The sequence below is a fragment of the Enterococcus sp. BWT-B8 genome, assembly GCF_020567625.1.
GTDB lineage: Bacteria > Bacillota > Bacilli > Lactobacillales > Enterococcaceae > Enterococcus_L.
Genome location: NZ_JAJDJV010000001.1, coordinates 230,686 through 288,356, shown reverse-complemented (window position 1 = coordinate 288,356; position 57,671 = coordinate 230,686). Strand labels below are relative to the sequence as shown.

The 57,671-nt window shown below is 36.9% G+C and carries 48 protein-coding genes (2 of these 48 only partly in view); 28 read left to right on the top strand and 20 right to left on the bottom strand.

Annotated elements, in window-relative coordinates; translation table 11 throughout:
- The 12 genes from LI951_RS01315 to LI951_RS01260 all read left to right on the top strand — a co-directional run.
- Positions 1-1,208, top strand: the 3' portion of a protein-coding gene (locus LI951_RS01315) for a S41 family peptidase (RefSeq protein WP_229441028.1). It extends 223 nt beyond the left edge of the window; the window shows 1,208 of its 1,431 coding nt (coding positions 224-1,431); its start codon lies beyond the left edge, outside the window; the stop codon is at positions 1,206-1,208.
- A gap of 68 nt (positions 1,209-1,276) precedes the next feature.
- A complete protein-coding gene (gene lepB, locus LI951_RS01310) occupies positions 1,277-1,834 on the top strand; it encodes a signal peptidase I (RefSeq protein WP_202068902.1) in 558 nt (185 codons plus the stop codon).
- A 13-nt stretch (positions 1,835-1,847) separates the two neighbouring features.
- The gene (ylqF, locus tag LI951_RS01305; RefSeq protein WP_202068901.1) at positions 1,848-2,711 is read left to right on the top strand and encodes a ribosome biogenesis GTPase YlqF; all 864 of its coding nucleotides are present in this window, start codon (positions 1,848-1,850) and stop codon (positions 2,709-2,711) included.
- Positions 2,701-3,471 (top strand): ribonuclease HII, encoded by a 771-nt coding sequence (locus LI951_RS01300; protein WP_202068899.1) that lies wholly within the window; start codon positions 2,701-2,703, stop codon positions 3,469-3,471. Before ylqF ends, LI951_RS01300 begins: the two co-directional genes overlap by 11 nt.
- Positions 3,472-3,536: 65 nt before the next feature.
- On the top strand, positions 3,537-4,412 hold the full coding sequence (dprA, locus tag LI951_RS01295; protein ID WP_229441027.1) for a DNA-processing protein DprA: 876 nt from the start codon (positions 3,537-3,539) through the stop codon (positions 4,410-4,412).
- Positions 4,413-4,539: 127 nt separating this feature from the next.
- Complete coding sequence (gene topA / locus LI951_RS01290) at positions 4,540-6,618, top strand: type I DNA topoisomerase (protein WP_202068890.1); 2,079 nt, start codon at positions 4,540-4,542, stop codon at positions 6,616-6,618.
- 560 nt (positions 6,619-7,178) lie between these two features.
- Positions 7,179-8,486, top strand: a complete 1,308-nt coding sequence (gene trmFO, locus LI951_RS01285; protein ID WP_229441026.1) for an FADH(2)-oxidizing methylenetetrahydrofolate--tRNA-(uracil(54)-C(5))-methyltransferase TrmFO — start codon at positions 7,179-7,181, stop codon at positions 8,484-8,486.
- A gap of 650 nt (positions 8,487-9,136) precedes the next feature.
- Positions 9,137-10,036, top strand: a complete 900-nt coding sequence (gene xerC, locus LI951_RS01280; RefSeq protein WP_202068887.1) for a tyrosine recombinase XerC — start codon at positions 9,137-9,139, stop codon at positions 10,034-10,036.
- A 24-nt stretch (positions 10,037-10,060) separates the two neighbouring features.
- Entirely contained in the window at positions 10,061-10,609 is a 549-nt protein-coding gene (gene hslV, locus LI951_RS01275) for an ATP-dependent protease subunit HslV (protein ID WP_202068886.1), read from the top strand.
- Positions 10,610-10,624: 15 nt separating this feature from the next.
- On the top strand, positions 10,625-12,025 hold the full coding sequence (hslU, locus tag LI951_RS01270; RefSeq protein ID WP_229441025.1) for an ATP-dependent protease ATPase subunit HslU: 1,401 nt from the start codon (positions 10,625-10,627) through the stop codon (positions 12,023-12,025).
- A gap of 25 nt (positions 12,026-12,050) precedes the next feature.
- Complete coding sequence (gene codY / locus LI951_RS01265) at positions 12,051-12,842, top strand: GTP-sensing pleiotropic transcriptional regulator CodY (protein WP_202068884.1); 792 nt, start codon at positions 12,051-12,053, stop codon at positions 12,840-12,842.
- A 9-nt stretch (positions 12,843-12,851) separates the two neighbouring features.
- Positions 12,852-13,727, top strand: a complete 876-nt coding sequence (locus LI951_RS01260) for an aldose 1-epimerase family protein (RefSeq protein WP_229441024.1) — start codon at positions 12,852-12,854, stop codon at positions 13,725-13,727.
- A 70-nt stretch (positions 13,728-13,797) separates the two neighbouring features.
- On the opposite strand, the gene plsY is transcribed toward LI951_RS01260, so the two are convergent.
- Positions 13,798-14,430, bottom strand: a complete 633-nt coding sequence (gene plsY / locus LI951_RS01255; RefSeq protein ID WP_202068880.1) for a glycerol-3-phosphate 1-O-acyltransferase PlsY — start codon at positions 14,428-14,430, stop codon at positions 13,798-13,800.
- Positions 14,431-14,771: 341 nt separating this feature from the next.
- On the opposite strand from plsY, the gene LI951_RS01250 reads away from it, so the two are divergent.
- The 7 genes from LI951_RS01250 to LI951_RS01220 all read left to right on the top strand — a co-directional run bounded on the left by LI951_RS01250 (position 14,772) and on the right by LI951_RS01220 (position 26,330).
- Positions 14,772-15,197, top strand: a complete 426-nt coding sequence (locus tag LI951_RS01250) for a CoA-binding protein (RefSeq protein WP_202068878.1) — start codon at positions 14,772-14,774, stop codon at positions 15,195-15,197.
- 128 nt (positions 15,198-15,325) lie between these two features.
- Positions 15,326-17,377, top strand: a complete 2,052-nt coding sequence (gene parE, locus LI951_RS01245; RefSeq protein WP_229441023.1) for a DNA topoisomerase IV subunit B — start codon at positions 15,326-15,328, stop codon at positions 17,375-17,377.
- A gap of 902 nt (positions 17,378-18,279) precedes the next feature.
- On the top strand, positions 18,280-20,745 hold the full coding sequence (gene parC, locus LI951_RS01240; RefSeq protein WP_229441022.1) for a DNA topoisomerase IV subunit A: 2,466 nt from the start codon (positions 18,280-18,282) through the stop codon (positions 20,743-20,745).
- 270 nt (positions 20,746-21,015) lie between these two features.
- Complete coding sequence (pflB, locus tag LI951_RS01235) at positions 21,016-23,262, top strand: formate C-acetyltransferase (protein ID WP_229441021.1); 2,247 nt, start codon at positions 21,016-21,018, stop codon at positions 23,260-23,262.
- A gap of 169 nt (positions 23,263-23,431) precedes the next feature.
- On the top strand, positions 23,432-24,196 hold the full coding sequence (gene pflA / locus LI951_RS01230; protein ID WP_229441020.1) for a pyruvate formate-lyase-activating protein: 765 nt from the start codon (positions 23,432-23,434) through the stop codon (positions 24,194-24,196).
- A gap of 202 nt (positions 24,197-24,398) precedes the next feature.
- A complete protein-coding gene (locus tag LI951_RS01225; RefSeq protein WP_202068868.1) occupies positions 24,399-25,325 on the top strand; it encodes a manganese-dependent inorganic pyrophosphatase in 927 nt (308 codons plus the stop codon).
- Positions 25,326-25,415: 90 nt separating this feature from the next.
- Positions 25,416-26,330: a DUF1803 domain-containing protein gene (locus tag LI951_RS01220; protein WP_229441019.1), complete on the top strand. Its 915-nt coding sequence runs from the start codon at positions 25,416-25,418 to the stop codon at positions 26,328-26,330.
- Between the two features lie 315 nt (positions 26,331-26,645).
- Here the strand turns inward: LI951_RS01220 and LI951_RS01215 are convergent, their stop codons facing one another.
- Positions 26,646-27,179: a DUF2179 domain-containing protein gene (locus tag LI951_RS01215; protein ID WP_202068865.1), complete on the bottom strand. Its 534-nt coding sequence runs from the start codon at positions 27,177-27,179 to the stop codon at positions 26,646-26,648.
- A gap of 193 nt (positions 27,180-27,372) precedes the next feature.
- Between LI951_RS01215 and LI951_RS01210 the strand changes: the two genes are divergently transcribed.
- The 6 genes from LI951_RS01210 (at position 27,373) to LI951_RS01185 (ending at position 33,651) form a co-directional block, all read left to right on the top strand.
- On the top strand, positions 27,373-27,657 hold the full coding sequence (locus LI951_RS01210; protein WP_229441018.1) for a hypothetical protein: 285 nt from the start codon (positions 27,373-27,375) through the stop codon (positions 27,655-27,657).
- A gap of 336 nt (positions 27,658-27,993) precedes the next feature.
- Complete coding sequence (locus LI951_RS01205) at positions 27,994-29,898, top strand: endonuclease MutS2 (RefSeq protein ID WP_229441017.1); 1,905 nt, start codon at positions 27,994-27,996, stop codon at positions 29,896-29,898.
- A gap of 415 nt (positions 29,899-30,313) precedes the next feature.
- Complete coding sequence (locus LI951_RS01200; protein WP_229441016.1) at positions 30,314-30,898, top strand: histidine phosphatase family protein; 585 nt, start codon at positions 30,314-30,316, stop codon at positions 30,896-30,898.
- A gap of 17 nt (positions 30,899-30,915) precedes the next feature.
- A complete protein-coding gene (locus LI951_RS01195; protein WP_202068861.1) occupies positions 30,916-31,302 on the top strand; it encodes a MerR family transcriptional regulator in 387 nt (128 codons plus the stop codon).
- Positions 31,303-31,438: 136 nt separating this feature from the next.
- Complete coding sequence (locus tag LI951_RS01190) at positions 31,439-32,869, top strand: PstS family phosphate ABC transporter substrate-binding protein (protein WP_202068860.1); 1,431 nt, start codon at positions 31,439-31,441, stop codon at positions 32,867-32,869.
- Between the two features lie 209 nt (positions 32,870-33,078).
- Entirely contained in the window at positions 33,079-33,651 is a 573-nt protein-coding gene (locus LI951_RS01185; protein WP_229441015.1) for a PIN domain-containing protein, read from the top strand.
- A 1,715-nt stretch (positions 33,652-35,366) separates the two neighbouring features.
- Here LI951_RS01185 and LI951_RS01180 read toward each other — a convergent pair.
- The 7 genes from LI951_RS01180 to LI951_RS01150 form a co-directional block, all read right to left on the bottom strand.
- A complete protein-coding gene (locus LI951_RS01180; RefSeq protein WP_229441014.1) occupies positions 35,367-35,987 on the bottom strand; it encodes an NAD(P)H-dependent oxidoreductase in 621 nt (206 codons plus the stop codon).
- Positions 35,988-36,011: 24 nt separating this feature from the next.
- A complete protein-coding gene (locus LI951_RS01175; protein WP_229441013.1) occupies positions 36,012-36,566 on the bottom strand; it encodes a GNAT family N-acetyltransferase in 555 nt (184 codons plus the stop codon).
- 29 nt (positions 36,567-36,595) lie between these two features.
- Positions 36,596-37,087, bottom strand: coding sequence for a GNAT family N-acetyltransferase (locus LI951_RS01170; protein WP_229441012.1), 492 nt, complete (start codon positions 37,085-37,087; stop codon positions 36,596-36,598).
- Between the two features lie 299 nt (positions 37,088-37,386).
- Positions 37,387-38,262 carry an aminoglycoside 6-adenylyltransferase gene (locus tag LI951_RS01165; RefSeq protein WP_229441011.1) on the bottom strand — a complete coding sequence of 292 codons (876 nt, stop codon included), beginning with the start codon at positions 38,260-38,262 and terminating at the stop codon, positions 37,387-37,389.
- Between the two features lie 245 nt (positions 38,263-38,507).
- Positions 38,508-38,858, bottom strand: a complete 351-nt coding sequence (locus tag LI951_RS01160) for a DUF2200 domain-containing protein (protein WP_202068985.1) — start codon at positions 38,856-38,858, stop codon at positions 38,508-38,510.
- Positions 38,859-39,033: 175 nt separating this feature from the next.
- Positions 39,034-39,486 (bottom strand): DIP1984 family protein, encoded by a 453-nt coding sequence (locus tag LI951_RS01155; RefSeq protein ID WP_202068986.1) that lies wholly within the window; start codon positions 39,484-39,486, stop codon positions 39,034-39,036.
- Positions 39,487-39,732: 246 nt separating this feature from the next.
- Positions 39,733-40,581: an SDR family oxidoreductase gene (locus LI951_RS01150; protein ID WP_229441010.1), complete on the bottom strand. Its 849-nt coding sequence runs from the start codon at positions 40,579-40,581 to the stop codon at positions 39,733-39,735.
- Between the two features lie 103 nt (positions 40,582-40,684).
- On the opposite strand from LI951_RS01150, the gene LI951_RS01145 reads away from it, so the two are divergent.
- A complete protein-coding gene (locus tag LI951_RS01145) occupies positions 40,685-41,149 on the top strand; it encodes an Rrf2 family transcriptional regulator (protein WP_229441009.1) in 465 nt (154 codons plus the stop codon).
- A gap of 198 nt (positions 41,150-41,347) precedes the next feature.
- On the opposite strand, the gene LI951_RS01140 is transcribed toward LI951_RS01145, so the two are convergent.
- From LI951_RS01140 to LI951_RS01115, 5 genes are all read right to left on the bottom strand, one after another.
- On the bottom strand, positions 41,348-41,782 hold the full coding sequence (locus LI951_RS01140; protein ID WP_202068990.1) for a cupin domain-containing protein: 435 nt from the start codon (positions 41,780-41,782) through the stop codon (positions 41,348-41,350).
- Between the two features lie 641 nt (positions 41,783-42,423).
- On the bottom strand, positions 42,424-44,604 hold the full coding sequence (locus tag LI951_RS01135; protein ID WP_229441008.1) for a HelD family protein: 2,181 nt from the start codon (positions 44,602-44,604) through the stop codon (positions 42,424-42,426).
- Positions 44,605-44,836: 232 nt separating this feature from the next.
- Positions 44,837-47,227 carry a hypothetical protein gene (locus LI951_RS01130; protein WP_229441007.1) on the bottom strand — a complete coding sequence of 797 codons (2,391 nt, stop codon included), beginning with the start codon at positions 47,225-47,227 and terminating at the stop codon, positions 44,837-44,839.
- A 1,145-nt stretch (positions 47,228-48,372) separates the two neighbouring features.
- Positions 48,373-49,356 (bottom strand): HD domain-containing protein, encoded by a 984-nt coding sequence (locus LI951_RS01120; protein WP_229441006.1) that lies wholly within the window; start codon positions 49,354-49,356, stop codon positions 48,373-48,375.
- Between the two features lie 35 nt (positions 49,357-49,391).
- Positions 49,392-50,171: an aminoglycoside phosphotransferase family protein gene (locus LI951_RS01115; protein WP_229441005.1), complete on the bottom strand. Its 780-nt coding sequence runs from the start codon at positions 50,169-50,171 to the stop codon at positions 49,392-49,394.
- 246 nt (positions 50,172-50,417) lie between these two features.
- Here LI951_RS01115 and LI951_RS01110 point away from each other — a divergent pair, with 246 nt between their 5' ends.
- Complete coding sequence (locus LI951_RS01110; protein WP_229441004.1) at positions 50,418-50,819, top strand: organic hydroperoxide resistance protein; 402 nt, start codon at positions 50,418-50,420, stop codon at positions 50,817-50,819.
- A 91-nt stretch (positions 50,820-50,910) separates the two neighbouring features.
- Here the strand turns inward: LI951_RS01110 and LI951_RS01105 are convergent, their stop codons facing one another.
- Entirely contained in the window at positions 50,911-51,753 is an 843-nt protein-coding gene (locus tag LI951_RS01105) for a DUF4097 family beta strand repeat-containing protein (RefSeq protein WP_229441003.1), read from the bottom strand.
- Between the two features lie 560 nt (positions 51,754-52,313).
- On the opposite strand from LI951_RS01105, the gene LI951_RS01100 reads away from it, so the two are divergent.
- On the top strand, positions 52,314-52,865 hold the full coding sequence (locus tag LI951_RS01100; RefSeq protein WP_202069002.1) for a LysM peptidoglycan-binding domain-containing protein: 552 nt from the start codon (positions 52,314-52,316) through the stop codon (positions 52,863-52,865).
- 98 nt (positions 52,866-52,963) lie between these two features.
- On the opposite strand, the gene LI951_RS15295 is transcribed toward LI951_RS01100, so the two are convergent.
- From LI951_RS15295 to LI951_RS01080, 5 genes are all read right to left on the bottom strand, one after another.
- Positions 52,964-53,128: a GNAT family N-acetyltransferase gene (locus LI951_RS15295; RefSeq protein WP_420705903.1), complete on the bottom strand. Its 165-nt coding sequence runs from the start codon at positions 53,126-53,128 to the stop codon at positions 52,964-52,966.
- 107 nt (positions 53,129-53,235) lie between these two features.
- Complete coding sequence (locus tag LI951_RS01095) at positions 53,236-54,117, bottom strand: SPL family radical SAM protein (protein WP_229441002.1); 882 nt, start codon at positions 54,115-54,117, stop codon at positions 53,236-53,238.
- A gap of 74 nt (positions 54,118-54,191) precedes the next feature.
- Entirely contained in the window at positions 54,192-54,692 is a 501-nt protein-coding gene (locus tag LI951_RS01090) for a cysteine hydrolase family protein (RefSeq protein WP_229441001.1), read from the bottom strand.
- A gap of 164 nt (positions 54,693-54,856) precedes the next feature.
- Complete coding sequence (locus LI951_RS01085) at positions 54,857-55,723, bottom strand: YitT family protein (protein WP_229441000.1); 867 nt, start codon at positions 55,721-55,723, stop codon at positions 54,857-54,859.
- 666 nt (positions 55,724-56,389) lie between these two features.
- Positions 56,390-57,671, bottom strand: the 3' portion of a protein-coding gene (locus LI951_RS01080; protein WP_202069011.1) for an NADH oxidase. The gene runs 68 nt beyond the window's last position; the window shows 1,282 of its 1,350 coding nt (coding positions 69-1,350); the start codon falls outside the window, past its right edge; it ends in the stop codon at positions 56,390-56,392.

Sequence of the window (57,671 nt, the reverse complement as noted above, 5' to 3'; positions counted from 1 at the left end):
AAGGAGCTTTAAAGGGAATGATGGAATCGTTGGATGATCCTTATTCTTCTTATCTGGGTGATGAAGAATCATCTGAGCTGAGCGATGAGGTTTCCGGGAGCTTCGAAGGGATTGGAGCTTCAATGGGACTGGTTGATAAAGTACCTACAGTCACTCAGGCCCCTATTGAAGGTTCACCTGCTGAAAAAAATGGATTGAAGGTAAATGATGCGATCCTGCAAATAGACGGTGAGCCTACAGAAGGTCTGACACTGTCTGAATCAGTGAGTAAAATTCGAGGAGAAAAAGGGACGGAAGTTCAGCTGACAATCTTAAGAGAAGGCGAAACCTTTGATGTCATTATTGAGCGAGATACAATTCCGATTGAGACAGTCAGCAGTGAAATTGATGCAAAAAACAGTAAAATTGGTAATATTCGTGTCTCATCCTTTGGCGGAAATACATTTAAGGAATTGAAAACAGCTATTAAAGATCTGCGGAAAGAAGGGGCAGAATCATTTGTACTGGATTTCCGGCAAAATCCCGGCGGTTTGTTGAATCAGGTGGAAATGATGAGCAGCATGTTTTTAGAGGATGGTAAAGTAATTGTCCAATTCGAAGATAAGGATGGTAATATTACAGAGCATACAGCTTCTTCTGAACTGGACGGCGGTTTTAAAGTAAAAGAACCAGTTGTGGTACTTGTCGATGGTGGAAGCGCCAGTGCAGCTGAAATTTTTGCAGCAGCTTTAAAAGAATCCGGCAATGTTGATGTCATCGGAACGACGACTTATGGAAAAGGAACTGTTCAGACTGTAAAAGGAATTACTGATCACAGCAGCTTGAAACTGTCTATTTTGAAATGGCTGACCCCGGAAGGAAACTGGATTCATGAAGAAGGGTTGGAACCGACCATTGAAGCAGATTATCCGGAGTATGCTTATCTTTCTCCCATTTCAAGGAGTGAGGTTCTGGAAGAAGGGAGTCAGTCTGACTCCGTGATGAACGTAAATAAAATGCTAAAAGCACTGGATTATGATGTAAATGAATCAAATGAATTCAACAGCAGTACGAAGACAGCAATTGAGACTCTGCAGTCTGAAAAAGGACTTTCTGTTACTGGTCAGGTAAATCAGGAGACAGCTGATAAGATTGAAGAATTGTTAAAAATCAAAATTCAGATAAACGATACGGCTTATAATAAGGCTGTTGAAAAGCTGGGGAAATAACTGTCTGCTTTAAAATTGTATAAAAGCAGCTGCTTTTGTTATATTACAATGGAGGAAGGTAGAAATTTATGAGAGGGAAAAATAAATATATCGCATGTTTTATTTCTTTTATGAAATTACTGATACCTTCTTTGGTCATATTATTTATTTTGAGAGGTTTTCTATTAATTCCTGTTCCCATTGATGGAAATTCCATGGAGAAGAACTTGAGTCAGGGTGACATGGTTCTAATGGAAAAGTTTACAGATGTCAATCGTTTTGATGTTATTGTTTTCCAATTGCCGAATGGAGAAATTTATGTAAAGAGAGTCATTGGTCTTCCTGGAGATACTGTGCGTTATGAAAACGATCAATTGTATATTAATAATGAAAAAATAGCAGAGCCTTTTTTGGAAGAAAATAAAAGCAAGAAAAACGAAGATGATGTGAAGCCGTATACAACGGACTTTGAACTTTCCAGTCTTCTCAATCAAGATCAGCTGAGCAATGAAAGTTATTTTGTATTGGGGGACAATCGTCGGATGTCAAAGGACAGCCGTTCTTTTGGTGCAGTGGACAGTAAATACATCTTAGGTAAAGCACGCTTTGTCTATTATCCATTAAGACATATTAAAATCATTAGTTAGGTAGGTGATAAGCATGAATATTCAATGGTTTCCAGGGCATATGGCCAAAGCCCGTCGAGAAGTATCAGAAAAAATAAAATTTGTTGACATTGTTTTTGAGCTGGTTGATGCTCGGCTGCCTCTGTCTTCAAGAAATCCAATGATGGATCAAATTGTTCAGCAGAAACCACGACTGGTTTTATTGAATAAAGGCGATCTCGCAGATAGTGAACAAAGTAAAAAATGGCAGAATTATTTTCAGGAAAAAGGGTTTCATACTTTAGTCATCAACGCACAGCAAAATATCGGAATAAACAAGATCATTCAAGAAGCAAAAAAGGCATTGAAGGATAAAATTGAACGGGATCGAAGCAGGGGATTAAAACCTCGTGCGATTCGTGCAATCTGTATTGGTATTCCAAACGTCGGAAAATCTACGCTGATGAATCGGCTCGTGGGAAAGAAGATCGCTCAGACTGGGAATAAGCCAGGAGTAACCAAGGGACAACAATGGTTGAAATCAGGGAAAGATCTGGAGCTTCTTGATACTCCTGGGATTTTATGGCCAAAGTTCGAAGATCCTGAAATCGGGAAAAAACTGGCTTTGACAGGTGCCATCAAAGATCAGCTGCTTCATTTTGATGATCTGGCTATTTATGGGTTAGAGTTTTTCAGCCGTTTTTATCCAGATCGTATTAAAGAACGCTATGGGATCACAGATGACGAACTATTTTTACCGCCAGCAGAGCTGTTAATGCTGATTACAAAAAAACGCGGCTTTAAAGAGGACTATGATCGATCAAGCGAAATGATTGTTCAGGAAATCCGCAGCGGAAAGTTAGGTACATTTACACTAGATCGTTGGGAAGAGTTAGGAGCAGCAAGGGATGAAGAATGAATCAATCAAGGAAATAAAAATAGCATTAAAGTCTGTTCATTCCAGAGAAGACGAAAGACTGTTAATCTGGCAGCAGGATCAGCGTCTTGGTGTTCAGCAGGCACTGGGACAATGGGAGAGAAACCTGTTAAAAAAGGAAAAGGAAGCAGCAAAGTTTCAGGAGCTTTCCATCTTTGAAAAGGAAGCAAAACAGGAAGGATACCGCCTGATTGCCGGAATTGATGAGGTTGGCAGAGGACCGCTTGCAGGTCCGGTCGTCGCAGCAGCAGTCATCCTGCCGGAGGATTGTAAACTGTTAGGGCTAAATGATTCAAAACAGCTTTCCGCAAAAAAGAGAGAAGAGCTGTATGATCTAATTCAAAATCAGGCGATTTCTATTGGTATTGGGATGGTTGACCACATAGAGATTGATCATATAAATATCTATCAGGCCAGTAAAAAGGCTATGGGGATGGCAATTGAGGATTTGGATTTTATTCCCGACTATCTTTTGATTGATGCTATGGAATTGGATACAAAAATTCCTCAAAAAAGCTTAATCAAAGGAGATGCCCGTTCAATTTCCATTGCTGCCGCAAGTATTGTAGCTAAAGTCTGCCGAGATCGTTTGATGGAAGACTACGCGAAACTGTTTCCGGGATATGCATTTGAAAAAAATGCCGGATATGGAACAAAGGAACACATTGAAGGGATTAAGCATCGGGGAATTTGTCCGATTCATCGAAAAACGTTTGCTCCCGTAAAAAATTATTGCGAATAAAATAAAATAAGTCTTCTTCTGCAAATACTATTTAAGACATAGTATTTGAAAGGAAGGTTTTTTTTATGGAAAAAGAAATCAGGGCATTATTATTTAAGCTTGTCAATTGTCGGGGAATCGGAAATCTGGGACGACTAAAAATTTTATCCTTCATCCTGGAAAATGAATCGATCGAAATAAAAAAAGAAGAAATGCTTCGTATTGGTCAAGTAAAAAGGTACGAATCTTTATTTTTAGAATCCTGGAATGCTCTCTCAGAAAATCCAGAAAAATTACAGGAATTTCAGGCTGAACATCAGTTTTTGACCATTCTGGATGAGCGATTTCCTCCTCTGCTGAAGGAAATCTATAATTGCCCGGCAGTCTTATTCTATCAAGGGAATATAGAGCTGTTAAAGCATAAATCCATTGCGTTTGTCGGAGCAAGAGAAGCCTCTTCCTATGGAGTAAAAATCGTTCGGGAATTTGTTCCTGCCATTTCAGGGGCCGGTTGGGTCATTGTCAGCGGATTGGCTAAAGGAATTGACAGCCGCTCACATGAAGCTGCGATCAAAAGTCAGGGGCAAACAATTGGAGTTGTTGGAACAGGGCTGGATATTTGCTATCCCAAAGAAAATACTTACCTGCATCGATTAATAGCTAAGGAACATCTGCTGATCAGTGAACATCCCAATGGTACGCCTCCCAGAAAACATCATTTTCCCATGAGGAACCGAATCATTGCAGGACTCTGTCAGGCAACTTGCTTGATAGAAGCCAGACGAAACAGCGGCTCCTTAATAACAGCTCAATCAGCATTGGAATATGGCAGGGAAGTCTTCGTTGTACCAGGAAATATTTTTCTACCTCATTCAGAAGGCTGTCACACCCTGATATATGAGGGTGCTAAAGCCATTTTTTCGCCACAAAATATTATAGAGGAGCTCAATTTTTTTCGCTAGTTCACTATATCAATCCTTGACAAACACAAAATGAATAGATATGATGAACTACGATTTGTGAGTTTTTATTCTATATATATAGTAGGAAATAGTAAAAAAGGGAACCCTGAAAGGAGCCGCACGTTTAATGGCGTATAAATATCTAGTAATTGTAGAATCACCTGCAAAAGCCAAAACGATTGAAAAATATTTAGGAAGAAATTACAAAGTGGTTGCCAGCGTAGGTCATATTCGCGACTTGCCTAAGAGTAAAATGGGCATCGATTTTGAAAATAATTACGAACCGCATTATATCTCAATCCGAGGAAAAGGCGATGTAATCAAGGGATTGAAAGCTGCAGCAAAAAAAGCCGAAAAAGTCTATCTCGCAGCCGATCCGGATAGAGAAGGGGAGGCCATTGCCTGGCACCTTTCTCACTTACTGGGATTGAACATCAATGATAAAAACCGGGTTGTGTTTAACGAGATCACAAAGGAAGCTGTAAAAGCAGCCTTTAAGGAGCCTCGGGCAATTGATCTGGATTTAGTGGATGCACAGCAGGCACGTCGCGTATTGGACAGAATTGTCGGCTACTCCATCAGTCCAATTTTATGGCGCAAAGTAAAAAAAGGGTTAAGTGCAGGACGTGTTCAGTCAGTAGCTTTAAAAATTATTATTGACAGGGAACATGAAATCCGGAAATTTGTTCCAGAAGAATACTGGAGCATAGACGGTAATTTCCAAAAGGGTCGAAAGAAGTTTAAGGCAAATTTCTGGGGACTGGACGGAAAGAAGAAGAAACTCCCTAATCCTGAAGCTGTTAAAGAAGTAACAGACCGAATGAATGGAAAAGAGTACAATGTCGACAAAGTTGAAAAGAAAGAACGAAAACGCAATCCTGCGTTGCCGTTTACAACCAGCAGTCTTCAACAGGAAGCTGCCAGAAAACTGAACTTCCGTACTCGCAAAACCATGATGGTTGCTCAACAACTCTATGAGGGGATCGCACTTGGAAAACAGGGGACTGTCGGGCTGATTACGTACATGCGTACAGATTCTACCAGATTGGCTGATTCTGCAAAAGCTGAAGCCGCAACATTTATTGAAGAAAAGTACGGCAAAGAATATTCTGCACACGGCGGACGAAAAAGCAAGAATGCTCAGGGAGCACAGGATGCCCATGAAGCTATCCGTCCTTCCAGTGTACTCAGGACACCGGATGAAATTAAACAATACCTTGATAAAGACCAATTAAAGCTGTATACATTGATTTGGTCACGAATGGTTGCCAGCCAGATGACACCGGCTATTTTGGATACAATGAAAGTAACATTGAATCAAAATGGCGTTATCTTTATTGCAAATGGATCAAAGATAAAATTCAAAGGATTCATGCAGGTCTACGTTGAAGGACGTGATGACGGAAAAGAGGATAAAGAAAATATTCTTCCTGACATGGAAGAAGGAGATATCGTACTAGCTGTGGACATTGAACCAAAACAGCACTTTACTCAGCCTCCTGCACGATTCAGTGAAGCGACTCTGATTCGTACACTGGAAGAAAATGGTGTGGGGCGTCCTTCGACTTACGCTCCGACTTTGGAAACTATTCAGCGTCGATATTATGTTAAATTGACCAATAAACGGTTTGAGCCTACTGAACTCGGAGAAATTGTCAATAGTCTGATTGTCGAATTCTTTCCTAAAATTGTTGATGTCCACTTCACCGCTTCAATGGAAGGCAACCTTGATCATGTCGAAGAAGGAACTGAAAAATGGATTGAGGTGATCGATCAGTTCTACAAGCCGTTTGAAAAAGAACTGACAATTGCGGAAGAAAAAATCGAGAAAATCCAGATAAAAGATGAACCTGCAGGATTTGACTGTGACTTATGTGGTCACCCAATGGTCATTAAGCTAGGGAAATACGGAAAGTTTTATGCCTGCAGTAATTTTCCGGATTGTCGCAATACAAAACCAATAGTCAAAGAAATAGGTGTTACCTGTCCGGTTTGCCATGAGGGACAGGTTATCGAAAGAAAATCGAAAAAGAATCGTTTGTTCTACGGCTGCAGCCGTTATCCAGACTGTGATTTCACTTCATGGGATAAACCAGTTGGACGAAACTGTCCGAAGTGTGATCAGTATCTTGTTGAAAAGAAAGTTAAAGGCGGCAAACAGGTCGTTTGTATTAATGGTGATTACGAAGAAAATGTTCAAAAATAATCCTATTAGTTGTTAAGCTTATCGATATAACTCGAAATTTTCTTATAATCGGTTTTTCGCCAAGTCAGGTAAAGCATCTAATTAAAGAATTTAACCCCTTTATATTATAGATTGAAAAACAAAGAACGAAAGAGACCGTGACAAAGTACTTCATGCGACGAATAACTGCAGGAGCACATGCACGAACTTAACTGCGATGAGTAATCGCAGGAGCAAAGCCCTTCATGCGACGAGTAACCGCAGGAGTAAAAGTGTTTACTTTCGAGAACTAGGGGGTAGGGATGCTCACTACTTGCAGACTCTAAACTGTGACGAGCGTTTATGCAAGAAAACATTGAGTCACTTTGTTCTTTGTGATTTAATCCAACAAACCGAAAATTGTCAAGGAAGCTTATGGAATCGTGTCGCTTTGTATCTGCGGTTTTTGCTTCGTTCCAATTCTCAATGCATCTAAAGGCTGAAATGCCGTTTATTCAGTTTTAGGGGTTCGAGACATACGAATGTCACAGCCCCTTGTTCTTTTCCAAAAAAGCAATAACAATACAGAAACGAGGAAGTAAATGACAAAAACAGTCACAGTTATAGGAGCGGGTCTTGCAGGAAGCGAGGCTGCATGGCAGGTTGCACAGGCAGGAGTACCCGTTACTTTATATGAAATGAGACCAGTTAAAAAAACACCAGCTCATCAAACAGAAGAATTTGCAGAATTAGTTTGTTCTAATTCTCTGAGAGGAAACAGTCTGACAAATGCGGTAGGCGTACTAAAAGAAGAAATGCGGCGAATGGATTCCATCATTATCGGCTCTGCTGACAAAACAGCGGTACCGGCAGGCGGAGCACTTGCTGTGGATCGTGACAGTTTTTCTCAAACAGTGACTGAACAAATTAAGAATCATCCCCTGATCACTGTTAAGAATGAAGAAATTACCGAAATTCCAGAAGGGATCACGATTATTGCAACTGGTCCGCTGACTTCCGAAAAGCTTTCAGAAGAAGTAAAAGCTTTTAATGGTTCAGAAGGTTTTTATTTTTATGATGCTGCTGCTCCAATTATTGATTATGCAACAATAGATATGGATAAAGTGTATTTGAAATCCCGCTACGATAAGGGAGAAGCTGCTTATTTGAATTGTCCAATGACAGAAGAAGAATTTAATCATTTCCATGCAGCATTAGTGGAAGCCGAAGTGGTTCCTCTAAAAACCTTTGAAAAAGAAAAGTTTTTTGAAGGCTGTATGCCAATTGAGGTAATGGCAAAACGCGGCATTAAAACCATGTTATTCGGACCGATGAAGCCTGTTGGACTGGAAGATCCGAAAACGGGAAAGCGCCCTTATGCAGTTATTCAATTGAGACAAGATAATGCTGCTGCTTCACTTTACAATATTGTCGGTTTTCAGACCCATTTAAAATGGGGGGAGCAAAAGCGTGTCTTTCAAATGATTCCGGGACTGGAAAACGCTGAATTTGTCCGTTATGGTGTTATGCATCGAAACAGTTTTATGAATTCGCCTGAGCTGCTTTTGCCTACTTATCAGTCAAAACAAAGAGAAGATCTTTTCTTTGCCGGACAGATGACTGGTGTAGAAGGCTATGTGGAAAGTGCGGCAAGCGGACTTTTGGCAGGAAGAAATGCGGCACGATTGGCTAAGGGAGAAGAACCTGTTATCTTGCCGAGAGAAACAGCAATGGGTAGTATGGCTTATTATATTACGCATGCAGAAGGCAAGCATTTCCAGCCGATGAATGCCAACTTTGGTTTATTTCCGGAGCTTCCGGCTCGTATAAGAGACAAAAAAGAACGTTACGAAGCACTTGCAAACAGAGCACTGGAGGTTCAAAAAGAAGTGCTGGAAAATATAGAATAAAACTAATGGAACTTTCTTCTATTACCAAAAAGCAAATTATTTAAAGTTTGCTTTTTGGTGTTTTTTCATTGCAGCCGGAAATTGAGAAGTTAAATCCGAGTATTTATTTTTTGTATCGGAACGTCAGTATGAATAGGGTTTGCTTGTCTGGTTTTTTATGTCTTTTCTCCAGTGCAAAGCAAAGATAATCTGGAGTAATTTAAGAAAATACTTCTCCTCTGAAATGGATCTTTTAAGATAAGTCCTGTAGATGATGCGCATGACATTTCCAGCTATACTTTCATTGCTTGCCGAAGGGGAAGAAGGAACCGGTTATGGGTCCGAAGAATATTCCGCAAAAGGAATCCCTTCGTTCTTTGCTGGGCGGAAGAAACTGATATTATTTGGGTTTCCAGGGGAGATATTGGAACGTTCTACTGGATTTAGGAAGAACATTCATGGAATAAATATTTGTTTAATGAGTATTAGCAGAAAGAATTGGAACCGCTTTTAAAATTAGAGCAGTAATTTGAAAAGAGTCATTCTGATGTTATTAAGGAAAGGATTAGAATTGTGAAAAAATTTAGAAATATTGATTAAATTCTGACAATTTATTTGTCTTTTAAAATTCGTTATGCTAAAGTAACAGTGTAATTATTGGAGGGGGTTTCATGACAGAGAAAAACTGGCCGGAACTTTTTTTAAACTATTTGATTGTTGAGAAAGGGTATTCCGAAAAAACGAAGATTGCTTATGAGAGTGATTTGAACCACTTCATGCACTTTTTGAAAGAAACAGGGAATGAAAATTACTTTTCTGTTGATCATCTGGATGTTCGCGTTTATCTTGGGAAACTCTATGATGAGCAGTACAGCAGAAATTCTGTAGGTCGAAAAGTAGCTAGTCTGCGTTCTTTTTACCAATTTTTGTTAAAAAATGAACAACTGACTGAAAACCCGTTTTCCTATGTCCATTTAAGAAGGAAGCAGCAGCGTCTGCCTCGTTTTTTTTATGAGAAAGAAATGACGGCTCTGTTCGACAGTGCGCAGGGAGATAAACCGCTTGAATTAAGGAACCAGAGCTTGCTTGAGGTTTTATATGGTACTGGAATTCGTTTAAGCGAATGTGCTTCACTGACTTTGCAAAGAATAGATTTCCCGATGAGTACTCTGTTTATTACAGGGAAGGGTAATAAAGACCGTTATGTACCGTTTGGATCGTTTGCTGCTGACACTCTGACAAACTATCTGGAAAATGGACGGAAACCCTTGATGGAAAAATACGGGAAAGAACATGACTTTGTATTTGTCAATCACCATGGTGATCCGATTACGCCAACAGGGATTGAGTATGTTCTGAATCAGCTGATGAAAAAAAGCAGCTTGAATACAGACATTCATCCGCATATGCTGCGGCATACATTTGCCACTCATCTATTGAACAACGGTGCAGATATGCGGACAGTCCAAGAATTACTTGGACATGCGAACCTGTCTACCACACAAATATATGCTCATGTTACACGGGAAAGCCTGCAAAAGAATTATCGAAACTTTCATCCTCGTGCTTAGGATGTCGGTTAAGGAGGAAATAGAATGGTAGAATCACAGTTTCATTCAACAACAATCTGTGCAGTAGAAAAAGATGGAAAATTTGCCATGGCCGGAGATGGTCAGGTAACCATGGGAGAGTCCGTAGTTATGAAAGGCAGCGCAAAGAAAGTAAGACGAATCTATAATGATGAAGTCATTGTGGGGTTTGCCGGAAGCGTTGCGGACGCATTTACTCTTGAAGAAAAATTTGAAGGAAAATTAAATGAATATAACGGCAATCTGACTCGTGCTGCAGTAGAGCTGGCTCAGGAATGGCGAACACAGCAATCCATGCAGAAGCTGGAAGCTATGCTGATTGTCATGAATAAAAAGGAAATGCTCCTTGTATCCGGAACAGGGGAAGTTATTACACCTGATGACGGAATACTGGCAATTGGCTCCGGCGGAAATTTTGCTTTATCCGCTGCTCGGGCGATGAAAACCTATGGGAACGATAAAATGACCGCAAAAGAAATTGCTGAAAATGCCTTGAATATTGCAGCAGACATTTGTGTATTTACGAACCATAATATCATTGTAGAAGAAATATAAAATGAGGGATAACGAATGACTGAATTAAATAAAACGCCAAGAGAAATTGTTAAAGAACTTGATGAATATATTATTGGTCAGAATAAAGCGAAAAAATCGGTAGCGGTTGCATTAAGAAACCGATATCGTCGGTTGCAGCTGGATGAAAAAATGCAGCAGGATGTGACACCAAAAAATCTTTTAATGATTGGTCCGACGGGTGTGGGGAAGACAGAAATCGCTCGCCGTCTGGCAACAATTGTTAATGCGCCATTTATTAAGGTGGAGGCAACAAAATTTACCGAAGTCGGTTATGTGGGTCGTGATGTAGAATCCATGGTTAGAGATTTGGTGGAAAATGCAATAAAAATTGTCGAAAAACAACAATACAGTAATGTTTATTCACAGGCATTGAAACGGGCAAACGCGCGTCTGGTAAAAGTTCTTGTGCCGGGAATTAAAAAGGAACAAAAACAATCAGGCAATCAGTTCGATCAGATGATGAAAATGTTCAGTGCACCTCAGCAGCCGGAAGAGCCTCAGGAGGAAGTAACAGAAGAAATCAAGATAAATCGTAAAACTATTTTGGAGCAGTTGGAAAAAGGGCTGTTGGATAAACGCGAAGTAACCATTGAAATGAATGAACCAAAGAAAACTATGCCGATGATGAATGCTGGAATGGAACAAATGGGGATAGATTTGAATGAGACATTAGGTGCTTTATCTCCAAGAAAAAAAGTTGAGCGGACCGTCACAGTAAAGGAAGCGCAGGAGCTGCTGATAAAAGAAGAATCAGCAAAAATTGTCAATGATGCAGATATTCACAGTGCAGCAATTAAGCTTGCTGAATCAAGCGGAATTATCTTTATTGATGAGTTTGACAAGATTACTACGAAAAATCAGCAAAATTCCGGAGAAGTCTCCCGTGAAGGTGTTCAAAGAGATATTTTACCAATTGTGGAGGGATCGCAGGTTAATACAAAATATGGCGTCATACAAACAGATCATATTCTCTTTATCGCTTCAGGGGCCTTTCATTTGTCAAAACCAAGTGATTTGATTCCTGAACTTCAAGGGCGGTTCCCGATTCGAGTGGAGCTGGAGGATTTAACCTCTGAAGATTTTATTCGTATTCTGACTGAACCCAACAATGCGCTGATTAAACAATATATGGCATTGATTGGTACAGAAAATGTTAAAGTGACGTTTACACAAGAGGCGGTTGAACGCATTGCTCATATCGCTTTTAACGTGAATCGTGAAACAGATAACATTGGTGCCAGAAGACTTCATACAATTTTAGAACGTTTGCTGGAAGATCTGCTCTTTGAGGCTCCTGATATGCAGATGGGTGAAATCACCATTACAGAAAGTTATGTGAATGATAAGCTGGAAGATATAGCTAAAAATGAAGATTTAAGTCGTTATATTTTATAAATAAAAAAGGAAATGGGGTAGGAAAATGGATACATTATTGGATAGAACACGCCAGATTAACCGTTTGCTGCAACAAAAAAATACCTTTGATTCGGAAACCGATTTGCCCTATGATAAAATGGCTATCAGCTTGGGGGATGTTTTAATAAGTAATGTTTATATTATCAGCAGCAGTGGGGAATTGTTAGGCTATACAGAAAAGCTTGATGTGAATAATGCGAGAGTAAAGCATATGTTTGAAGAGAAGAAATTTCCTCAAAGTTATACAGATGCAGTAGCTATCCTGCAGAAAACAGAAGCGAATATTCAAATAGACAGTGATCTGACTGCTTTCCCTGTTGAATTACGGGATAAATACCCTCAAGGCTGGACAACAGTTGTTCCTGTGTTCGGAGCAGGAGAACGACTGGGAACAATGATCCTTGCAAGAGTGGAAGAATCATTCGCTGATGACGATTTGGTGCTGGCAGAATACAGTGCAACTGTTGTCGGTATGCAGATTCTTTATCAGCAGTCACGAAATATTGAGGCAGAAGTACGAAGTGCAACAGCCGTTCAAATGGCAATAAACACCCTTTCCTACAGTGAATTAAAAGCAGTTCAAGCTATTTTTCAGGCATTGGATGGGGAAGAAGGACGCTTAACTGCTTCCAGTGTTGCAGATGAAATCGGTATTACTCGTTCAGTTATTGTAAATGCTTTGAGAAAATTGGAATCTGCTGGTATTATTGAATCACGTTCTTTGGGAATGAAAGGAACATACCTCAAGATTTTAAACAAACAGTTTAGTAAAGAATTAGACAAAAAACGGAAGTAGGGACAAATAATGACCGTTATTATCGAAAATGAGAAGCTTACTGCAGTAATTGCCGAAGAAGGGGCAGAGCTAGTTAGTCTGAAGGATAGAGATTCAGGAATTGAATATATTTGGCAGGGGAATCCTGCATTTTGGGGCAGACATGCGCCTGTACTGTTCCCTTTTGTCGGGCGACTGAAAAACGATCAGTACAGCTACAAAAATAAGTCTTATTCCCTGGGACAGCATGGTTTTGCTCGTGATCAGGTTTTTGATGTGATTGAAAAAGGAGAAGGCTCAGTTTCACTTTCATTGAAAAGTACGAAAGAAACAAAGAAAGTGTATCCCTTTGATTTTGAACTGGTACTGTCCTATGCAATAGAGGGAACAGAACTGGTTGTCAGCTATCAAGTAATCAATACTGGAAAAGAAGAGATGTTATTTTCGATTGGCGGACATCCTGCATTTAACATTCCATTGGAAAAGCATCTGACTTTTAATGATTACTATTTATCATTGGCACCTAAAATGAATCGTATTCAAATTCCTTTGTCAGGACCGTTTGCTGATTTAGAACATAAAACATTAGGTCAGACAGTCGCTGATTTAGACTTGAACCGGGAGCTTTTTGTTGATGATGCGCTGATCTATGAAACTCCGGGAAAAACGGCTGTTACAATTAAAAGTGATGGAAGTGAACACAGTGTTACGTTGAAATACGAGGATATTCCGTTTGTTGGTATCTGGTCTCCCTATGAGAAAGAAGCTCCGTTTGTCTGTATTGAACCTTGGTGGGGAATCGCTGATACGGTGAACAGTGATGGACAGTTGGAAGATAAATCTGCTGTAAATCAGTTGAAACCTGCAGAAGAATTCAAAACGAATTACGTCATTTCTGTAAAATAACAAAAACAGTGAGTACGCTGCTCTCCAAGGATGACAGATGTATTGTCTGCTTCCGGAGAACAGCAGTATCTCACTGTTCTTTTTCCTTATTTAAACCAAAGGGTACTTTGCTTTCAGTTCCATTTTTTATTCGGCTGATATTCGCTTTATGACGAATAAAAATAAAAATTGTCAAGCTAGCAGCAATTATTGTCAGAAGCCAGTCGAAATGGGGCAGTATAGCCGGGCAGACATATGGCAGGAAAATAGTCGAAAGTGTAATTAAAACTGCACTGATCATACTTGTAAGACTAACCATGCTGCAAGTAAACAGCAAGACAACAAAAATAGCTGCTGAATAAATAAAAAAGAGCGGATTATAAGCCAAAATCATCCCTGCGCTAGTAGCGACAGCTTTTCCACCTTTAAACTTGGCAAATATCGGAAATGTGTGTCCAAGTACTGCTGCAACACCAAAGATCAGCGGATTCACTGACAGTGAAAAAATAATTGGAAGACTTGTTGCCAAGGTTCCTTTTAAAATATCCATTAAGAGCACCACGGTTCCTGCAACTTTTCCCAATACACGAAAAGTATTCGTGGTTCCCATATTTCCACTTCCAAAATTACGAATGTCTTTTTTAAAAAAGATTTTTCCGATCCAGACTCCTGATGGAATGGACCCTAATAGATAGGCGATGAACAGTAATAATACCAGTTTCATACCTTTGCCCCTTTCTTTACTCAAACTAAGGTTCATTTTATCATGAAAGAATTTCAGGAACAATCCTGAATTTATTTAAACGAATTCGATTAGTAAAAGTCGAGTGATTCAAGTAATTTTATAAAAACGATCAGGAAACAACAGGTAGGTAAAATCAGGTTTTTGACTAAATAAAAGAGAAAGACAATACCAAAAACTGCAAAACGGCTGCCGATAGTAGGTATTTTCATCTTTTTGAAGCCCAAAATATTCCAAATTTGCTGAAAAAATGCTATGTTATATATGTTGAATTAATAAATGTGTATACATAAAAAAATAAAACAAGAGAAGGTTGATCAAACATGGTTTTTCATAATCCGAAGCAGGAACAGATAGTTGCTTATTTGAAGGATGCGAAAAGAATTGCGGTTGTAGGTTTAAGCAATAAAGAAGAACGGACGAGTTACCAAATTGCAAAACTGCTGCAGGAAAATGGTTATGAAATAATTCCTGTAAATCCCGTCCTTGAAGGTCAGGAAATTCTGGGAGAGAAAGTATACAAGGATCTACTGTCAGTTCCAGGCAAAATTGATATCGTTGATGTTTTCAGAAGAAGCGAATTTTTACCGGAAGTTGCTGAGGAGTTTATTCAGACGGATGCAAGCGTCTTTTGGGCACAATTGGGACTCGAAAGTGAAGAAGCTGCTGAATTGTTGAAAAATGCCGGTCGAAATGATATTATCATGAATCGGTGTATAAAGATCGAACTGTCAAAAATGTTTTCTTAATTGTTAGTGTATATTATTAAGAAAGAGCCCCCATTTCGGAAAGCTCTTTTTTTTTGAGAGCTTTTAGAGTATTATTGTAATGATATGGCTTTAGAGCCGTGATAATTCAAGTATAAGGAGTTTTTTCTTTGGTGAAGAAAGTAAATAATGAATATAATGATTCATCGATTCAGGTTTTGGAAGGGCTTGAAGCAGTTCGGAAACGTCCTGGGATGTACATCGGGTCTACAGATAGCAGAGGCTTGCATCACTTAGTCTACGAGATTGTTGACAATGCAGTGGATGAAGTTCTATCCGGATTTGGAGATGTAATTAAAGTAACGCTTAACAAGGACGGCAGTATTACTGTAGAAGATTCAGGACGGGGAATGCCTGTCGGAATGCATGCATCCGGAATACCAACAGTTCAGGTTATCTTCACTGTACTTCATGCCGGCGGTAAATTTGGACAAGGAGGCTACAAGACCTCCGGAGGACTCCACGGAGTGGGGGCAAGTGTTGTTAATGCACTATCTGAATGGCTGGAAGTTCGAATTAACCGTGACGGAATTGAATACGCTGCGCGATTTAAAGATGGCGGAAAACCAGTCGGAAAATTAAAAAAAGTCGGAAAAACCAAGAAAAAGAATGGAACGACAGTTACCTTCCTTCCGGATACAGGTATTTTTTCAACTATCAAATTTTCTTATGAAACCTTGGCCGGACGTTTACGCGAATCTGCTTTTCTTTTAAAAGGAGTTAAGATTATTCTGACCGATTTAAGAGAAGATGAAGTGAGAGAAGAGACGTTCTATTATGAGGAAGGGATCAAAGAGTTTGTTGAATATCTAAATGATGAGAAAGATCCGCTGACACCGGTTGTCTATTTTTCCGGCGAAAAAGATGGGATTGAAGTTGAGCTTGCTTATCAATATAATGATGGATTTTCTGAAAATGTACTTTCATTTGTTAATAATGTGCGAACTAAAGATGGCGGAACACATGAAGTCGGGATGAAGACATCAATGACGAAATCCTACAACGAATATGCCAGAAAAGTCGGGCTTTTAAAAGAAAAAGATAAAAATCTGGAGGGCAGTGATTTTAGAGAAGGTTTGGCAGCAGTGCTGTCTATACGTGTCCCCGAAAATCTGCTTCAGTTTGAAGGTCAGACAAAAGAAAAGCTGGGAACTCCCGCAGCACGTAATGCAGTGGACACAGTGATTAGCGAGCAGATGGTTTTTTATCTGCAGGAAAACAACGATTTAAGTCAGATGCTGATTCGTAAGGCAATCAAAGCTAGAGAAGCCAGAGAAGCTGCCAGAAAAGCCAGAGAAGAGAGTCGAAACGGCAAGAAAAAGAAGAAAGAATCTCTTCTTTCCGGAAAACTAACGCCTGCTCAGTCACGCAATCCAAAACGGAATGAACTTTATCTGGTGGAGGGGGATTCTGCCGGAGGCTCTGCGAAACAGGGACGAGACCGGAAATTTCAGGCAATCCTGCCATTACGAGGTAAAGTTTTAAATACAGAAAAAGCTAAAATGCAGGATATTTTAAAGAATGAAGAAATTAATACAATGATTTATACGATTGGCGCAGGAGTTGGCGCAGAATTCTCAGTTGAAGACTGCAACTATGATAAAGTAATTATCATGACTGATGCGGATACAGATGGTGCACATATTCAGGTATTGCTTCTGACGTTTTTCTATCGCTATATGAAACAGCTGATTAAAGCCGGTAAAGTTTATATTGCATTACCGCCTCTATATAAAGTTTCAAAAGGTACTGGAAAAAAAGAAGTAATCGAATATGCCTGGACAGATGATGAGTTGGAAGACGCAATCAAAAAAGTTGGAAAAGGCTATATGCTGCAACGCTACAAAGGTCTTGGTGAAATGAATGCTGACCAGCTTTGGGAAACAACAATGGATCCTGAGACTAGAACCTTAATTCGTGTAAATATTGATGAAGATGATAAGGCCGAACGACGTGTTTCTACATTGATGGGTGATAAAGTGGCCCCCCGTAGAGAATGGATTGAAAAGCATGTACAGTTTACACTGGAAGAAGAAGGCAGCATATTGGATAAGCAAGATGAAGAAATACCAGTAGTTGTTGAACGAGGAAATACATCTGAAGAGCCAGAGGAAGCAGAAGCAGCTGTAGGAGAAGAAATTACGCTGTTTGATTTAGATTAATCAAAGCTTCTATATCATATATTGATAAAAATGGAAGCAGAAAATAATGCTGATGGAGTCATAACGAATAGTGACTATTCTTATATCTGAACTGTATTAGAATGTTCAGTAAAACTACATGCAGTGCTCAAAATAAAGGTACTATGTCAAGATATGTATCAGTGTATCCAGTCTTTTTTGCTACATTGCAATCCTTGATAGAAACGTACTATGTTAAGTGCGAATAACATGTGTTATGATTGAATGTTCAGCTGAGACTACCGTCGAACAATCTACTGAATTAAAATACACTATTATGTTGCCTTTGCGGCTACTCGAGGCATAGCACTATGTTCCTACAAGCTGCTGCTCTACGGTTCTCGTTTCACTGCGCTCCTCGATCAGAATGAAGGAGCGCAGTGACGTAGAAGAAATCGACATCGGACCATAAAAGAGAATTAAACGATTAAAATCATTTGATGTCAAAAACTAAAAGGAGTGCCGCAGTCCTTGCCGATTTATCGGCTTAGGAATGGGGACATCGGACCGTGAAAGAGAAGCAAACGATTAAAATTGTTTAATGTCAAAAACTAAAAGGAGTGCGATTGATCTAGGAGCGCAGTGACGTAGAAGAAATCGACATCGGACCGTGAAAGAGAAGCAAATGATTAAAATCATTTGATGTCAAAAACTAAAAGGAGTGCCGCAGTCCTTGCCGATTTATCGGCTTAGGAATGGGGACATCGGACCATGAAAGAGAAGCAGATGATTAAAATCATTTGATGTCAAAAACTAAAAGGAGTGCCGCAGTCCTTGCCAATTTATTGGCCTAGGAATGGGGACATCGGACCACCAGAATGAAAGCAATCGACCATTAGGAAAAAACAGTCGATTACTCTCAACAAATAAAAGGAGTGACCTTTTTGGAAAAACGCCAGGAAATTCAGGAATTAACCCTTGAAGAAGTGATGGGCGACCGCTTTGGACGCTATTCCAAATATATTATTCAAGAACGTGCCCTTCCGGATATCAGGGATGGTTTAAAACCTGTACAACGAAGAATCCTTTTTTCAATGAATAAAGATGGAAACACCTTTGATAAAGGCTTTAGAAAATCAGCCAAGTCTGTCGGAAATATCATGGGGAATTACCATCCTCATGGCGACAGCAGTATTTATGAAGCAATGGTACGTCTCAGTCAGGACTGGAAACTGCGGGAAGTACTGATTGAAATGCACGGAAACAATGGGAGTATGGATGGTGATCCGCCTGCTGCCATGCGTTATACGGAAGCAAGATTATCAAAACTCAGTGGTGAAATGCTGCAGGATATTGAAAAGGAAACAGTGGATTTTGTCTGGAACTTTGATGATACAGAAAAAGAGCCCACTGTTCTGCCTGCCAGATATCCCAATCTGCTGGTAAATGGCTCTACAGGTATTTCAGCTGGGTATGCTACAGAAATCCCTCCGCATAATTTAACTGAAGTTATTGACGGAACAATCTATTTGATTGATCATCCAAAAGCTTCGCTGGAAAAAATGATGGAATACATCCCCGGACCGGATTTTCCAACTGGTGGGATTTTGCAGGGGAAAGATGAAATCAAAAAAGCCTACGAAACTGGTAAAGGAAAAGTGATCCTTCGATCTAAAACCAGGATTGAAGAATTAAAGGGCGGTAAACAGCAGATCGTTATTTCTGAAATTCCTTATGAAGTAAACAAGGCAGTTTTAGTGAAAAAAATGGATGAAATTCGTTTAAGTAAAAAAATAGACGGTATTGCTGAAGTAAGAGATGAATCAGACCGTACAGGATTACAAATTGTCGTTGAGTTGAAGAAGGATACAAATGCAGAGGGAATCCTAAACTATCTGTTTAAAAACACGGAGCTTCAAATCAATTACAACTTCAATATGGTTGCTATTGACAAGATGACTCCTCATCAGGTGGGGCTTTTACGTATTTTAGAGAGCTACATCACTCACCGAAAGGAAGTTATTACCAATCGAAGCCGTTTTGAGCTTGAAAAAGCGAAGAAGCGACAACATATAGTTGATGGACTGATTAAGGCCTTATCAATTCTCGATCAGGTGATTGAAACGATTCGGGCCAGTAAAGATAAAAAAAATGCAAAGGATAACTTGGTAAAGGCATTTGACTTTTCTGAAGCGCAGGCTGAGGCAATTGTGACATTGCAGCTGTACCGCTTGACTAATACAGACATCACTCAGCTGCAGTCAGAAGCAAAAGAATTGAATGAGCAAATAGAAGAGTTGTCTACAATCTTAAAAGATGAAAAAATGTTGCTGAACGTGATGAAAAAAGAATTACGCGAGGTGAAGAAGCAGTACAGCTCAGATCGTTTCACTCGAATAGAGGATGAAATAGAAGAGATTAAAATTGAGACAGAAGTACTGGTTTCACAAGAGGATGTTGTTGTCTCCGTGACAAAGGAAGGCTATATTAAGCGCAGCAGCCTGCGCTCATACGCAGCTTCTAAACCAGAAGAGCTTGGAATGAAGGAAGGGGACTTTCCAATATTTGTCGGTGAAGTGAATACACTTGACCACCTTCTTTTGATTACCAATAAGGCAAATGTCATTTATCGGCCAATTCATGAGCTGCCTGATCTGAGATGGAAGGATATCGGAGAGCATATTTCTCAAACAATCGCAGGCATGGCAATTGATGAATCCATTATATCTGTATATCCGTATAAAGCACTGGATGAAAACTCTTCATTTGTTTTCATCACAAAAGAAGGAATGATTAAGCAAACCAAAATGACAGACTTCGAGCCTTGGAGAACCTATCGAAGTCGGCCGGCTTCATGTATGAAACTTAAATCAGCTGAAGACGAAGTAGTTAACGTTTGTCATACCGATAATCAGGCCGTATGGGATGTCTTCCTAGTCAGTCATCGGGGATTTGGTCTGCGTTATTCTTTATCTGAAGTACCAATTGTGGGGGCAAAGGCTGCCGGTGTCAAATCAATGAATCTCAAAGAAAATGATTTTGTGGTTAATGGATTACTCGTATACAGAGAAGGAGATACATCGATTACAATACTGACTCAACGAGGTAGTTTGAAGCGAATGCTGGCGCAGGAATTAAATCAGCTGGGCAGAGCCAAAAGAGGTCTTATGGTATTGCGTGAGTTGAAAAGCAATCCTCACAGGGTTGTTTATATGGGTGAAAGCATTCCAGATAAACAACTGTTGATTGAAACACAAAAAGGAACCAGAATAATTATTGATTCTGAGAAAGCACCAATTAATGACCGAAATTCAAACGGTTCATTTATTATCAATGAAAAAGATGAGCTGGGTATTCATTCAGTCCATCCATTGGTTAATCTAACAATAGAAGACGATTCTGTTCTATAAAAATAAAAAACACCCCTATCTGTATTAGTACAGATAGGGGTGTTTTTTAGGACAGAAAAAGACAGTTGTAATTTAATATCAATCTAATAAGTGAAAGAAATCACAGAAAAACATCCGTATGAAACCCAGTGTAATCAATGTTTTTTGAGGATTTTATTTAGTTTAGCTAAAATTATAACAAGTAAAGGCTTGCATAAATCCAGTTATGTGTTATACTTATCACATAAAGCTGTTATAGTTTATTAACAGCATATTATAAGGAGGCACAACATGGAGCAATGGAAAGGCTTTAAAGGCGACAAGTGGAAAAATTCAGTAGACACGCGTGATTTTATCCAAAGAAACTATACAGAATATAAAGGTGATGACAGTTTCCTAGAACCAATCGCACCAAGTACTGATAAACTATGGACAAAGCTACAGGAACTATTTGAAGTACAGCATGATAAAAATGGTGTTTACGATATGGACACAAACATTCCTGCAACAATTACCTCACATGCACCAGGTTATTTGATTGAGGAAGAAGAAAAAATCGTAGGACTTCAAACAGATATTCCATTAAAACAAGCGTTCATGCCATTTGGCGGAATTAATATGGCCAACAATTCTTTGACTTCAAACGGTTACGAAGTTGATGATGAAATGACTAAGATTTTTACTGAGTGGAGAAAAACACATAACCAAGGTGTATTCGATGCTTACACTCCAGAAATGAGAGCTGCACGTAAAAATAAAATCATTACTGGTCTTCCTGATGCCTATGGTCGCGGACGTATCATCGGCGACTACCGTCGTATTGCACTTTATGGTATGGATCGTCTGATTGAAGAAAAAATGAAAGACTTGAGCAATACCGGCAACAAAGTAATGACTGACGATGTAATCCGTCTAAGAGAAGAAATTTCTGAACAAATCAGAGCAATGGCTGACTTGAAGAAAATGGCATCTACTTATGGATGTGATATTTCTAAACCGGCAGCAAACGCACAAGAAGCAATCCAATGGTTATACTTTGGATATCTTGGTGCAATCAAATCTCAAAATGGAGCAGCAATGTCTATTGGACGTATCTCTGCTTTCCTTGATGTTTATATCCAACGCGATTTGGACAATGGTGCAATTACTGAGTTCGACGCACAGGAAATGATTGATCATTTGATTATGAAGCTTCGTATGGTGAAATTTGCACGTACACCTGAATACAACCAGTTGTTCTCAGGCTACCCAATCTGGGCAACACTATCTATTGCAGGTATGGGCTTGGATGGACGTTCATTGGTTACTAAAAATGACTTCCGTATTCTTCATACACTAACAAACATGGGACCATCTCCGGAACCAAACCTGACAGTATTGTATTCTTCTCATTTACCAGAAGGATTCAGAACATATGCATCTAAGATCGCAAAACAAAGTTCTTCAATCCAATTTGAAAATGATGATTTATTGCGTGCCAACTGGGGTTCTGATGACTGTGCAATCGCATGTTGTGTTTCTGCAACTGTAATGGGTAAAGACATGCAATTCTTTGGTGCTCGTGCCAACTTGGCTAAAGCTGTTCTTTACGCAATCAACGGTGGTGTAGATGAAAAGACTAAGATGCAGGTAGCTCCTAAATTCCGTCCGATGACTGGTGAAACACTGGATTTTGACGAATTTATCGATAAGTTTAAAGATATCATGGACTGGTTGGCCGAACTGTATGTAAATACATTAAATGTTATCCACTTCATGCATGATAAATATGCATATGAAGCACCACAGTTAGCCTTTATGGAAAGTGATTTAAAACGCACGTTTGCTACAGGTATTGCGGGTATTTCACATGCTGCTGACTCAGTAATGGCGATTAAACATGGGAATGTTCAAGTTATCCGCGATGAAAATGGATTAGCTGTAGACTATGTTCCGCAAAATGAATTCCCAACATACGGAAACGACAATGAAGAAGCCGATGAGATGGCTAACTGGATTCTTGAGTACTTCATGACTCAAATTAAACGCCAGCACACGTATCGCAATGCACGCCCAACAACTTCATTACTGACTATTACGTCTAATGTTGTTTATGGGAAAGCAACAGGTAACACACCTGATGGACGTCGTGCAGGCAAGCCTCTTGCACCAGGAGCAAACCCAAGCTATCGTGACGGTAAATTCCTGGGAGAACAAAATGGTCTGTTGGCTTCATTGAACTCAACTGCAAGATTAGAATATACATGTGCATTAGATGGTATTTCCAATACACAAACAATCAATCCTAACGGTTTAGGTAAAGATGATTCTACACGTATCGACAACTTACGTAATGTAATGGACGGCTACTTTGACAAAGGCGGCTATCACTTGAACGTTAACGTATTCACAAATGAATTGTTGTTGGATGCTCAAAAGAATCCTGAAAAATATCCAAATCTGACGATCCGTGTATCTGGATACGCAGTGAAATTCCGTGACTTAACACCTGAACAGCAAGCAGATGTTATTTCAAGAACTTCACATGACAAACTGTAATTTAAGACACTAATAATGAGGTCGGGACAGAAGAATTCAGCTTATTTCCGAAAGGGCTGCTTCTGTCCCGCCGTTTATCCAAATATTTAATATATAATACATAAAGTAAAGGTTGTTGTTGTTTTTCCTCCTTATTACAACCTTTTAAAAGAAATGAGAGAAGATAATTATGACTGAAGCAGTAAAAGGTAGAATTCATTCTACAGAAAACTTCGGGACTGTAGATGGTCCTGGTGTTCGGTTTATTATATTTACACAAGGTTGTCGTATGAGATGTCAATTTTGTCATAATCCTGATACTTGGAAAATTGGTTCCGGAGGTAAAGAAGTCACAACCGATGAAGTATTGGAAGAAGCACTTAAATATCGTTCTTATTGGGGCGAAAAGGGCGGTATTACTGTAAGCGGTGGTGAACCTTTACTGCAGATGAATTTTCTGATCGATTTATTCAAGAAAGCAAAAGCTCTGGGCATTAATACAACGCTGGATACTTGTGGGAAACCTTTCACAAGAGAAGAACCATTTTTTAGTCAGTTTCAGGAGTTAATGAAGTATACAGATCTGATTTTATTTGATATTAAACATATTGATAATAAACAGCATAAATTGCTGACGTCTTTGGGGAATGAAAATATTCTTGAGATGGCTGAGTATCTTTCAGAGATTAATCAGCCAGTCTGGATACGACATGTGCTGGTACCAGAACGAAGTGACTATGACGAATATCTGATTCGTCTAAATGATTTTGTAAAGACACTGAATAATGTAGACAAACTGGAAATTTTACCTTATCACACAATGGGGAAATATAAATGGGATGACTTGGGGCTGGCTTATCCATTAGAGGGGATTAATCCGCCAACAGATGACCGTGTCGAAAATGCAAAGAAATTGTTGCATGTAGAAGACTATAAAGGTTATTTAACTCGTTAGACCACGGAACTTGCTATAGAAGAGTAGTTTTTAATAATCAGAAGACAGCCGAAAATTCAGTATTCGGTTGTTTTTTACTGAAAAATTCCAAATATTTGGAAAAATTATATCGAACGTCCGCCAACACTTATAAAAGTGTTGTTTCTTTTCAGTTTTTTGTTATTATTAATAATGAATGATAGATAAGGAGTGGAAAAGAATTATGTCAGAAATCTTTGTTTTCGGCCATCAAAACCCCGATACAGATGCGATCGGTGCGGCTATCAGTTTTGCTTACCTGCAAAAGGAATTAGGAAAAAATGCAGTTCCCGTGGCTTTGGGAACACCTAATGAGGAAACCCAATATGCCTTGGATTATTTCAATGTCTCTGCTCCGAAAATTATTGAAACAGCAGGAGGGGAAACAAAGGAAGTAATGCTTGTTGATCATAATGAATTTCAGCAAAGTGTTTCAGATATTAAAGATCTTACAATTCTTTCAGTAGTAGACCACCATAGAATTGCAAATTTTGAAACAGCAGATCCGCTATATTATCGTGCTGAGCCAGTAGGCTGCACAAGTACAATTATCTTTAAAATGTTTAAAGAAAGCAGTGTAGAGATTCCTAATCAAATTGCCGGAATGATGGTTTCTGCAATTATTTCAGATACACTGTTGTTTAAATCACCAACTTGTACTGAAGAAGATATAAAAGCGGCAAATGAACTGGCAGATATTGCTGAAATCAGTTTAGAGGGATATGGACTGGACATGTTGAAAGCCGGTACGAACCTAAGTGATAAATCGGCTGAAACATTACTGGACCTTGATGCGAAAAGCTTCCCTATGGGGGATAAAAACGTACGAGTTGCACAGGTAAATACAGTTGATTTAAATGAAGTATTAAGTCGTCAGAAAGAACTGGAAGCAGCAATGAAAGCGGAAAATGAGAGTAACGGCTATGAGCTGTTCGTTCTAATCGTTACGGATATCCTAGGCAGCGATTCTGAACTTCTGGTTATTGGTAATTCTATGGATCAGGTAGAAAAAGCATTCAATGTTAAACTTGAAAATAACCGTGCTTTCTTAAAAGGGGTTGTATCTAGAAAGAAACAGATTGTTCCTCAATTAACGGAAGTATTCAATTAATTTCTTTAGAGGCTGGGATTTTTATCTCAGTCTCTTCGTTTCATGGAAAGACACATTTAATGGAAAGAACTGCAGGAGAGTAGTAGCTAAATGACAAAAATAATCTATTATTATCAGAATAAAGAACAGAAAAAACTGGATAAGCTAGTTAAGAACCCTCTTTTTGAGAAAATCAGCCTTTACTTACTGGATCATCAAGGAGAAGAGATCATCCTCAGGGAATTAAAAAAAGTATTTATCAATGAAAAGCAATTCGAACAGTTTCTGGAAGAAATGATTCGCTTTGGATTAGTTAACCGAGAAGAACGACGGTACTCACTAAATTTCCCTCTGTTCCAACAATCAGAGCTTCAAATAAAACCACTGGAACTGGCAAGCCAGCTAAAAGAGTCTTTAAAAAGCCAGACACCAGCTGAACAAGTACGTTTTTATGGAGATATTTTATGGGAGATTCTTTTCTCAAACGAAGAAGACTATTTCTTCGGAATAAACGAAACTGCCTCCCCATCATTCTATGAAAGAGTAGAAGCAGGAAATGGCCAACTGACATTTGTTTCTGTCCACAAAAAAGAAGCTGTTCCGCTTAATCTTGCTGCTTATTTTGATACCATGACGGTTACAAGCGGAGACGGTTTACCCTTCGTGTATCAGCCTTTACAGGAGCTTATAGGAGATGTAGACAGTGAGTATTTTGCAGCTCAAGCTTATCGAATCGTTCGTGCTGTTTTAAAGAAGAGAAAAATTGCTGACAAGAGAAATATATTCTTGGAGTCACTCGTTGTTACAAATGATTTGACAAGAACAGAAGACGGTTGGGTACTTCAAGTACCGATTATAACTGAGGAGAATCCTCCGCTGACAATAAGTTTAAGTGCTTATACGGATAAATTTCAACAAATTATAGATAAGAATCAACGGCTATTGAAAAAACGATTATTTTATCAGACTTGTTTGGAATTATATTTAGAAAATCAGGATTATCTGACTTATTATAAATACAATTAACCATAAAAATATTATGTAAACTAAAGTTAATATGAGTAGTTTAGATATAAATAAGAAGAGGTCGGGACAAAAACGATCAGCTCCGAGAATTAAGAAGGAATAACCGAAAATTGTCAAGGAACACTATTCATAGAATGAATAGCTGTGAATTGATACCTTCCTGGAGCTCCTCATATTTTCAGGATAGTTCGGCTTAATTCTGAAGGAGTTGCTCCTGCGGTTACTCGTCGCAAAAAGAATTTTTGCTTTTGTACCGCCGTTTATTCGGGTGTAGATATGAAGAGAGTTTGGAACTTTATTTCTGTCCCAAACTCTTCAGTTTCTTTTTCTAATTTTTTTCGTCCAGAAACCACCGGAAATATATTTTGGTTCATAGGAGATCATAAATGCCCGTGGTTCTATTTCATTGATCAGCTTATACAGCTTCCGCTCATTTTTTCTAGGAGAAAGGATTTCCAGTACCATTCGCTCACCATCTTTGCCCATCGCAGCACTTTCTGTAACACCATAACCATGTTCACGCAGCTGTTCAGGGAGACTAAGCTCTTTCGTTGTGGAGGGTAGAATAACAGTAACCATAATGTAGCCAAGGGCAAGATAGTCCTCAATTTTAATCCCGACACTAATCCCGACAGCATAGCCCAATGCATAGACAACCAGGTTTAAGGGGTCATCCAATCGATTTAAAACCAAGCTGAGTCCAAGGACATAAATCGTTATTTCAGCCATGCTCACAATTGGCGCGAGGATTCTGTACCCCTTCATCGTCAGCATGAAACGTATTGTGTTTAATGTGATGTAAGCAAAATTAATCACAAAAATTTTCAGTAAGATACTCCAATCAATCATTACCAATCCTCCTTTCAACCAATCATGTTTAGCAATTATAGTATAAATATTGAAGAAATCATAGAAGAAATTAAGTAAATGAAAGTTTTCTGAGAGTGGGACTTATTCTATTTTACGTTTGATAGTCTGAGCATTCACTTTCATAATAAAAATTAACTGTATAAGAGAGGAGTTATTTTAACGAATATTCGAAATGTACTGTCTGAAACATCAGAAGAAGTGTTTCAGCTGCGGTAAGATACTAAAATCAGATACTGCAGTCAGCAATTACTCCCTTATACTGGAAAAGGAGCTTGAACTTTTTCTAAATGATCAGGCAATCCTGCTGAATGGTGATCTAGTAAATAAAGCTTTTAATACGATTACAAAAACGTACAGCGAGAAAAAAGCAGTACTGGCGTGGCGGTTTCAATTTACAAATTTTGCAAAAGTGAAATTTATTACGAAAAAAATTGAATTTTCTCAGCGTATATCTTAACAGGAAAAAATGTAATTATTGAGAAGTCCAAAGCTGAAATGATAGCTGAGGATATTACTGAAAAATCCTAGTTGCAATTCCGCTTAATTTCAGTATAATAGTGTATGTGAATGAAATTGTTCAGAAAAAGAAACGAGGGCTTTTGGTGAGTGTTCTAGGTATCTAATTAAGCAACTTAATAAACAAGTAAGTAAAAAATGAGGCTTATTTGTTGTGCGCATGGATACCTGTCGAATTTATAATTAAGAATGATGCAGACGGTAGAATCATACCGTCTTTTTTTGAACAATTTTATTGACTGATCGTCAGGTATCTTATCTGAAAGGGATGGATATCATGAATAAAAATATTTATAATGCTATACAATTTAATATAATAAAAGATGAACTAAAAAAATATGCTTTTAGTCAATTTGCTAAAAATACGATAGATAAAAGAGAGCCGTCTACTTCAGAAGCTGCTGTTCAACGATGGCTGGATGAAACAGAAGAAGCTGTAACTATTTTATCCAGCGGCCAGCACGTTCCTTTTATGGGCTTAAGCAGGATTGAACAGCTGACTAATCAAATTAATAAAGGAATGGTTCTTGAAGCTGGGGAGCTGGTTGAATATGCTGATTTCCTTAGAAGTTTTCGGCTGATTGCCAAGCTATTTGAGAAAAACCAATATCAGACACCAATCCTGTATTCTTACACAAATGATTTGACTGACTTTTCAGATATTGCTTCCGTTATCTATGAATTCATACAAGGAAACCGGGTGAATAGCGAAAGCTCGAAGGAACTAAAACGTATTCGGTCACAAATTGCCAAACTGGAAAAAGAAATAGATCAGCGATTGCGTAAGTTTATGGCTAACGGGCAAAATCAGAAAAAGCTGCAGGATCGTCTGATTCTGATGAAGGATGAACGCTATACTGTACCTGTCAAAATCGAATTCAAGCAACAGGTGTCCGGTACAATTATTGATCAGTCCTCAAAAGGAACTACCGTTTTTATTGAGCCGGATACTGTCAGAAAATACAATGATTTGCTGATTATGGAACGTGCAGCAGAAGTAGGTGAAGTATATCAGCTGCTGGCGTATCTGACAGGTCTGATTGGCGAACAAATGGAAACAATCAGTTATTGTATGGACGTTGTTACTGAACTGGAAATCATTTTCTCCAGAGGAAAATACAGTCGTTCAATTAATGGAAAGAAGCCTCTGATTAATAAGGAAGAACGAATCATTTTAAAGAATGTGACACATCCGCTGTTAACAGATCCGATACCTTTGACTCTGGATTTGGGAGTGGATAACCGGGCATTAATTATTACCGGTGCGAATGCGGGAGGAAAAACGCTTGTTTTGAAGACTGTTGCTTTAGTGTCATTGATGACGATGTTTGGCATCTTGATCGCAAATGAAGAGGGGACAGATATAGCTGTATTCGATAATATTTTTATTGATATCGGTGATCAGCAGAGTCTTGAAAATTCTTTAAGTACATTTTCTGGTCATATGCAGAATCTGTCTGATGTTTTAAAACAGGTAAATCGTCATACCTTGGTGCTTCTGGATGAAATAGGAAGCGGGACAGATCCTAATGAAGGAGCAGCACTTGGTATCGCTTTAATGGAAGAAATGTATAGAAAAGGAAGCCTGGTAATAGCAACAACCCATTTCGGAGAAATAAAAGAATTTGCTCTTCAGCATGAGGACTTTACTACCGCAGGGATGGCCTTTGAAACGGATACATTAACGCCTAAATATAAGTTGTTACTAGGAGAAACAGGAGAGAGTCATGCATTTTGGATTGCTGAAAAAATGAAGATAAATGCTCGTGTACTAACTCAGGCGACCGAGTATCTAAAAAATCGTTCTTATAATCGAAGCAAACAAGCGTTTCATTCTGTCACAAAGGTAAAAACTGAATCAGTTACCCAAGCTGCGAATTATGAATTTTCAAAAGGTGATCGGGTATGCTTGAATGATTCACAGAAAATCGGTCTGTATTTTGAAACAGAAAATGAGTACAATGGACTTGTTTATGTAGACAAAGAAATGATTGAAGTTCCTCTGCGAAGATTAACCTTGCTTCGTACTGCAGAGGAACTTTATCCATCTGGCTATGATCTTGATTCGCTCTTTGAGTCATTTGCTGCCCGCAAACTGCGAAAAGATTTGGACAGAGGAGCTAAGAAGGCACAGAAGAAATTGGATAAAGAGATGAAACAACGAAGAGACGACAGATTTTAAAGATTAACTATAGTCTAAACATCACAATAAACCTTGATAAGCTAATAAATCACTGTTAATTGCTGTTGCAAAGTTGGTTTGGTTTTTGTAGGTTGCTGAGTAAAAATATTTTTCTTGAGTAATTTCTTTATCATAAAAAATATTTTTACTTATTTTTTATATACAAAAACAAGTAAATAAATACAAAAATGATTAGAAGGACTACTGATATGTTCATTAGTACAATACCTAAATCATAATTTAGGGCAGCTTCTTTTTGTGTTTTTAGCAGCTCTTCTTTTGACAAAGTATTTAAGTCCTGTATAGGAAATAGAATTGTTTGAAGAAAATAGCCCAAAGCAAATTCGTACATTTAAATGATTGACTTAGAGTGAGCTTCAAGAAGTAAACTGTAAATAGATAACAATGAGAAAAAATGTTGGGAGGAAATTTTTTGAAGAAAACATTCTATATGATGAGGCATGGGCAAACATTGTTTAATGTGAGAAGAAAAATACAGGGAGCGTGCGACTCTCCATTAACAGAAGAAGGAATTAAGCAGGCAGAGGAAGCCAGTCGCTATTTTGATGGCATTACAATCGATCATGCTTACAGCTCTACATCTGAAAGAGCATGCGATACGCTGGAGATTGTCACACATAATCAGCTGAATTACACTAGAATAAAAGGATTAAAGGAGATGGACTTTGGAACATTTGAAGGAGAAAGTGAAGACTTAAATCCAGAAGACAAGAGTACCTTCTTCCTTCAGTATGGCGGGGAATCAAGAGAGCAAGTGAGAAAACGTTTGGTTAAAACCTGTCAGGATATTATGCGAAAAGGAGATCATCAAAATGTACTGGCTGTTTCACATGCAGGTGCCTGCTTGCACTTTTTAAGTCATTGGCAGGACCCTTCAGAAATATTGAAAGGGGGATTTCCTAACTGTATGATTTTGAAATATGAGTATGAATCAGAGGCTGAGTCATTCAAATTAGTTGAAGTTTGTCGTCCGATATAAATAAGGAGGCGATCATTATGAACATTAAAGCAGCAAGTGAGGCGACAGGTGTTTCTGCAGACACCATTCGATACTACGAACGAATTGGACTGATTCCGCCAGTTAAAAGAAGTGAGGTCGGGATCAGAATATTTGATGATGAAGACTTGCGTTGGATTTTTTTCAGCAGACAAATGCGCAATGCTGGCATTTCTATCGAAGCACTCATAGAATATCTGACCTTGTTTAAAGAAGGGAAGAGAACGGTTCCTGCCAGGCTGAGCCTTTTGGATGATCAGAAAGAAATCCTGGAAAATCGAATACAGATATTGCAGGAAGCACTGGATCGTTTAAATTTCAAAATTGATAACTATCATACGCATATGGCTCCTGCAGAAGATCAATTACGAGATTTCGATGAATAATTAGAAAGACTGCTGTTTGTTTGCCCTGAGAAACTTGGACAAATAGGCAGTAGTTTTTTTAGGCTGAATTACTCTGGTAATGATAAAAAATAACCATTATACTTGAATAAAAGAAATTGATTGTGAGGAATATAAAATGGAAAATAAAAGATATTATACGAAAGTCTTGGTATATGGAGGAATTCTCACTCCGCTGATTATTGATCTCAGTATCATTTTATGGATATTTTTCCCTATTTTATTGATAGCAGGAGTAGCCTTGTTGGTATTTCTTTGGTATAGGTTTACTGAAAAAACAGTGTTTCCTGAAACTTTTACACAAAAATATTTACCATTTCTTCTAGTTTCAGGCTATTACTTAGTAGTCTGGTCAGTTTCACTGGTACTTGGCGGCTACAGCTATGACAGTAGTTACATCAGTAATGCTATGTTCTTAACATTTCCCTTTTTAGTCCCTAATTTTCTTTTTTCATTTGCAGGGGATTATTCTTTTTTTCCATTTATGATTCTCATTACCTATTCAATCGTTGTTGTACTGGTCTCCATTTTCACTTGGAAAAAGGGCAATAAAAGCCGCTGGACAGGATCAGCATATTCATTGATTCTCATGGCAGCTCTGTTATTGGCACTTCCTTTTTATCAAAGCTATAGGAAAAAGACGATTTTTCTTGAACAAGATTATACAGTAACTCAAATATCTGATGAAATTAATATTTATGATTATGCTCCATTCAACGAAGAATCTGATATCGCCAGACTTGCCGAAGAACCTGAACTGATTATAGACAGTGATTATCCCAAACTAGATGGAGCTACAGCAGCATTTCCTGTTTATTCTGCCATTTCTGAATTTGTCTATCGTGGGATAATTAAAGAAAGCATCTGGGATTATGTCAGATGTTCTAAAACAAGCGAAGCATATACTCGTTTGATCAACGGAGAAACAGACATTATTTTTGCCGCTCAGCCGTCAAAAGAACATTTGAGATTGGCAGAAGAGCAGGGGATAGAACTAGTATTAACACCGATTGCTAAAGAAGCCTTTATTTTCTTTGTAAATGAGGAGAATCCAATTGATGGGCTCTCTGTGAGTCAAATTCAGGATATTTACTTGAAAAAAATAACCAACTGGAAAGAAATTGGTGGACTAAACGAAAAAATCTTAGCTTTTCAACGTCCGGAAAATTCTGGCAGCCAGACAACTATGCTGACAAAAGTAATGGAGGGACAAGAACTACCTGCTCCGATGAAAGAAGAATACGCTGCGGGAATGGGCAGTATTATCAGTGGAGTTGCTGCTTATAGAAACTATTCGTCTGCAGTCGGCTATTCATTCCGCTTTTATGCAACAGATATGAAATCGGATAAAGGAATTAAGCTCCTGGCAGTGGATGGAATCGAACCTTCGAAAGAAAATATTCAAGACGGAAGTTATCCATTTACAGTAGAGGTCTATGGGATTACTGCCGGAACAGCCAATGAGAATACACAAAAATTATTGGATTGGCTGCTCACCAATCAAGGACAACGACTTGTTGAAGAAAGCGGATATGTGCCAGTTAATTGAGAAGTTTTATCACAGTCTTAATACTTTACTTGTAAGCCATTATTTTTCAGCAATTCTGAATTCACTATAGAGGAATTTTAGTTTCAAAGAACATATACGGAACGAGAAAAGATATAAAAACTATATAAATATGAAATATCTCTAGAAATTGTGTGATATACTTAAAGTGCTGTTTTTAAAACATACTTTTCTATATGAGGTGATTTTATATGAACTATCTAATTGATTTTGAAAATGTCTCTGCGACTTTCCATGAATTAATTGGAGAACTTACTGTTCAAGACAAAATTTATATTTTTTATACAGATAAATGCCAGAAAATATCATTGGATCAACTAGAAGCAATAGCACCAGCTGATTGGTATCTTATTAAAGTTAATTCTGGACAAAACGCACTAGACTTTCAGTTAAGCAGCTACTTGGGCTATTTAATCGCAAAGGAAACAAAAGAAAAACAAAAATTTACGATTGTTAGTAATGATTGTGGGTATAATTTTGTCGTTAATTTTTGGAAAAAAATGAATATCACTATCAAAATAAAAAGAGAGTCAGTTTCCCAAAAGAGTAGTGAACTTACTGAATTTGAAAAGAAATTTAAACAAGAATTCCCTAGTATTTATCAAAAATCCTTCGCAAGCGTCGTTAAAATAGTCAAAGGGAAAAATAAAAAAGTATCGGACATACATAACGAGCTTGTCCAAACTTACGGAGAGCCGGGAAAGAATATTTATAAATTTGTCAAACCATATCTTAATGAAGGGAGTATAGACAGGCTACAATAAACAATATGTTTTTTATCTAAAAATGAACATGGGACTGATGAAAGTAAAAATACTTTTGGCAGCCCCATTTTTTATAGAGCCGAAAAACTGCAGGTAGCAAGCCAGTACAGCGGTATCTGATTTTCTTTTTTTCTAGTTTACATAATATATATTATTCAAAGTTCTTTTGTGCTTGTTTCGTACCTGTTTTGAACCTCTGAGTGCTGTGTTTTCGACTTAAATCTCTATTGAAATAGCCAGCTTATGAAGTGCACTAGAGAACCTATAACCATAATTACAAGTATCAATATAGTTTCTCTTTTTCTCCGAGCATGGTATTGTTGGGGAGTTTCTTTTCTTCTGTTAAATCTAAGACATGCCAAAATACTACCACCTTTAAATATTTTTAGTAAATTAAAATATATTTTTAACATTCTATAACTTCATATACGAAATAATGATATATGCATACATTATGATTACAATCGAAAAACTGCAAGTAGCGTAATAAGTAAAATATTCATGATTATAGCTCCTTCCCTTCGCTTTTTCGGATTACCATATCATTTTCTATCAGCATTTCAACAAGCGAGCCGTTGTTCTCTCGTCAGTTTCATTCTTCTTTTTCCTATAACTAATACCCCTGTCTAGGACACTGAAATAATTAAGTGTCCTAGACAGGGGTAGCATATTAGAATGTTCAAGTCTTTTTGGTTGTCAGATGAAAAAATATATAAGAGCAGTAGTCGCAGCAACAGCCAACAAAACACCAAGTAGCAAAAAACTATTGCTTTTCTTTGAGTTCTTCACGCTCTTATTCGAGTATCGCTTTCTGTAATAATCCCTATCTTCAATGCCCATACAAAACCACCTTTCAATGTTTATTGAATCATTTTAATGCCAAGTGGTAATCAAGCTTTTCATTGCCTACCCTCCTAAGACACGGCTACCCACATTTTTGCACCTAACTGGTGGAACATATGCTCATACTTAAAATCTAATAGTATTCCTATCGTATAAATAAATACCTATAAAGATAGCTAGTACAATAAGAAGAAGAATAGCAATTGAAACAAGAAAAACATTTGCCCCTCTTTTCTTGTCCCAAGAATATTGAGCCTTTTTTCTTTTGCCTAAAATCGAAAATATGAGTATTCCGATGATAACAATAAAGGACAATTCAATAAAAAATAAATTGACCATTTCTTTACTGTTAGTAATCCACAAACCAATCACACCTTACTTTACATTTTGAAATGATTATATCATAAAATAATAAATTCTAAAATGGTTTAAAAAGCATATATTATATAAAGTCCTTTAAGCAGAGAAAAGCGGTTTGATTATTATTAAAAAACTGGTTGGGTCATACTTCCTATGTGATCGCTTCTGGACATTCTCCAATTTACAGCATGAATACAAGGGGCGGATTTGGTTCAAGCTATTATTATTCATACGTCAACCTTCCGTGGGTTTATGGATATACAGGCGGTGTATAGGAGCTCCCACATACAGAACGATCAAAGTTGTGAAATACGTATGGTTCAGCAAGCGTAGCATAAGCTGTAACACTGGTGGCTTAACTCTAGGAATTTTCTTCTGCCTCATTTTCATTGTGCTGTAAAGTAATTCCTATTGTTGTCTCTAGATCAGCCTCCATTTTCTTGATAGCAGATTCTAATGAATCATTATTGAAATAGCCTAGCTTATAATATTGTTCAACAATATCGCCTATCTTATGAAAATGCTCGCTGGCTGACTTTTCCCAGAAATTTTTCTCTTATTTCCAACGTGTTCGTTTCTCTTCCCATTTCTCCCAAGACCATAACTTTCTTCGTCTTTATCCCACAATGATTCAATACCGCATTTTTCAGTACAGCTACACCATAACTGTCAGGGACACTTAAAAAACCGCTAAATATTTTATACCACCAGTTTGGAGCCATAGAGGTTGTGATGATTTCAGCAGTTTTTCCTTTCAGATATTTTTTAAATTGTCTACCCGTTAAAAAGTTTAAAAGGAAAGAGCCTTTATTATTTGAAGAATAGGCAATACCTGGAGTGAATACTCTATCGATCCATCCCTTCATTAAACTGGGCATTGAACTCCACCAAATAGGGTAAATAAAGACCAGATGATCTGCCCACAGCAATAGCTCCTGTGAGTATTCAATAGATCGATCGACAGCCATCCGTTCTCTGTACCCAAGCCTTAATACAGGATCGAAGCTCATTTTATACAGGTGAATACTTTTAACCGTGTGTTTAGCTGTATCTAAAGATGATAAATATTGCTCAGTAATTGCGGTGCAAAAGCTTTCTTTATCTGGGTGTCCATTAATTACTAAAATATTCATTCGTACTCCTTAAAAAATTTATTCTTAAAAATCGGATAATCCTTGATTTTGATAATTATTGTGAATAAAATCATTTTTCAACATTCCATAAAGATACGTATCTTGCCATAGCGGATCACCATTTACTGCTCTGTTAAAATACACGTTCTTGAGAAGATGGCCTTCTTTTCTAAAGCCTGCTCTTTCCAGAAGCTTCCATGAGTTTTCATTTTCAGGATTGCACATTGCTGAAATTCGATGTGCTCCCTGATTGTTAAAAACATCATCCAGCAAGATGGATACTGCTTCACTTGCATATCCCTGCTTTTGAAATTTTCGGTTAAAAACATAGCCAAGTTCCCAGCTATTTTGCTCTTGCTCGGAAAGATAAATCTGTCCGATTACTTGACCGGTTTCTTTGAGACAAATAGCCCAAAAATTTGCTGAATGACTCATTTTTTTCAAAGCTCTATGACTTTCATCATAAGTATGTACAGCATATGGCTCATATTTTACCACCACATCATCAGATAAGTAGTCGTGAACATCTGCTAAATCCTCTGATTCAAATCTTCTAATTTTCAATCTTTTACTTAACATCTTTTCGTACTCCCTTTTTCAGAGTTTTTCTAAAAATCTAAAATCATATCATACCAAGTTTCTCCGGCGTGTTGTGAACTAGAGATCCCTTCAATTTTATACCCGTTTTTTTCATAAAAAGGGATCAGTTCCTCCAAACAAGTTAGCGTAATCCCTTTTCTTTTATGGTCTTTTGCTTCTTCTGATAATTTTTTCAGCAATTTCCCTGCAATACCATGCCTATAATATTCTGGAGCAACTGCAAGACTTAGAATTGACTGATATCCGCCTGTTTGAGGATTCAAAACAGTTTTTTTGAATAGGTCATCGTACAAACATCGTTCATTAATAACCGGACCTACAACATAGCCCAAAAGTTTGTTTCGTGGATCAGTGGCAACAATAAAACTATCTGGAATGACTTGAATTCTTTCTTTCATCGCTTTTCTTGTTGCTGCTTCCTCTGGTGAGAAACCTGACTGTTCAATTTCCATAATTCTATCTAAATCATTTAATTTTGCTGATCTAAAAGTGAGCTGCACTTGTCGCCATCCTTTACAATATATTTAATTAAACTTTTTTTGTATAAAAATTCTCAATTATTATATATCATTCCTTGAAATCAATCATACCCCACTTTCACTAAACCCTGTTAAAACAACTTGGTTTGATTAATGATTTTCTCTGATTATCCAGCATTAATCAATTGTTAAGCTTCTTGAGAAAAGCAGCAGCAATGCAGATAAACTCAAACTATCTTTAATCTCGTTTTATGCAGTCATTTCTTTTACTTGCTCCTGTGACAGTTAGAGAATATTGGCCATTTTAATAAACTCTCACCTTAGCTGCTCTCTGACTGCTTCAACCCTTTATTGGTTTCAATCCAGTCTGTAACTTTCAATTGCAGATCATCAGAAATAATAAACCCGGTAAGCTTCTGCAAAGGCTCTGACAGATTCAAAAACAAATCAATGGATTGTTGCAATGCCTCCCAGTTATTTTCCATTCCAAACTGCCCTAAAACATTGAAAAGAGCCTTGTAAACAGAGGGTTCTGTCCATTCATTGATGAATCTGCCGCTGCTTTTTTCTTCAACATTCTTGTCCTTAAGAGAAAGTTCGTACCATTCGATCATTTGAAATGTGACATTCTTATATGCTTGTTCTTTAGCTTTAACCGCCCAGTTTTCCTCTATCAGCAATTGTTTGCTGATAGACAGGGTCATAAACCAGAAAAGCTGATTTAACTGTTCAAAATTTTCTTCTGTCAAAGGTATTTTCTCTAGTTGATTTTCTTGATTCGGCAGTAGCTGTTCCCCATTCCCAGCATTGTTTACAATTAATTGAACACCTTGATTAAACATTTCGGGCACTTTTTCTGATTTAACCTGTTCCGCATATTCCTTATTGGTTTTTACCACAATATCAACCTGATAGCCACCGTCAAAAAGAGTCAGACGTTTCTGCTCATCATTCATTGTCTTAACCTTAATGGAACTCCAAATCGTCCCAAATTGAGAAATAAACTTTGGTGTTTCCAAATATTTTTCAGGCTCCTCTGTATAAATTAACAAATCCAAGTCAGACCATTGATCAGTAAGCTGCTCCTTTTTAGCTCTCGAACCGATAACATAAGCCGCCTTGATATCTTTTTGCACTTTCCCAACCGAAGTGAATGCTTCAATTAAGCGATCGTAAAACAACTCATTTTTCCCCATAGAAAATACTTCCCCTTTTCAAATTATACTGCTCCTTCAAAAATAATAGAACTTCTCACTAACCTTTACAAAATATTTTAGCTTTCATCTCATTAATAATAAGATAAGTAAAAATGCTGCTCATTCATTAATTATGTTTATTATCTCAATAAAATTCAGTATCGTCCATATTAAAAAACACCCGATATCATATCCGAGTGTTTTTTGAATTATTCAGTTTTTCAAGCCTAATAGCTCAGACATATTCAACTGCGCAAAATTTTCTCCAATTTTTTTCCTTTAGCCAGTTCATCAATTAATTTATCCAAGTAACGGATTTCCTGCATAAGCGGCTCTTCAATTTCCTCTACTCTAACACCGCAAACAACTCCTTTTATCAACGATCGATCAGGATTAAGTTTAGGTGCTTCATTGAAAAATGTTTCAAAATCAATATTGGTATCAATCTGTTTTTTTAAGCCAGCTTCGTTATAGCCAGTCAGCCAGTAAATAATTTGGTCTACTTCTTCTTTGGTACGATCTTTACGCTCTGCTTTTGTAATGTATAAAGGGTAAACGCTGGCGAAACTCATGGTATAAATTCTTGGCTTAGTCATTTTTGTTTCCTCTTTTCTGTTAATAATATCTACATAAGTATAAAATCCGCATTTACAGATTTTCTTTGATCTTTTGATCTATAATAGTTAAATTGTTCACAAGTAAATGTATGTCCTACCAGTTTACTATAAGTTTGTGCGTTCAGTGAAAATGAACTGCCGACGGACTACTGCATTACAGATCAACTGACCAATTTGTTTTTCTGATAAGTGTATCCAGTTTTCTGAATTCTTTGGATAAGTGATCAATCTCTCTTTGAAGCCTTGAAATATTTACTGTTGTTTTAATTTTTATTTCTGCTCTTGTCCTTCTAAAATTTGAATCTGTGGCAGTTGATTGAATCAATACCAATAATTTTCTCTTACGAACCATTTCTTCTCGAGCGATCAATGCTTCTGATATCGTTCGGCCATCATCCAGTATTTTCTGCTGATTACATGCATTAATCTGAGTAACCAAAAAGCTCAGCTCCTCATTTATTTTTGAATATTCTTTCAGTAATGTTTCTGGATACTCTCCGGGCTCGTCCCCTTCTTGAACTTTCAGATTCTTTAAAATTCGTTGTTGGATGCCTTCGAGTTTTTGCTGGTATTCTGAACGCAGCAATAGTCCTTCTGCCAGTTTCATTAAACCCACCTCTCTTTTGTATAATTTAGTATTTTTTGATGTAACATTTTTCTATTTCCACTAATAATAACATGAAATGTCCATCTGATAAAATTGTTACTGTATTTACCAATCGATTATTTTCTTTTTATTGCTGCTCATATAATATTATTATGTTTTAATGCAGGAAAAAGCTTTGATTGAAGGGATATGCCCAGTCTGTTAGGACCAATTCCAAAATCAAAGCTTTTAGCCTTTTTTATTTATTCAGTCCAAAAGTTCCTTTACAGCTGCTGCCAATGGTGTTAATGGTCTATCTAGCACTTTTTCAAAATCATCTGAAGATACATCAAGTTTCTTATTTTTAATATCGTGTTGGAAACTCAGAAACACCTCAGCTGCTTTCTCCGGCAAACCACTTGCGGTAAGATTTTCGATAAATTCGTTGTCTCCTCCATTCGACACATCAAAATCTTTTCCGGAGGCTTCTTTAACAGCTCTCGCCAGTTCTCTATAATCAACAGGCGTTCCTGACAGCTCCAAAATTTCAGGATATTCTGTTTTTCCTGATAAAACAATTGCGGCTGCCTCTCCATACTCCCGACGCAAAGCCCAGCCGACTTTTCCTTCTCCAGCACTATAAACAAATTTTCCACTAGATAATGCAGCCCCAATAACAGGAAGTTCATTTTCAAGATACCAGTTATTCCGAAGAATCGTATGCTTCAGTCCTGATTTTTTGATCACCCTTTCTGTGTAGGCGTGATCTTCAGCGAGCTGGCTGTTTGCATTCATGGCGTTTGCCAAACTTGTATAGGCGATAAATTCAATTCCGGCCTTTTTTGCGGCATCAATAACATTTTTATGCTCCTGCTGTCGATTGCCAGGAGCTCCTGAAATCAGCAGTAACCGATCAATCCCTTCCAATGCTTCTGACAAAGCTTCTTGATTTTCATAATCTGCTAAGCGTACCTTAAAACCCTTAGCTTTTAAGGTTTCTGCTTTCTTTGGATTTCTTGCCAGACCATAGATGTTTTCCTTGGGAACTAATTCTTTCAAATACGTTAAAACATGTCCGCCTAATTCTCCTGTTACACCTGTGATTAAATAATTCATTCTTATTCCTCCAATCTCAATCCTGTTCTTTTTAAAATTACAGGTTTATTCTATAATATGTGGTACTATAAATCAAGAGAAAAATCCGGAAAGGAGAAGTCTGATGAAATATTCAGTGAAATTTAGTGATGCCATACATATTTTGGCGTATATAGAAATATTTAAAGGAACAGATCTATCAAGTGAAGTTATTGCGGCCAGTGTGGAAACAAATGCGGTTTCTGTCAGAAAAATTATGAGTCAGCTAAAAAAATCAGGTTTGATTATCAGTCATAGTGGAAAAGCGGTCCCAAAGCTATCCCGAAAGCCTGAAAAGATCAGCTTTTATGATATTTATAGAAGTGTGGAAAGTCATTCTGACCTCTTCCATGTCGATACCAAAACTGCTCCCGGCTGTATTGTTGGAGGGAATATTCAAGACGTCCTCTTGGAGAAATACGATTTGCTCCAGCAATCTGTTGAAAATGAGATGAAAAAAATCACACTCCGAGATATCATCGGAGAAATTTCTGAACGAGAAATTGAAAGGCATCCTGAAAATAGAAATCAGGTAAGACCATTTTTGTAAAATCCTTGATTAATAGATGAATATACCCTATAAACTAAAAGCACTTTTTCCACAATTTTTTCGGGAAAAGTGTTTTATTAAAGAATCAAAAATTTTTTTCATAGAAGAGCTGTCAAAGTTCGTTACCAACAACTGATGCTCTTCATTTTTTGAAATTTCTGCGCAAAATAATCAATAGAAATCCAAAAGCTTACCTTCCTAAATTAATGCTTGTTTATCATTTTTAACCAGTTGCTTGACCTGTTCCTTGCTATATACAGTTTTATCCTGCTTAATCATTTCAGACTGATCCTCATCTGTTTTAACAAAACGAAACACAAGAAATTCAGCTGCTTCATTATTTCTGTTTGTTAAACGATGGATACTGTTATTAACACGAACTACGTCACCTTTGTTCACTTCTAAAATTGAAATTCTCTGATTCTCAACAGATTCCACATGAAATATTCCTTCTATGCCGACGATGACTTCTTCAACAACAGTATGCGCATGCCATTCCTGAATAGCTCTGGAAGGAAGAACATTTTTGTGTACTTCAAACTCTGGATACAGAAAATAGTTCACTTCAGTTCCTTCTTCTTTTTTTACAAAAATAGAATCCTGAAGTTTTTGTATTTCGGTTAACTGGTTCATCTTATAGTCACCTCATTTATATTTTTTGTTAGAGTACAAGAAGCACTTTACCAATATTCTTTCTGGATTCAAAAAAATTATGGGCTTTGTTTCCATCAGATAATTGGAATAGGCTTGGTTTACTTATTTCAATTTTATTTTTAGAAGAGTGCTAGAATAAATACTGACTTCTATTACCTCTTTCAGAATAGTTGCTTAAATAATCAGTACTAATAATTTGATTATCTACGTAATCTCATATTCTGTAAAGGAAGAGATAGTCCCCCTTTATTTTTAAGAGAATTGATGTTATCTTCAATAATCGTTTTTGGGACAAACTTTCTCTAATCTTCTGCCCAGTATATTCTTGTTTACAAAATTCATATTATTCTTCCTCGTCAGCAAAGCTTATCTTTACGTAGGGACACATTGTTGGCTATTATTCATTATCTCTGCTTCCGAATCACGCTGTCGGCTCCGATTACGGACTCTTTTATTTAAAAATATTATACAGTAAAACAATTATAATACTTGTTTATTATTATTCCATAATCTCAGAAAAAGAAATACGATCTTCTGCTATTTTCAAGTAAGAAATAATAAAAATTAAAACCAGCGGAGTAATTTAATTTCCCAGCTGGTTTATTTGTATTCCATCAAATCTATTCACTAAATTCTGGGATAAAAGGACTTTTCTCCCCTTTATAAGTGATGAACAGCTTCTGCATGGCTCTTGATATGCTCGTATATAGAATCTTTTTATCTCGATCTGTGTGATAGTTGCTGCTTGAAACATCGTAAATCAGTACTTGATCAAATTCCAGTCCTTTAGATAGACTGATGGGCAGCACCTGAAATTGATTATTTCCTTCTGTAAAGTTTTTTTTCATGAGCCCAGCAACTTCTTTTGCCTCTGATTCTGATTTAGTAATAATCGTGAGGCTTCCAGATAACTCAGAAAAAATTCTTTCCAAGATACTGAGTAAGTCAGTTTGCTGAGTGAATTTAAACAGCTTTGGCTGATCTCCATCAGGTCGGATAGGAATAATTTCCATCTTCTCATCATTTGTAACCAGCTGTCTAAATGTTTTTGTAATTGCTCCGCTTGATCGATAGCTGCTCAATAAATTATACTGTTTTACATCCTGATTTTTCTCCTTGAATAGTCGGATAATATTAGTAAAATCAATGGATGAATTGAAAATCGCCTGATTCTCGTCGCCTACCATTGTAAATGCTGTATGAGGAAACAAATCAATTAACAAGGAAAGCTGAGCGGGAGTATAGTCTTGAACTTCATCAATTAATACAAAGTTCATTTTAGGCAGATTTATCTTTTCAATAAAGATTTGAGAGATCATCATCAGAATAACTGCTTCATCCAGCGACTTTTGATCAGCAGAAGAATAATCATTCTTTTCAGTATATGCCGAATAAATCAAATACAGCATTTTTTGATTGTCTATCCACTGAATCTGTTGAATAGCTTTGGTAATTCGCTGATATTTTTTTCTTAGCAGTGTTCTTCCATATCGAATAACACCCGCTTCGGAATCATCAGCAATAAGTTCCCCAAAGTATTTCTTTTGCACATCTTCTGTAAGAGATAAAATCTGGCTTTGTATTCGTTTGCTTTTAGCCTGAGTCGTAAGCTGGCTCTCCCAATAACTGCTTAATCGTTTTTTAGTTGCCTGCAGCTTATCTATCAACTGAGGATAATCAGGTGTAGAATGATAGATTTCTAGAATCTTTTCTTTGGTAATGATTACTTTGCCTTTAAATCGAATTTCTTTGAAGAAATCTAAATTTGAAAGCAGTAGTTCATCTGAACCTCTAAGATAATCTACAAACTTTTTTTCTCTTAAAATTTTTGTCTGTTCGTCAACCTTATTCTTATTGATTCTGGAAAAATATTGCTCCTCCTCTTCCAGATTTAAGGGGATATTACTATATTTCTGAACAAACTGAATCATCGTTAAATTCAAAGGATTTTTCTCCCCAAGAGAAGGCAGCACATCTGAAACATATTGAATAAATTGATGGTTTGGAGATAGAATTAGTATATCATCAGAGGTAATTTTTTTTTGCAGAAGATACAGTAAATAAGCGATTCTTTGCATAATCGTTGATGTTTTCCCGCTGCCGGCAATCCCATTTACTAATATAATTGGATTCTCCGTGTCCCTAATAATAACATTCTGTTCTTTTTGAATTGTCGAGGTAATATCTCTCATCAGGCTTTGTGAATCTCGTTCCAGCGCCTCCAACAAAATATCATCCTGAATGGCAATTGAGGTGTCAAAGAATTTAATCAGCCGATCCTCTTCAATAATGAATTGTCTACGATTATTAATAGATACATGAATGGAGTTCCCATTTGCAATGTATGTTGAACTACCCAGCTTATTATTATAAAAAAGTTCTGAAACTGGAGAACGCCAGTCATATATACGAATTTCTCCATCTTTATTAGTAAAATTACTGATGCCGATATAAAAATCCATTGCTGGCTCTTCATCTAAAAAATCAACATTTATTTTTCCAAAATAAGGTGAATCTAATAATGAGGTAACTTTTTTCAACTCTATTTCGGCAGTTTTTATACGAATGTTCATTTGATCGATTTCTCTGTTCTTCATTTCAAGCATAGCATAGGTCTCCAGATTATCTGATATATTATCATGATTTAAACGAACATCCTCGTCTATTGTCTGAAGTGCCGAACGTCCTTCTTCTGTTGATTTTTTAACTTTATTACTAAGCTCTTCATGAGATGCAGTCAATTCATCGTATACTTCCTTCAAATAATTCTCTTCCAGCTTTTGTTCATCTGACATAACCATTCCCCTTTTCAAAAGACACGTTAAATAAGTGTAACAAAATAATATAGCACAGTTTTCATGATTTAGCTAATAAATAAGTTAATACTTGGTGAATGGATGAAGGATTGATAGTTATTGATTTTCTAGGATATATCACTTTTCAGCATCTAATTGACAATTCAGGGTTGTATAAGAAAGTAAAAAACCGAGACGCCATTCAGTCCCGGTTCAATCGTTATAAGCAGTTAATTATTTACTCATGTGGTGTTTCCAAAGCAAGGATCTTCTCAAGATAAATGCTTAGCCAAAGATATCCAGAAAGTTTCTGCCAAACAGAATTTTTTATCTTTATAACGTTTTGATTGAATCTGGATTCCTTTTTACTTTCAGCATTCAATTGTGATAAAAATTCCGGAAGCTGCTGAACCTCTTTTAAGAAATCATTGAGCTTATATTTCTCAAACAGGTATGAATCAGGCTGTATACTAGTCCAGCGATATTCAATATAATTTGCATTCATAATTGCTTCCCGGTAGTCAGACTTATTCTTTTTCAACATTTTATTTGCACCTTGAAGTGTATAGGATTCCGCAAATAGATCTGTTGCCTTATCGTAATGATCTATCAGGGGATTAACTTGATTTCTATTGACTGAGAGTCTTTTCTTCTCAGCATTATTGATCTCTTTCATGACAGCTGTTTTTAATGCGCTGGGCTGACCTGGTTTCTCTGCAGATTTTTCGTTCTTTTCCGTTGAATTACTTTGGGACTGTGCCACAACCTTTTCAACAGCTGACTTAGTTTCAGGAGCAATAACGGATACTTTTATTTCTTCTTTTTTTACAGGCTCTGTTTTTGCTAGTTTCTGACTTTCAGCAACATTCCCCTCAGGTGCAGTATCAACTGTTTTTTGTTCCGTGTTTTTTGGTAATTCAGCATTAGGTTTTACTTTTTTAGGTTCTTCCTGCTTTTGTACTTCCACTTTAGCTTCTATTTTTTGTGGTTCATTGTGTTGGACTTGTTTCTTTTCAGGCTCTTCCCTCTTTGTTGCTTCTATCTTTCGCTCAGGCTTTTTCGTTTCTTCAACAGGAGCCTGGATGTCTATTTTTTCAATGTGTGGTTTGTTATTTGTATTTGATTGGTCGTTTAGAAGTAATGCTTTCATGTCTGCTTTTTGTTCTTTCAGAAGCTTATCTATGACCGTTACTGTTTTATTATGCTCGTCATTATACCTTGAAACAGAAGTGCCAATCTGGCTCATATTTTTCTGAATTTCGTGTATATTTTGTTCAAGCTGAGTTATCTTTTTATTTAGTTCTTCATGATTTTGTTCAATACCTGTATACAATGAAGACCATTCTGTTTTATTCTCTTTGATAGCATCCAGTAGATTAGTCATTTTGAGCTCACCATCAGTTGAAAGAAGAAGATTTTCAACAATTTTTGAAACCTTTTGACTCTCCTTCTGATAATCAAAAACTACTTTTGAAACAGACTCTTCTATATGATCCAATTTGGCAGACCGTTTGTTCACTTCATCAATTCGTTTTTCCAAATGAATGCTGTGCTCTTGAATCGTTGTTAAAATTGCGTTTGTCTGTCCTTCTCTTTCTCTGATCAGTTTTGTCAGTGCTGAAAAATGTTTCTCAAGCTCAGCAGATTCAATGGCATCTGCTGAAGAATCATTTGCTTCTGTTACAAGCAAGTTAACTTGTTGAATCCTCTTCTTAATTTCTCTTGTCTCTGTTGTCAGCTGCTCATTAAATTTTTTTTCTGTTTGCTGCAGTTCTTCACTAAGAATAAGATTATTTTCTTCTATTTCGCTTGATATCTGATCTTTAAAAAATGCAAGTTTTTCTTCATTATCATCTGCTGTTTCCGTATACGCATTAATCAGAGACTGTTTCAAGCCTTCATTCTGTATTCCCTGTGAAGAAATTACAGACTCCAGCTTTTCTAGTTTTTTCTTCAATTTGGAATAGTTTCCTTTATCCTTTTGAGAGAGTTGTCTTATTTCTGTTTGAATCAGTTCAACATTTGTTTCCTGAGACATCAACAAATCGTCACTTAAAATAGCGCTGCTTTTTTCTGTCTCATTTTTAATGTCAACTAACATTCTGGTCATTTCATTTGTTATCTCAGTTCGAAAACCATCTAATTGAGCATTAAGTTCTTTTCTTAACTCATGTTGGAAGCTTTTGATATTTGAGTTAACGGTTGAGACAAATGCCGCTTCGAGATCCTGCTTCATCTCCTCAACTTCCAATGCAAGATTTGGTGTCAAAGCAGGCTGATTTGTTGGAATAACAGCGGGTACAGCAGCCTGACTATTTTCTGAAGGCTGAAAAACAGTAATAAGCTCCTGTCTTAAATGCTCTAGCTCTCTATCATTTATTACGTGGATAAACGAACATTCAAGATTTAATTTCACCGAGTTATTTTCAAAAAATTCTATAAATCCATCATCAATTCGAACCGTACTATTTCTTTTCTGAAAGCTATTCAATCCTTTAGAAATAATTTGCTCTATTTTCTTGTCATCTTCTGTATAATTTGAAAAAGTTACTTCAAAATTTCTTTTTTTATTTTCAGATGAATTACTATTTAAATTCTTAATCAACTGTGCTTCTATATAAAAGCTCATAATTCATTTTCCTCCAAAATATTTACACAATTTTACTCAACCCATTTAAAGGATATCTTTAAATTAGAGATATTGCAATCCCTCTATTAACAGTAATTACCTTTTTTTTATTTAGATTAATTATAATAATCACCTTTTTACATAAAATGATAAAATAATAAAAATATATGAAAAAATAATTCAGAAAAATGGAAAAATTAACAAAAATTTCGTTCGATATTCTTGTTTTCGGGGTATAAACTCAAGATTTCCACTTGGATATTTAAATAGTTGATCAGAAGGAGCAGCACTCCAAAAATATGACAGTCCATTGTTCCGTTCTCCAATAAAAATAATTTCTTCTTTCCTCTTTAGGTAAAGTTCTGTTCGTATACCCCATACTTTTCTCGCTTGCTTTTATATTATTCAAAAGAAAACGGTTCTACAAAAATAGCCAGAACATCAATAAAAAAGATGCTCTGACTGTTTCTTATTTCGTTTCTTCACTAAACAACTACGCCCAGACTTCTTCAGCGATTGGGCAAATGAAACTTAGTTTCTCCCATTGCTTATCTTCTGCCAGGATATTTCCTTCTTCCGTTGAACTGGACTCAAATACAACCGATCTAAGCTGATATATTGCAGTGCCTCATGAATGCGATGTGCCTGATTTTGAAGTAATTAAGCTTAAAACAACCAGTTTTCCTCAGTTACTTTAGCCAGCAACTCAAATCCATCGGAACGGTCTGTATCATATTTTTGATAACAAGCATTTGATTTTTCACTCGTTAATATTTGGAAAATATTTTCTTATATAGCTGAAAACTTCGAAGTAAAATGCTGTTTTCATTTGAAGAACAAGGTATTGCTCTTTCTTTTTCATGAAGCAGCAAAAAGACCAGTAGATTTTGCTGAGATTTATCCAAGAGACAAGCTGGGTATATGTTTGGATATTTTTCTGAATTGCATCCACTGGCAAATTAGAAAATACTACTTATTTTTCCAAACACCTGTCAGCCATTCTTTCTTTACGGTACAAAACTAATTCTATTGAAATACACGCCCTTAATGATAACTGGCATATTGAGAGTGCTTTTGTAAAGAAACATCTTCTATCAGATTATTCGCCTGGTACGGAATCGTTTTTCAGCAACTTATTCTGTATTTTACTGTTGGATTTTCAAATAAAGTCCTTCTTCACCTCGCCGGATAGCCTTTTGGATTTGTCTTTTTGCCTGTATTGATTTTTCGGAGGTCGTGACTATCTCCTCTGAAACAAGTATAAATGGATCGACACTACGTGATTTGGTCTGATGAAAAATGTCGAAGTCTTCCCCTGCTCCGGTAATCTTTAAATCAGGCGGCTGTTGTAAAAAGTCAAGCAGGCATTTTATTTCCCAGCTATCAGCTGACTGTATTTTTTGAAGGAGTCCGTTATCTGTCAGAAGAAAATCTGATTCTGAAATTATTTCTTGGTTCATTGCGTAATGGATTACTTGTTTCAGCAAATAATTGCTGTAAATATTCAAGGGTTCATAAAAAAAATCAACAACAACTTTATTATACTGTTCAACAAACCATTCGCCCCAAATCAATTCATCTAAAACCATCTGTCCTTTCAACTGCTTTAAACTATTAAGAAATGAATGAATTTCATGAAGGGGAACATCATAATATCGATGAACTTCCCGAAGTGTATAGTCCACTCGATCCGCACATAATGCTGGAGCTGACTGCTCTAAAATTGCCCATTGCGTGTCATCCAGCAGCAGTTTTTTATAATCATACCCGTGGTTTTTTAAAATATTCGGAATGCCGCTTTTAGAAATGAAATCCAATTTAATCTCTTCATGGAAATTTTCTTCTTTTTTATCCAATACAAAATCAATGAGATGAGAAAATGCTGTATGCGAAACATCATGAAGAAGCCCAGCAATTTGCTCTTCCAATGATCCACCAAGTTTTTTAATCAGCAGCATCACACCAATTGAATGTTCATATCTTGTTTCGTTCCAGACTGGATTTAACAAATATGCCGGACCGGCCATATGAATTTCTTTTAAACGCTGCAGTTCTTTACTTTGAATTAAATCTATAAGGACCTGATCTTTGAGCTCATATTCACCATATAATTCATCGGAAATTTTCATAAAAAGCACTCCTTTTGACTGAACCAGTTTTTAGATTAAAATTTTGTATTTCTAATGCCGGAAATAATCCGCTTCTTGCGTTTATTAATCTGTTCAATATCTGTCAAGTACTTCTTTACATGACCGTCTTCTATGTTTTTTTGAAAATTGGGTGTTCCTTTACTTGCCTCCTTTTCCATAAAAGAGACCAAATTCAGCAACCTTTTAGTGATAGCCCCCGGCAGTTGCACCCGATCCTTTTCATCAAATCCATAGATATCAAGAAAAAGCTTTATTTTTCTAATTTTCTCACTCCAGCTAATCTCACCAGCCTGACCTCCATCTAATAGACACCAGCGGTAAACAGCATATGCAACATCCTCCATTTTTGAACCTGGATGAAGAGTATCGAAATCAATAATACCAAATGCTTTGTTATCAATTATAGTTACATTATACGGGGCAAAGTCACCGTGGCACATGATTTCTGCTTTATCACCTGATTTCAGCATCCATTTCTCCGATCCTGTTAAGTTATAAATATAATTTTTGCCTCTTTCATGAAAAATACTTAATAATTCAGCGGCAGAAATAATCATTTGATCTGTGAAAAAAATTTGTGGAAGCGGATCGTTGAATACTTCTCCTGGTACAAAAGAAACATACTCTGATGCTTCCGTCAATTTAAGTGGTCTTGGAACAGACTCAACCCCCTGCTTGTCCAGAAAACTCAAAAAATCATGTACCTCTTTTGACCAAGAATTCATCGGCCGTATGACAGCGTTCCCTTCTCTAAAAATTTGTCCTTCTCTTCCTCCCTGAAGTTCCTTTTTCATTGCGCTGCCTCCCTGCCAAGTCTATTTTCTGTTTATGTCTTGTATTTTCAATTTTTAGTTAAATGTATTTAAATGCTTCTCTGAAGTGTACTTTATTTATCGTATCAAACTATGCGGGAGAAAACTATCCATTTTTTTATATTATTCCTCCAGCTTTAAAATCCAAATATGACCCAATCAAATTAATTGAACAAAAAGACAACAAGCACTACAATTAAAAGTGTAAACATGAACGGAGGAAATAAGATGAAAAAAATGTATGAAACTGCCATGACCAATCATGGTGGAAGAGATGGTTACGTCGAAGCGCCAAACGGAACAATGCATATGAAAATTACACCTCCCGGTCTTCACGCAGAAGGAACAAATCCAGAGCAGCTGTTTGCTGCCGGCTATGCTTCTTGCTTTAACGGAGCATTGCAGCATGTTTTAAAAGAAGGAAACATTGAAGCTGACAGTACAGTAAAAGCCAGAGTTTCACTCTACGGAACGGATGATGGGGGCTATCAGATTGGTGTCATTATGGATGTGCATATTGAAGATCTGGATGAAGCGACAGCAAAAGAATATCTTGAAAAAGCACATGACTTTTGTCCATATTCAAAAGCAACCAGAGGCAACATTGAGGTTAAGCTGGAGCTGATTTAAAAATAACTGCACAAAAAAGAGAAGCTATCATTTTTATAACAGCTTCTCTTTTTTTAATCAGTCTGAAACCTCTGATGGCGGCACGACCTTGCTAATCCATCGAAAAATCTACTTTTATTTCACTGTTAGAAGTTTTAACGACTAACTCTTTATTTCCGGATGTTGTATTGCTAAGATTATTCTTGCCATTCGATGTTTTCGATTCAACACTAAAATCATTTTGTTTTCCTGCAATCGTCCCTTTAATTGAACCATTTGAACTTTTAATGCTTAAGTAGCTTTTTACCGAAAGTTCGTCAAAACTAATTTTTCCGTTACTTGTTTCGAATCTTCCGTCTGAAAATGATAGTTCCGATAAATCAATTTTTCCATTGGATGTTTTAAAGTCAATTTCTTTAGCATTGACGTCATCCAACTCTATCTTACTGTTACTTGTCTTGCCTTCTATTTTGTTTGCTGCTTGAATATCTTCCAGATGAATTTTTCCGTTTGAAGATTCAAGCTTGGCGTTGTTAGTACTTATATTTTCGACTGAAATTTTATTGTTGCTTGTCTTTACATTTAAAGAGCTTAACTGGCTTGAAGGAACTTCCACCATCACTTCAGCTCCTTTGCCAAAGTTAAAATTGAACCATGAAAAAATTGACCAGCCTTTCTTCGGTTCATTCTTTTTGATAACCAGTTTATTATTTTGGTCATCAATTGTGTAGGTTTCATTTTTATTCTCATAATAGGTGATTGTTACTGGTTGACTCTCATCCACTCCAACAACAGTAACAGGAATATTTTTATCCTCTATTTCCAGTACCTCTACCAGATTCTCACTTACATATTCTTTTTCATCATAAGATGAACGACCAAATCCCTGACATCCTGACAATAACAGAAAAGCACTTACTCCAATAATCGCCAATCGTGTTCTTTTCATATTCATTCTATTTTACCTCACATTCATTTTTTACTCATAATTTTAGTATAGCGAATTAATTGTTAGTAAGCATAAGTCCTGCGACGGATTTTTTATGGTACAAATGTCTGATTATTTTCTTTAATACGGAATCATTCATCCTACCATCTACAAATAAAACTCTTCTAAAAAATTTAGTAAAAATTCATATCTTTGCTTTCCAATTCTTTTAGTGCAGTCTGTATGCAAGCGTTCTTCAAGCTTTACCAGCTTCTTATAAAAATGATTGATCACAGTACTTCCCAGTCTATACACTTCTTTTGATTGAAATTGCTGAACAGGTTTGAAAGTATTTAGCGGAATGTACTTCTTTTAATTACATTAAAATCCTATTCTTTTCTTAGAAATATATTTCTATCAAATGTCAGGTATACCTGTTCTGCCATTCCTTTATGGATGCCCACTGGTTATAACACTCAAATAATTATTTTGTGATTTAATAACATAATTTTAACAAAAAACAGAAGTTATTTTTAAACAAATATGCTATACTTGCTAATGAAAATAAACAAAAGGGGTTTTTATCTATGGGAGAAAAGTACAGAAGTCGTGTATCAAGAAGAGATTCAGGGGCATCAGCATTACTGGTTATCCTTCTTCTTTTATTATTAATAAATACGCTGGGGTTAGGTTATCTGGCATACCAAACCTACCAGGCAAGCACTGAAAAAAGTTATTTTAACGAGCAAATTGTCCGTCTTGAAAAGGAGATTGATAAAATAGGCTCGGTCGCTTCAACTGCCAAGACAACCAACAGTTCAACTTCTTCAAGTGTTGCTGCCGAAACGAATACATCTGACTCACAGGAGACTGCACTGGGCGAAACAGTTCACTCTTCTACTCCGCCTGAAACTGGCATACCTGCTTCCGATGTAGATGTCGCAGAAGGACAAGAAACGGATCAGGTCCAAGATGTCATTGAAGTTGCTGAAGCTGAAGCAACTACGTATATCGTTCAGCCGGGAGATGCCCTATCATTGATTGCTGAACAGCACGGTTTAAGTTTGGAAGAAATTATGCTTAAAAATAATATGGTCGATACAACGGTTATTATTGGTGATGTTTTAACGGTCAAATAAAAGAAGCATGTCCAAAATCTGTTATTAAAGGGTTTTGGACATGTAGTATTCATCCATATAATTGTTATTTTGAAAAATTGCCTGTCTTTTAATGCCTTCTATTTCAAAACCAGCTTCCTATATAGATTTACTGCTGCCTGGCTTTCTGTTATAACAGTTAATACCAGCCGTCTAACTTTCCTTTTTTCAGCCCAACAATCAAGTTTTGAGAAAAATAGTGTGCCAAGCCCTTTTCTCTGTGCTGTTTTTAGCAAACCAATAATAACATAAGCAACATGTTTTATCTTTTCTATTGATGCTGCATCTGCAAGAAGACTCCAGCCCCCCTCTCTTCAATTTGTCTAACCTCTATAAGAGCTTATCTCCTTTTTTAGAATAATGTACTTTGTTCGGCTTCATAAGGCATCTGATAATTACTTATAATCTCAGCCATCTCATAAACGATACCAAGTTTAGTACATAGATTCTTAAAATTATCTACAAGTCTTTCATAGTTTTGGGCTGGGAAAAAGTAAGTTTCTTTATAGTTTCGTTGGTATTTCTCTGCCAATGCCGGTGACAATTTATGCAAGCTGGCTATATAATGGTCTTTTTGACGATCTCTTAATGTCATCCCAAACAACGGATAGATATAATCTGCCTGAACCTCATGGGCTTTATAGATTAAGTCTGCCATTAACTTCCAATTGTCTGTTATGTAAGGCAAAATCGGCATCATTAACAAACCACAGTATAGTCCATTTAGCTTACACTCTTCAATAGCTCTAAATCGTTCACTTGGTAATGACACATTTCTTTCAATTTTTCGTGCAAGCCCATCATGCGATGTACTGAATGAGAAGCCAAGATTTACAGGTGAATGACGTTGAATCTTTTTGAAACAATCAATATCTCTGGTGAGAAGGCTGCTCTTTGTGGCTAAAGATATGCCAAAGCCATGAATATCAATTAATTCAAGTACCTGTCTGGTTAAGTATTTCTTTTTTTCAAGCTGGTTATACGCATCTGACATGGCGCCAAAACCGATGACCGCCTTCTTACGTTTCCCCTGCAATTCTTGGTTTAAAAGCACCAAAGCATTTTCTTTGTAGGTTACTTGATCAAACTGTTCAATTTGATAACACTCACTTCTTGAATCACAATAAATACATCCATGATTACATCCACGATAAACATTCATGTTATAGTCTGTACCAAACCAGTCAGTATTTTTCGTTTTTGTCAAAATCTGCTTTGCCGTAATACCAGACATTAGTATTTCCTCCTTTTCATTCAGACAGAAATTTCTGCTTTAAGTTTACACCCTGTCTTAAGAATAGAATTTATTTACTCAGAAAAAAAAGTTAAAAACCGCAGATTCCAGATTGCTTCATGATGTTGTATAATCTCAGAAGCTGTCAACCTGCTGTTATTCAGCGTTGTTGTTAATCCTTTTTTCATAAAACAATTATATCCAAGCCCATGAGCCATTCGTATCGTTGTATCAACACAATATTCAGTTTGAGCACCGCAAATTTCCAGCTGAGTAACCCCCAATGTTTCCAGGAGTGAAGTTAAATTTGTATGAAAAAAGGAGTTGGCATGTGTCTTGGAAATATAGTAGTCTTTTTCTTCTGCATGCAGCTCAGGAAATAAATGCCAGGCATGAGAGCCTGGCATCAGCTCTTCATCTTCATGTTGGATGAAGATAATCGGCCGATTTTCTTTTCGATAAACAGCGATTCGATCATTTACTTCATTTAGAACTCTCTCCAGTTGAAAGAGCTTTTTTTCTGCAGATTCAAGACCTACCTGCAAATCAATAATTAAAAGTGCTTTTTTTTCCATGAAATAACCTGCTTCCTCTCTTTAGTTTACATAACAATATTATTGTATACTTAAAGTGGTATTTCAACTGTTACTCTCTCATTATACATAAACACTTATCAATAATAAAACAGTGCAGAAAAAACCTTCAGAGAGACTTCTCCAAAGATTTTCATAAATTTTTCTTATTCCATATACTCAAACATACGTTGCAGGCTGAAGCCTCTGCCAAAGACTTCACTTGCATTCATTGAAATGATAAATGCATGTTCATCAATCCGAAGCAGCTCCTCTTTTACTTTTGGAAAATCCTTTTCCTTGATAACTGTCATTAAGAGCATTCCTTCCTGTTCGTGATATCCGCCTTTTACAGGAATCATTGTCACACCTTTATCCAGCTCTTTCAATAATGTAAGTTTGATTTCTTCATATTTTGGAGAAACAATAAAAACATTCTTTGATCTTACTACTCCAACCTGAATCAAATCGATTACTCGACCAGTTAAGAAAAGACAGATCATTGAAAAAAGAATTCTATCCACATCGAATGCAAGAAGTCCAGCTAGAATAATGGAACCATCTACAATAGAAATGCAGAGTCCCAAAGGTACTTTCAGGTATTTATGAAGGATCTGTGCGGGAATTGCCGTACCGCCTGTAGAAGCATTCCCTCGAAAGACCAGTCCCAAACCAATCCCCACAGCTATCCCGCCATAGACAGCTGCCAAAAGTGCATTCTCAGTTAAAACAGGGATACCAGCTGTAGTACCCACAAAAAAAGGAAAAATTAAACTTCCGAAAACGGTCTTTAAGCCATTCTCTTTTCCTAAAAATATAAAACAAAGAATGAGCATTGGAATATTAATAGCATATAAGACCAATGCTGGATTAAAGCCAAATAAATGATTTAATACTATAGTAAGACCTGAAATACCTCCGGAAACAATTGACATAGGTAAAAGAATACTGTTAATTGCAAGTGCCAGAATAAATGATCCAATAATTACATATAATGTATCCTTTATGAAATTCTTTAGTATACTGTTTTTCATCTGCAAATTCCTCTCTGATTAATCCTCAGCTATACTACCATGTCTATGAGGATTTTGTAATGAATATGAGAAAAATTTTAATGAGGAGCATTTAAAAGTATATTAAGCTTTTAATCCTTTCATACTAAGTCAAGAGAAAGGAACCTGAGCAATATTTCGCCATAGATATCTTTAATCTCATTTGATCCCCGCTTTCTGTAAGACTTGAGGGACTCTATTTTGTTTTCGGCCAGTCACTTGTTTCCAGAACACAAGAAATAATTTCTTTCAAATAAATATCTAATCCGGTACAACAATCTAAAACACTACCATTCAATTTCCATCACACCTTGAAATAAGAGGCAAAAGAGGATCGGTTAGTTCCAGAAGTATACGCATTTTTTTCAATCTAATGAGCTGCTCGAAAATAAGTAGAAAACCTCAAAAAGCGATCGACCTGCCTCCCTCACTTGTCCTCTTGCTTAGTATGACAAATGATTGATTCATAGTCGATCGCTTCTTTTTATTCTGCTCAGTGATACACTATAACGTACCAACCGTATGTGTTGTAATCTTATTAAAACTTGATTTTGTAAAGTTATAGATCATTCACTTGATCATACTATTGACTTCTCACTGATTTCCATGGACTGTTGAACTAATCTGCCCGTTTTTAATCAACATTTTTTATTTGCTGTTGATATCGTTTAATGCTGCTTGAGCAAGCAGATTCAAATAGTTCCAAGGTCTGTCAAAATGCGGCTGGAAGAAGAAATCAGAGATTGCCAAATCTTCAACAGTCATCTTATTTTGAACAGCCAAAGATAGGGTATTCGCAGATTGTGTAATATCATACTTGGACATCAACTGACCTCCAACAATCCGATTCGTTCCCTTCTCATAAACCAGTTCCATCATCACGTTTTCAGTCGTGGGCATAAACTCCGGACGATAATTATCTTCAAAAAATGTCGCTTCAACTTCAAGTCCGTTCATTTCTGCACTTTCTAATGTCACTCCGGTAGAACCGATTTTCCAACCGAATAAATACAATCCGGAAGTTCCTTGTGTACCGCGGTAAGCCAGTTTATTTTCTGTCAGATTGCAGCCTACCAGCATTCCTTGGCGAACAGCATTCGTTGCTAAAGGAATATAATTATTCGTTCCGCTTGGATTATAGTGTACCACTGCACTATCACCCGCAGCAAGAATATCTGGATTGCTTGTATGCATATACTCGTCCACAATCAGAGCACCATTAGGAAGCATATCAACTTTACCGTCAAGCAATACAGTATTAGGTTTGAACCCTACACACATAATCACCATATCTGCATCAAATTCCTGACTTGGTGTAGCAACTTTAGTTACAATACCAGAAGCATCAGTTTTAAACTCCTGAACATTTTCTCCTAAAGCTAAAGTTACTCCTCGGTCAACTAATTCCTTTTCAAGAACATCTGTGAAGGCTTTATCTAAATATTTATTTAGAATACGATCCAACCCGTCAATTAAGGTTACTTGTTTCCCGGATTCTACAAATGCTTCAACCAATTCAATCCCAATGTAGCCGCCGCCAACGACAACAATTTTCTTAGCATTTTTTGCTTGTTCGATGATTACATTTGCCTGATTGTAGTTTTTGCAAAGTAAAACATTTTCTGAATCAATCCCGGGAATTGGGGGAACGATTGGCCAAGAGCCTGTTGTCATCACTAATTTGTCATATGAGACAGTTTCAACTTTTCCAGACAATAAATCTTTTGCAACAACAGATTTATTGTCAACATCAATAGATTCCACCTCATGTTCCATGTGTACTTTTGCACCAAGAGATGCTAATTCTTCAGGATTGGAATAAAACAGTCCCTTAGGATCCTTTACAACGCCTCCGACATACAGAGCAATTCCGCAAGACAGGAAGGATACATTATCATTTCTTTCATAAACAGTCACTTCTGCATTTGGA

Coding starts and splice junctions, on each gene's coding strand:
- LI951_RS01250 (WP_202068878.1), top strand. CDS start 14,772: ATGGTTTTTCATAATCCGAAGCAGGAACAGATAGTTGCTTATTTGAAG.
- LI951_RS01115 (WP_229441005.1), bottom strand. CDS start 50,171: ATGAAAAAGGAACTTCAGGGAGGAAGAGAAGGACAAATTTTTAGAGAA.
- xerC (WP_202068887.1), top strand. CDS start 9,137: ATGACAGAGAAAAACTGGCCGGAACTTTTTTTAAACTATTTGATTGTT.
- LI951_RS01160 (WP_202068985.1), bottom strand. CDS start 38,858: ATGACTAAGCCAAGAATTTATACCATGAGTTTCGCCAGCGTTTACCCT.
- LI951_RS01205 (WP_229441017.1), top strand. CDS start 27,994: ATGAATAAAAATATTTATAATGCTATACAATTTAATATAATAAAAGAT.
- LI951_RS01150 (WP_229441010.1), bottom strand. CDS start 40,581: ATGAATTATTTAATCACAGGTGTAACAGGAGAATTAGGCGGACATGTT.
- LI951_RS01105 (WP_229441003.1), bottom strand. CDS start 51,753: ATGAATATGAAAAGAACACGATTGGCGATTATTGGAGTAAGTGCTTTT.
- codY (WP_202068884.1), top strand. CDS start 12,051: ATGGATACATTATTGGATAGAACACGCCAGATTAACCGTTTGCTGCAA.
- LI951_RS01095 (WP_229441002.1), bottom strand. CDS start 54,117: ATGTCTGGTATTACGGCAAAGCAGATTTTGACAAAAACGAAAAATACT.
- plsY (WP_202068880.1), bottom strand. CDS start 14,430: ATGAAACTGGTATTATTACTGTTCATCGCCTATCTATTAGGGTCCATT.
- hslU (WP_229441025.1), top strand. CDS start 10,625: ATGACTGAATTAAATAAAACGCCAAGAGAAATTGTTAAAGAACTTGAT.
- LI951_RS01195 (WP_202068861.1), top strand. CDS start 30,916: ATGAACATTAAAGCAGCAAGTGAGGCGACAGGTGTTTCTGCAGACACC.
- dprA (WP_229441027.1), top strand. CDS start 3,537: ATGGAAAAAGAAATCAGGGCATTATTATTTAAGCTTGTCAATTGTCGG.
- LI951_RS01210 (WP_229441018.1), top strand. CDS start 27,373: ATGTACTGTCTGAAACATCAGAAGAAGTGTTTCAGCTGCGGTAAGATA.
- ylqF (WP_202068901.1), top strand. CDS start 1,848: ATGAATATTCAATGGTTTCCAGGGCATATGGCCAAAGCCCGTCGAGAA.
- LI951_RS01140 (WP_202068990.1), bottom strand. CDS start 41,782: ATGAACCAGTTAACCGAAATACAAAAACTTCAGGATTCTATTTTTGTA.
- pflA (WP_229441020.1), top strand. CDS start 23,432: ATGACTGAAGCAGTAAAAGGTAGAATTCATTCTACAGAAAACTTCGGG.
- LI951_RS01220 (WP_229441019.1), top strand. CDS start 25,416: ATGACAAAAATAATCTATTATTATCAGAATAAAGAACAGAAAAAACTG.
- LI951_RS01185 (WP_229441015.1), top strand. CDS start 33,079: ATGAACTATCTAATTGATTTTGAAAATGTCTCTGCGACTTTCCATGAA.
- LI951_RS01085 (WP_229441000.1), bottom strand. CDS start 55,723: ATGAAAAACAGTATACTAAAGAATTTCATAAAGGATACATTATATGTA.
- LI951_RS01260 (WP_229441024.1), top strand. CDS start 12,852: ATGACCGTTATTATCGAAAATGAGAAGCTTACTGCAGTAATTGCCGAA.
- LI951_RS01190 (WP_202068860.1), top strand. CDS start 31,439: ATGGAAAATAAAAGATATTATACGAAAGTCTTGGTATATGGAGGAATT.
- LI951_RS01180 (WP_229441014.1), bottom strand. CDS start 35,987: ATGAATATTTTAGTAATTAATGGACACCCAGATAAAGAAAGCTTTTGC.
- LI951_RS01225 (WP_202068868.1), top strand. CDS start 24,399: ATGTCAGAAATCTTTGTTTTCGGCCATCAAAACCCCGATACAGATGCG.
- hslV (WP_202068886.1), top strand. CDS start 10,061: ATGGTAGAATCACAGTTTCATTCAACAACAATCTGTGCAGTAGAAAAA.
- LI951_RS01215 (WP_202068865.1), bottom strand. CDS start 27,179: ATGATTGATTGGAGTATCTTACTGAAAATTTTTGTGATTAATTTTGCT.
- LI951_RS01135 (WP_229441008.1), bottom strand. CDS start 44,604: ATGGTTATGTCAGATGAACAAAAGCTGGAAGAGAATTATTTGAAGGAA.
- trmFO (WP_229441026.1), top strand. CDS start 7,179: ATGACAAAAACAGTCACAGTTATAGGAGCGGGTCTTGCAGGAAGCGAG.
- LI951_RS01090 (WP_229441001.1), bottom strand. CDS start 54,692: ATGGAAAAAAAAGCACTTTTAATTATTGATTTGCAGGTAGGTCTTGAA.
- LI951_RS01300 (WP_202068899.1), top strand. CDS start 2,701: ATGAAGAATGAATCAATCAAGGAAATAAAAATAGCATTAAAGTCTGTT.
- topA (WP_202068890.1), top strand. CDS start 4,540: ATGGCGTATAAATATCTAGTAATTGTAGAATCACCTGCAAAAGCCAAA.
- lepB (WP_202068902.1), top strand. CDS start 1,277: ATGAGAGGGAAAAATAAATATATCGCATGTTTTATTTCTTTTATGAAA.
- pflB (WP_229441021.1), top strand. CDS start 21,016: ATGGAGCAATGGAAAGGCTTTAAAGGCGACAAGTGGAAAAATTCAGTA.
- LI951_RS01145 (WP_229441009.1), top strand. CDS start 40,685: ATGAAATATTCAGTGAAATTTAGTGATGCCATACATATTTTGGCGTAT.
- LI951_RS01120 (WP_229441006.1), bottom strand. CDS start 49,356: ATGAAAATTTCCGATGAATTATATGGTGAATATGAGCTCAAAGATCAG.
- LI951_RS01165 (WP_229441011.1), bottom strand. CDS start 38,262: ATGGGGAAAAATGAGTTGTTTTACGATCGCTTAATTGAAGCATTCACT.
- LI951_RS01100 (WP_202069002.1), top strand. CDS start 52,314: ATGGGAGAAAAGTACAGAAGTCGTGTATCAAGAAGAGATTCAGGGGCA.
- LI951_RS01200 (WP_229441016.1), top strand. CDS start 30,314: ATGTTGGGAGGAAATTTTTTGAAGAAAACATTCTATATGATGAGGCAT.
- LI951_RS01155 (WP_202068986.1), bottom strand. CDS start 39,486: ATGAAACTGGCAGAAGGACTATTGCTGCGTTCAGAATACCAGCAAAAA.
- LI951_RS01130 (WP_229441007.1), bottom strand. CDS start 47,227: ATGAGCTTTTATATAGAAGCACAGTTGATTAAGAATTTAAATAGTAAT.
- LI951_RS01110 (WP_229441004.1), top strand. CDS start 50,418: ATGAAAAAAATGTATGAAACTGCCATGACCAATCATGGTGGAAGAGAT.
- LI951_RS01175 (WP_229441013.1), bottom strand. CDS start 36,566: ATGTTAAGTAAAAGATTGAAAATTAGAAGATTTGAATCAGAGGATTTA.